The following is a 45,024-nucleotide window of genomic DNA, read 5'->3' on the forward strand; positions in this document are numbered from 1 at the left end:
CCTCCTACTTGCTCCAGGAACCGCTTATGACGGGCGTGTACTTCAGCGCGCAGCGTGGCACCGTCAGCGACGTAGAAGTCATGGCCGTCCTCTGTGATGTGGACCAGGATGACTCGGCTACAGGTCAGAGCTGTGAACTTCTCGATATCCGCAATCATCCACGCGCCCTTGGTGGCAACCATCACTTGTGCGGTGTGCTCGCCAATCTCGACGTAGGTCTGAGCGCCCTTCAGCTTGGCCGGCAGCCCTCGCAAGAGAGCCTCGGCGACAGCGAGGTGACGCCCAGCCTGGTGGGTTTGCGCATGAGTGCGTGTGGCCATTGACATGGCGAACAGCATGCCCCACGGTGCGACTGGAGAGAAGCTAACGTCGCACCCTGAACACAAGGCCCTGCGCCGCCTTCTGACCCTTGAGTAGAGGAAGCCCGTAGCTGAACAAGGTCGGGCGTGCCAGATGCGTGCCAGATCCAGTGGGGAACCACGGGGAACAGCGGGGACGGGCCCCGGGGTCGAGCGGGCTCCAACACCACTCCGTTGCAGGTCAGCGCAGCGACCGCCGCCAAAAGACCCAAGCTTCCCAAGCTGATGGCCTACCGCCGGCCTTGACCTCACCGGCCCGCCCTGATCGGCTGAGCCCATGGCCACGGACCCCAGCGAGTACGAGAAGGCGATGCCGATCGTGGCAGCCCACATGGCGAAGATCGAGCGGGCTGTCGACCGGACCCGAGCCTCGCACGCCGGGCAACCCTATGCGGCAGTCCATCAGGCGCTTGTCGAAGCGCTGCAAGACGAGGACGCTCAGCGTGTCATCCCGCAGGTGATCGAGGAGTTGGCGCGACAGATCTCTGACACCCCGGCGATCCCCCCTCCTGACATCCACAACTGACATCAACGGCGGCAGACAGCAGGGGCCTTGGGCAACCCGTGGCGGCCTCACACCCCGAGCGTCTGAGGTCCCTGAGGCCAGATGGATCGAACTCCTAAAGCGGGTGTCGCAGGTTCGAATCCTGCCGGGGGCACACGATGAAGGGCCGGTTCGCAGGGATGATCCTCGCGAACTGGCCCTTTGTTGTGAACACGCCCTTGCCGCAAAGTCCGCCAAGAGCCCACGTCACCCCGCTCCTTACGGATCATCAAGAGCCCGCGCAAGGCGCGGGCCGGCCCCGGGGCCGCAGCGAGGTACGGCCCTGAGCCGAGACCGGGACGGGCAAGGCCACGGTCGGAACGATGCCTCCGGCGGGGGATCGGCGGGCACCGGGATGAAGGGGACGCCGCTCCCGACTGCGGGGTCCGTAGTGGCGTGCGCGGGGTGCTCCCATCCCGTACCACCATCGCCCCTGGCAGAGCCGAGCGGGACACAGCACGGATTGAGCGACGTCGAAAGTTCCCTGTGATCGACCTGATGGCGATCCGCGTGGGCAAGGGCCACCCCCGACCGGCAGCGCCCCGCACCTGGACCTCATACGGCCGCAGCCGGGCGCGCCTCGCTGACTTCTCGTAAGGACGCGCAATATATGTGATTTGTTTCGATTACCCCAGTTCGCGGTCCTTCTGATCCCCAGAGCATCCCCGTTCGCTGTTGGGGTCACAGGTCCGTGGCGCCGATTGCAAGGAGAGAGCGATGCATCTAGCCGATCCGACCGACCCGACAGGTACACCTGCACGTCGCGGTCCGAGACTGGAGGGGAGCGGGCCCTGGGCGCGGCTGCGGGTATGCGTGGCGGGGCTGGCCGCGCTGGCGGGACTGGCCCTGCCGGCCGTCTTCTCATCCCCGGCCTGGGCCGACCCATCCCCCAACGCGTACGTCGCCAACAACGGCTCGAGCAGCGTGTCGGTGATCGACACCACCACCAACACCGTCGCAGGCACCATCCCCGTCGGCAACGGCCCAGCGGCTGTGGCGATCACCCCGAACGGCCGGCGCACCTACGTCACCAACCGCGACTCGAACAGTGTGTCGGTGATCGACACCACCACCAACACCGTCGCAGGCACCATCCCCGTCGGCAACGGCCCGGAGGGTGTGGCGATCACCCCGAACGGCCGGCGCGCCTACGTCACCAACCGCGCCTCCAACAATGTGTCGGTGATCGACACCACCACCAACACCGTCGTAGGCACCATCCCCGTCGACACCATGCCGGTCGGTGTCGCGATCACCCCGAACGGCCGACGCGCCTACGTCGCCAACAACGGCTCGGACAGTGTGTCGGTGATCGACACCACCACCAACACCGTCGCAGGCACCATCCCCGTCGACACCGCCCCGGGCGGTATCGCGATCACCCCGAACGGCCGACGCGCCTACGTCACCGACTACACCTCGAACGACGTCTCGGTGATCGACACCACCACCAACACCGTCGCAGGCACCATCCCCGTCGGCACCCACCCGTTCGGTATCGCGATCACCCCGAACGGCCGACGCGCCTACGTCGCCAACGACGCCTCGAACGACATCTCGGTGATCGACACCACCACCAACACCGTCGTAGGCACCATCCCCGTCGGCACCCGCCCGCTCGGTGTCGCGATCACCCCGAACGGCCGACGCGCCTACGTCACCAACTTCAACTCGAACAATGTGTCGGTGATCGACACCACCACCAACACCGTCGTAGGCAGCCCCATTTCCGTCGGTACCAACCCGGCCGGCATCGCGATCGCCCGGGGGGAAGGCCAGCCCCAAAGCTACGGATCCGAAGGCTTCTGACATCCACGGCTGACATCAACGCCGCCGGACGGAGGCGTACACCAGCGTCTCTGTCCGGCCGTCGCTTCAGTCGACGGCCGCAACCGGAGCAGGATCCGATCGAACTCCTAAAGGTGGCGACGCGATGAGCATCACCGTCGTCGACGACGAGCTGTGGTCGGCCGTCGGAGACCCGATACGTCGACAGATGCTCGATCTGCTGCTCGCCGAGAACGGCGGAACCGCCACCACGCTCAGCGAGCACCTCCCCGTGACCCGCCAGGCGGTGGCCAAGCACCTCGGTGTGCTCGACCACGTCGGATTTGTCCACGCCACGCCCTCCGGGCGCGAGCGCCGCTACGAGGTGGACGAGACCCAGCTCGCCCGCGCCGTCGCGCAACTGTCCTCGGTCGGGGCCGCTTGGGACGCCCGACTGCACCGCGTCAAGCGGATCGCCGAGGCGATCCGGCGCGGGCAGGGCCGACCAGCCCGCCTCTCGCGGAAGGAGACATCGAAAATGGCAGACATCCTGCACGCATCGGCATCACCGTCGCCCCCGAGGACGTTCTACCCGGCGCTCACCACCTGGCGGATGGCCGAGGTGCGGCCCTTTTCGGCCGGGACGCGAGTTTCTGCAGCGCGTCGCGCAGGGTGACCGGGTTCATCGGCTGGCTAGGGCCTGTCGTTTGGATCAGGTCGGCTGAACCGACGTGGCCCCTCGGCCGACCCGAGCGGGGTGTGGTGCGTGCGGCTGCAAGGCGGAGGAGGGCGGCGACGCGATGGGGGTCCCCCCGCTCGAGCGCAGCCAGAGTGGGGGAGCCGTCAACCGACGACAACGCCGCAGACGCGCGTGCCACACCCCGCGACGCGCGGCATGATCCAAACGACAAGCCCTAGGGCGGCCGGGGAAGAGCCAGGGCGAATCCTGGTTGCCGCCCCGGATGTGACTGCTGCGGCCGATGAAGTGGGCGGCGCTGGTTCACTGCCTTCCTGTGTGTCCTAGCCGGGGGCGGACCAGCGAACACCGCCATGGCATCGGCCCGGGCGGGGCGCCCTCATCCGGAATGCGCCTCCTCACACACACGCGAACCTGGCATACTTAAAGTATGGCAACCCGGAAGATCACCATCACCGTCCCGGAAGAGCTGGTGGAATCGATCAAGGAGCGCGTCGACGCACGAGGCGTATCCGGCTACATCGCGGCCGCTGCCGCTCATCAGGACGCCATGGACCGGCTTCACGAGTTGGCCGAACGTCTCGAAGAAGAGCACGGTGCCGTGACGGACGACGAGCAGCAAGCAGCGCTGGACCGCATCGCCGCCATTGACGGCTGGCATGACGAGCAGCGGTCGCATTCGGACGAAGCCGCGTGAGCCGCGCGCCTCGAGCGAAGCCACCCCGGCCGCGACAGCGCGTCTTCGTGTTCGACTGCGAGGCTCTCTCCAAAGCAGTTCAGGGCGATCGCGAGCTGGCTGCGCTGATCAAGACGGCTCCACGGCTCGACATCCCCATTGTCACCTCGGCACTCACGACCTTGGAGGCATGGGACCCTCGCGAGACATCGAGGCAGGCACTGTGGAACTGGACGCTGTCCCGGATCCGCATCGTGCACACGGACGACCAGGTGATCGCCATGGCGCGCGACATGCTGAAGGCTGCCGGGCTGCATGGGCACAAGTACGCCATCGACGCCGTTCTGGCGGCTGTGGCCGGGCGGGAAGCCGCACGGGGAGCCGAGGCAACCGTCTTCACCTCCGACACCGACGACATGAATCAACTCCTCGCGGGCCACTCTGTGCGAGTCGAGAAGGTCTGACGAGACACCCGCATCGCACTCCGGCCGATCGCCGGCTCCAGCGCACGTATTCAGCACACATGCGGACGGGAAGCACCGTGAACCCGTGAGAACCACGGAGGAGCTTTTCCCCTGGCCAGATACACCGAGCCCCGCACCTTCGCAGGTCACAGCCCTACCAGGGAAAACCCCAGCCGGCCTCAAGCAACTGCCCCGGCCTCGCTCCCAGAGGCACCGGAGGGACCCACATGGGAACGTCATGGGAACGGAAGGTCGCGTAAAGACAGGGAATGATCAGGCGAGGACGGAAGCTCGCGCCGGGCTGACCAGCAAAACAACGAAATATTCGGCCTCGGACGACTCGTCCGGGGCCGTTTGCGTCAGCGGTGCGTGAGCGGACGGAGAGTTGATCTCCGAAGTATCTCCCAATGGATCAGCATCATCCGGCACGGACTCCGGAGCGGGCTTCCCCGCGTCATCGGGTTCCGGCTCCGCTTCGGGAGCGGTGTTCTTGGCGGTCGCGCGGGCGCGCGGTACGAGCCGGGCTACGGCCTCCGCGATCGCCAGGTCCGCTTCCGTGAGCAGACTCGTGTACGTGTCGGCCGTGATGGTGATCGAGGAGTGGCCGAGCATCTCCTGGATGTTCTTCAGGTCGGCCCCGGCCGCGCGGGCAAGGGTTGCCGCGCCGTGGCGGAGGTCATGGAGTCGGACCGGCGGGAGGTCGATCTCCTCGTACAACTCGATGAACCGCCGTGTGACGTTGGCGGGATGGAGCAGCTCGCCGTTCTCCTTGGTGAAGACGCGGCCGGGCTCCACCCAGGCGTTCTCCCACTCCTTACGACCCTTGTCCTGCTGGGCTCGGTGCCGCTTTGGGGCCTGGACCGTGTCGGAGTCGAGCGCGCTTCTTAAAGATCAAGCCGAGGCGGGGCGGCAGGAGGGTGATGTTGTTCGAGCAGCCCGGCCCGCCCAGGCCAGACCACCAGACCATGGGCACCGCCGGACTCGGGCGGGTACGTCCTGGCCGCACTGACCGAGGCCGGTCCGGTCCCCGTCGTCCTCGGCCCTGCGCTGCTTGCTCCAGCGACTGCACTCACGAGGGGACGTCCCAGGGCGGCGCGTCAGCGGAGGTCGTCGACCAGTTTGGCCAGGCGGTCGAGGCCCAGGAAGATCTCCTCGGGGGTGAGGACACTGAAGGACAGGCGGACCTGCGTCAGGCCTCCCGCTCCGTCGTAGAAGTGGTGCATCGGTGTCCACAGCACTCCGAAGCGTCTGGCCGAGTACTCCAGGGTCGCGTCGTCGGCGGGGAAGGGGAGTGTCACGACGACGAACATGCCGCCCCGGGGCGTGTTCCAGCGGACTGCCCCGTGGTGGGGCCAGGAGGGCCCGAACCGGCTCTCCAGGCCCTCCAGCACCGCCCGTAGGTTCCGTCGGTACACCGCCGCCTCACGGGTGGTGGCGGTGACGACGTTGCAGCCGTTCTCGACCAGGAAGCCGCCTATCACGGCCTGCGCCACGGTCGAGGTGTTCAGCGTGACCATGCTCTTCAGCTTCGCCAGTTCGTCGGCGAACAGGCTCTCCCGCCCGTCCACGCCGACCACCACCTGGTCCGCGACCACGTAACCGACCCGCGCCCCCGCGAACGCACTCTTGGCGAACGACCCCAGATAGACCACCCGGCCCTCGGCGTCCAAAGACCTCAGCGTCGGTGGCCGCTCACCGTCGAGACGGAACATCGAGTACGGGTTGTCCTCCAGCAGCAGCACGTCCTCCCGCGCCGCCAGCTCCAGCAGCGCCCGCCGCGCCGGGACCGGCATGCTGACGCCGCTGGGGTTCGCGAAGTCCGGGACGACGTACACCGCCCGGGGCCGCAGCCCCTCCGCCCGCGCCGCCCCGATCTGCCGACGCAGGGACGCCAGATCGATGCCGTCCGTCCCCTCGGCCACCCCGCGCACCGGCATGCCGGCGACCCGGGCCGCGCCGATAAAACCCACGTACGACGGTGTCGCCGCCAGCACCAGGTCACGCGGGTCACGATGCAGGGCGCGCAGCACCAAGACCATCGCCTCCTGGCAGCCCGTGGTCACCACGACGGACTCCGGGTCCACCTCCAAGCCCTCGTCGAGTTCGAGATGGCGGGCGATCAGGTCGTGGATCACGCCCTTCGTACGCCCGTACTGGAAGAAGGTCCGCCGTACCTGGGCGGGGGACAGGGAATGTTCCCGCTCCAGGTGTGCGGCGAACGCCGACAGATAACGCGGCAGGTCGTCCAGAGCGTAGAAGCCCTCGTAGGGGCGTCCGGCGGCGAACGAGACAGCGTCGGGGAAACGGCCCGCTATCTCGTTCAGGAGGGTCATCGAGGTCAGAGCGGGATCGGCGACTGAGCCGTGCAGATCAGACATCGGCATGCGGACCCGCGACCGGCGCGGCGAGGCTTCTTGGGGCATTTCTTCCTTCAGGGCTTCAGGGCTTCAGGACTTCAGAGGGCAGGTGGAACCGCCGGGTCGGCCCCCGGGCCGACCCGGCAGACGGTCAGGCCGTCAGGCGCTCCGCCAGGTAGCCGGCGATCGCCGCCATCGTGGGGTGGTCCCACAGAAGCGTCGTCGGCAGGGCCAGCCGGAACCGCTTCTCCAGCCGGCGTCTGATGACCAGGGCCATCACCGAGTCCAGGCCCATCTCCATCAACGGCCGCCGCGCGTCGAGTTCGGACGGAGACCACTTCAGCTCCGCCGCGACCGACTCGCGCACCTCCGCCTCCACAAGGGCCACAAGCTCCTGCGGGGGCAGCGAAGCCCACGCCGGCTGCGTGCCTTCCTCTGATGCCGAATCCGGTGTCCGGGCGGCGAGTTCCTCCAGGAGCGGTACGCGGACGAGCGGGGCCTCCGCTCTGTTGCCGCGCAGCACCACGAAGTACGGAGCGGCGTGCCGGGAGATGAACTCCCAGCTGCGGAAGGCCTCGGCGGCCGAAATGTCCGCCGTGCCGCGTGCCGCGAGCTCGGCGTCGATGACCTGCGAAGACGTCGACATGCCGAGACCCCGCCATGAAGTCCATGCGATGCTCACCGTGCCGGCGTCGCCCTGCGCTGCGCGGTGTGCGGCGAGGGCGTCCAGGAAAGCGTTGCCGGAGGCGTAGCTGCCCTGTCCGGTGATGCCGAGAAGCTGGCCGCACGAGGAGAACAGGGTGAAGAAGTCCACGCTGCCCGGCGGGAACAACTGATGCAGAGCCAGGGCCCCTTCGACCTTTGGTCGCATGACCCGGGCGAGGGACTCCTCGTCCACCGCGCTGACGAGCCGGTCGTCCAGCACTCCGGCGGCGTGGACCACACCCCGTATCGGCGGCAGGTCCAGTGCCTCTGGGGCCAACGCGGAGGCCAGCGCCGCTGGGTCGCCGACGTCGACGGCCACGACGTGTACGCCGACGCCCAGGGACTCAAGGGCCCGGACGGCATCGATCCGCCGCAGCACCCTCGGGTCGGTCTGCGCCGCCCAGGACTGTCGGGGCGGCAGACCGTGCCGGCTCGCCAGTACGAGCCGCCGGGCACCCCGGCCGGCCAGCCATGCTGCCACCTCCAGGCCCAGGACACCGAGCCCGCCGGTGATGAGATACGTGCCGTCGGGCCGGCAGGCGAGCGCCGGGCGTACCGGCTCCCGCTCGACCGGCACGAGACGGGGTACTTCGGCGCCACTGCCGCGCGGAGGGGAAGCGTGAGTGCCGGGTGGTGCGTTTACTGCCCCTCCAGGCAGGGCGATTACGTCCTCGCCGGGCAGCGCGCGGACCGCTTCGGCCAGTGCTGTCCACGTCTCCGGTGTCGGCTGCTCCGGCAGGTCCAGGACGCCGCCCCACAGCTCGGGGTGCTCGCCGCCCACGACCCGGCCCAGGCCCCATAGTGGCGCGTCCGCCAGGGCGTTCGGTGTGCGAGCCTCGCGGACGCCCCGCGTCACGCACCACAGGCTCAGCCGTAGCGACGGTGCCGTCGACGCGAGACGCCGTACCGCCTGGGTCATTAGCCAGGCGCCCTCGGTCGCCGCCACCGGCACGTCACCGACCTCCGGCGTTCCGCCCGGCACCACGATCACGGCTGTGCCAGGGGACAGAGGGACGTCCAGCTCCTGCGATGTGCCGATCGCCGTACACGGCAGGCCCGCCTCGGTGAGTGCGGCGGCGAGCTGTGGTCCCGCCGTCGGGTCGCCGACCACGACGGCCGAGGTGGCGGGGGCGGACCTGTTGGTGGGCGCCTCCGGCAGGGCGAGCGAGCGCCAGGCCGGCTCGCTGACCAGGCGGCGCGGACTGGCCGTCGTCCCCGGGTCGCCCTCCAGCAGGCCGTAGTGCAGCCCGGCCAGCCGGGCCACCGGCCGCCCGTCCAGATCTGCCACGGTCACGTCGACGGTGTCTGCCGCCGATGTGCCGTCGCCGGTCCGCACGTGCAGCAGGACCCGCGCGGGGCATCCGCCGTGTACGGCGACCTCACGGATGTGCGCCGGCATCCGCAGCACCGGCTCCCCGGGGAAGACCACGGACGCGATCGACAGCGCGGCATCGAGCACCGAACCCCACGAGGTGGGCGGTGTGTCGTCGGGGCTCGCGGAGACCTCCGCGAACAGCTCCCCGTCTGTCCGCCTCAACTCCCTTATTACCCAAGGGAATCCCATGGCCGCTACGCCCACGGAGGCGAGCCGCTCGACGACGAAGCCGACGTCCAACCGCTCCGCACAGCGTCCCCGCAGCGCCGTGACGTCCAGGACTCGGTCCTCGACCCGCGTGCCCGGGGACACGACAGCGGTGGTGTGGGTGAGCCAGGAGACGTCTGTGTCCGGCTCCCCGGCAGCCGCGTCTCGCGCCAGGATGCGTGAAGTCAGCCGTATGGTGCCCTCCTGGAGGACCACCTGGAGCTCGCGCGGTGTGCTGACCGCCACCGGCACGCGCAGCGTCACATCAGCCAGGCCGGGCGGCTCGCGCCCGTCCGTGGCGGCGGTGAGGAAAGTGTTCAGGAGCACCGTCGCCGGGACGATCTCGACGCCCTGGACCGGGTGGTCACCCGGGTACGGGCGGCAGGACGCGTCCAGGAAGGTCCGCCACAGCCGCGCCGGAGTGCTGCCGAGCACATCGACCCGGCCGCCGAGCAGAGTGTGCCCGGCCACGTCGTGCGCGGTGCCGGTCACGGCGGGGCCGCGCGTCGACTCGTACCAGAACCGCCGGTGCTGCCAGACGGTGCGCGGCAGGTCCGCAGCCCGCCCCGGGGTGACGCCGGCCCAGTCGACCGGGACGCCGTGGCAGTGCAGGAGCGCCAGGTTGCCGAGGAGGGTCTCCCGCTCGGCCCGGCCTCTGCGCAGCGTGTGCGCGACGACGGCGTCCTCGATGCCCCGCTCGGCAAGGGTCTCCGCGAGGGAATGGGCTACCACGGGGTGCCCGGACACCTCGACGAAGGCGCGGTGTCCGTCCTCGACGGCGGCGGCGACCGCCTGCGCGAAACGCACCGGCTCGCGGAGGTTGGCCGCCCAGTACGCCCCGTCGCGCAGCGCGCTGTCGCGTGGGTCCGCCAACGCCGTGCTGTAGAGCGGGACACGGGGCCGACTCGGAGTCAGGCCCGTGGCAGCGTCACGGAGTTCTGCCAACAGAGGGTCCATGTGGGCGCTGTGGAAAGCGACATCGGAGGCGACGCGGTGCACGGACAGCGACGAGTCCCGCCAGCGCGCGGCAAGCTCCTCCACCGCCGCGATGTCGCCCGCCACAACGGTCGACAGCGGGGAGGCGGCGATCGCTGCCGTCGCGTCAGCGCGGCCCGCGAGCTGTCGGGCGACATCGTCGAAGGGCAGCCCCACCATGATCATCGCACCTCGGCCGGCGACCCGGCGCAGCAGCGCGGAGCGGCGGCAGACCAGACGGGCGCCGTCGGCGAGCTCCAGCACCCCGGCGACGACGGCTGCCGCGATCTCGCCGACCGAGTGCCCGATGACGGCCGCCGGAGCGAGGCCGCGCTCCCGCCACACGGCCGCGAGGGCAACCTGCATCGCGAAGATCACCGGCTGGATCCGGTCCACTTCGTGGAGATCGCCATCCTGCAGGGCCCGACGGGGTGAGAAACCGATCTCGTCCAGGAACACCGGCTCGATCTCGTCCATGACCTTCGCGAACGCCGACTCCTCGGCAAGGAGTTCACGTCCCATGCCGACCCATTGCGAGCCGTGCCCGGAGAACACCCACACCGCGCCCCGACCCGCGTCGGGCAGCACTCGTGCCGACTCGACGCCCTCCGTGGGCAGATCGTCCTCCGACACCGCGAACGCCCTGAGCCGTGCCATAAGTTGCTCACGGTCGGTGGCCGTGACGGCGGCCCGTGCCGGCGCCGGGTCGCGGTGCACGGTGAGCGTCCGCACGACGTCGTCGAGGGGCGTGTCGGCGCCCTCGGCGGACAGCCAGTCGGCGAGAGCGGCGGCGCCCGCGCGTAACCCCGGCAGGCCGGCGGCCCCGAGCGGGAACACGCGCGGCGCTGCGCACTCCGCCGCCTGCCCAGCCCGGTGCGGTTCGGAGACCGCTTCAGACCCGGGGTCCGGCTCGGGGGCATCCTCCAGGACGATGTGCCCGATCGTGCCGCCGTAGCCGTAGCCGGACACCCCGGCCCGGCGCGGTCGGTCACCGGCGGGCCAGGGAGTCGGCTCGGCCACCACCCGCAGTCCCATTCGGTCCCAGGGGATCGCCGGGTTCGGTGTGCTGAAGTTCGCCTGCGGCGGCAGGTGCCCGTAGTGGAGGGCCAGCACCGCCTTGATGAGTCCGGCGACCCCCGCACCCGCCTCCAAGTGCCCGATGTTCGGCTTCACCGAACCGATCAGGCACGGTCGGTCGGCAGGACGCCCGGCCCCGAAGACCTCTCCCATCGCCGCGGTCTCGACGGGGTCGCCCGCCCGAGTGCCGGTGCCGTGTGCCTCGACGTAGTCGACGGTCAGCGGGTCCACACCCGCATTGCGGTACGCGCGACGCAGCAGATGCGCCTGGGCCTCGGTGCTCGGTGCCATGATGCCGTTGGTCCGTCCGTCCTGGTGGACGGCGCTGCCTCGGATGACGGCGAGGACCCGGTCACCGTCGCGCCGGGCGTCCACGAGGCGCTTGAGGACGACGACCCCGGCGCCCTCGCCCCGGCCGTAGCCGTCGGCGGCGGCGTCGAAGGACTTGCTGCGCCCGTCCGGCGCGACGGCTCCGGCGGCGTCGAGAACCAGAGTCAGGCCCGGCGCCGCCATGATGTTGACGCCGCCCGCGAGCGCGACGGGGCACTCGCCCAGGCGCAGCGCCTGCACGGCCAGGTGGATGGAGACGAGGGAGGCGGAGCAGGCGGTGTCGACGGCGAGGCTCGGCCCACGCAGGTCCAGGGCGTGTGAGACCCGGTTGGCGACCGCGCAGTAGGCGGCGCCGATCCCCGTCCACGCCTCGATGCCGGGAAGGTCCTCCAGCATGCGGCGCCCGTAGTCGTCGGAGCCGACGCCGACGAAGACGGCGGTGTCTCCGCCCGCGAGGGTGTGCGGGGGGATGCCGGCGTGTTCCAGCGCCTCCCAGGACACCTCCAGAACGATCCGCTGCTGAGGGTCCATCAACTCGGCCTCGCGCGGGGTGATTCCGAAGAACTCGGCGTCGAACCCCTCGATGTCGTCGAGGAATCCACCGTGCCGCGTCACCCGCCGCAGTGCCGCCGCGTGCTGTGGCGAAACCTCGGCGTACGAGGCCCACCGTTCCGGCGGCACCGCGCCGATCGCGTCCTGCCCCTCCATCAGCATCCGCCAGTACGCCTCGGGCGAGTTCACCCCACCGGCGAAGCGGCAGCCCATGCCGATGACGGCGATCGGCTCTCCGGCACCGCCCTCGTACCGCCCCGGGCCTGTCTGCTTCTCGTCCCCGTCCCGCACGTGTCGGTCTCCCATCGGCGTGCTCAGCGCTGGGCGGAGAAGTCGGCGACGACCTCCGCCTGTCGGTTTCGGAAGTCCGGGACCGGGCCCCACAGGCTCGCCGCGAGACCATAGTCGTCCCACTGGCCCGGCTCCGCGGTGCTGTCGTCGGGGAAAAGGTCCATCTCGGCCGAGAATTCGATCAGATACCCCGTGGTGTCGTGGAACATGATGAAGAGGTTGTTTCCGACGCCGTGCCGCCCTGGACCCCACACCACCGGCACCCCCTCACGGGAGAAGTGGTCGCACCACACCTTGAAGGCGTCCCAGCCGGCCACGTCGAACGAGTAGTGGTCGAGGCCGTGGTTCCGCTCCCGCTCGAAGATCGCCAGCGAGTGGTGCTCCTGTGCGGACCGCAGCCAGAAGCCCGCGTCCTCGCCCATCTGGTCGGACACGCGGAAGCCGAGGACATCGACGTAGAAGCGGACCAGGCGCCCGGCATCCGGCGAGGCGAGCGCAAGGTGCTGGACACAGTCCGGGCGCAGGCCGCCGGACCGCTCGCCGCTGCGGTCGATCGCGCCGTGGAACTCCAGCCGATTGCCGTCCGGGTCGACGATGGCGAACACCCCGGGAGCGACCCGGTCCCCGGGCGGCTGGGACATCGCGACCCCGGCCCGCCGCAGGCGTTCCCTGAGGGCGGCCAGGTCCGATTCGTCCCTCACCTCGAAGGCGAAGTGGTCGAGGCCGGGGCTGCCCGCCACGAGCTCGACGGCGTGGTGGCCACGGCCGAAGCCGAGCCGCACAGGTGCGGACGCCTCGGTGTCGGTACGGGTCATGCCGAGGGCCTTCTCGTAGAAGGCGGCGGCCGCTTCGAGGTCGGGAGTCTTCAGGGAGAGGTAGGACAAGGACGATCGGAACACTTGCACACTCCTCGCGAGCGGTGAGTCGGTGGATCGGTGGTGACGGGGGAGGGGGACGGCCGAGGTGTCGTCACTGCCGGCGGCGGACGTTGCCGCACACGTGGTCCAGCAGCGCGTACGCGTCCTCGGGCAGGGTCTCGCCCCGCCAGGCCACATGCTGGTCGGGCCGGACGAGGGTGTACCGCGCCTCGTAACGCGCCGGCAGCCGTACGTCTCTGGGCGCGACCAAGCTCATCGGGACTCCCCGCGTACGGGCGGCGGCCAGCAGCGGTTCGGCGTCGACAGGGTCACCCGAGGTCACCAGGAGGCTGAGGCCCGGCCCGAAGTGGTCGTAGAGCGAGGAGCCGTCCCGCAGCCACAAGTGCGGGGCCAGGCAGCCCGGATGGGCCGACGGTGTGTACACGAGGGAGCTGACCGGCGGCGGCGCACTTCCGTCCGACACCACCAGAGGCGACTGTCGGTAGTCCGAACCCAGCACCAGGCCCAGGGACTTGAAGTCGTAGATCTTGGTGAGTTCGATGAGGCCGCCGACCTCCTGGCGGGTCGCCTCGCCCACGAGCCCGGTCTCCTCCATGCCCGGCCGGACGAGCTGGTGGTTGAAGGTGTTGTGGTAGGAGACCGCCTCGTCGACCAACCGGGTGTGGATCGGGCGGCGTTCGCTCTCGTACCCGCGGAGCAGTCCCTCGCCGCCCCAGCCCTGGAGCACGGCCGCCGTCTTCCAACCCAAGTCGACGGCGTCGCCGATGCCCATGTTCATCCCGAACCCGCCGTGCGGCGGATTGAGATGGCAGGCGTCGCCCGCGAGGAACATCCGGCCTCGGGAGTAGCAGTCGGCGAGGAGGCTGTGGGCGACCCAGGGATCGGCACCGATGATCTCGACATCGAGGTCATGCAGTCCGGTCGTCCGACGGATCAGCCCGACGAGATCGAGCCCGTCGAGGTCGTTGTCCGTCATCCGGGTCGCGGTGAAGAACCACAGCCCCTTGTCGTCCATCGGGCCGAGCAGACCGGGGACGTCGTCGTTCACCAGCCAGTACATGATGGCCCGGCCGAACGGGTGCCGGTGTGCCAGGTCCGGCGCCCGGAAGACGATCGTGCAGTTCCGCGACAGGGACGAAGTCCCGGTCATCCGGGCGCCGATGAGGTCCCGCACCCGGCTGCGCGGCCCGTCGGCTCCGATCAGGAAGCGACAGCGGACCTCGTGGGTCTCCCCGGTGCCGACGGCCCGGATCCGGGCCGTGACACCACTGTCGTCCTGCCGGGCGTCGAGGAACTCGTGCCCCACCCGCAGGTCCACCCCGGGGCGCGAGGTGACGTACCGCCGCAGCACGTCCTCCAGGGCGTACTGCGGGACCCACTGCGCCTCCTCCGCGTACAGGTTGTTGGGTACCTGGCTGCCGTTCATCGCGTTGTCGAAGCGCGCCAGCAGGTGCCCGTTCATCCGGGTCACGAAGACGGCCGTGGAGGGCAGGTCGGACCCCAGCGGTGAGGTGTACTTCAGTTCGTCCGCGAGGCCCCAGCGCCGGAAGTGCTCCCGGGTGCGGACGTTGACGATCTTCGCGCGCGGCGAGTGGTCGCCGGTCCGGTCGTCGTGGTCGACGACGAGACACCGGACGCGGCGCGAGCCGAGCTCGGCGGCGGCAGCAAGGCCCACGGCCCCCGCGCCGACGACCAGGACGTCGTACGCGTCCGCGAACCCGGATCCACCCGCGTACCCGTGCCCGAATTCTTTGACTGCTGCCATGAGTTCTCCCCGTTCTCCGGGCGGGCAGCCCGGTGATCAGATCAGGCGATGGCCGCCGTCCGCGTGGACCACCGTTCCGGTGATGAACGTGTTGCGCATGACCATCTCGAAGACCTGCGCGAGGTCTCCGGCGGCACCGACCCTGCCGACCGGCAGACGCTTGGCCATGCCGTCCAGGACGGCCTCCTTGCCGTCGCCGGCCATGGCGTCCCAGAACGGGGTGTCGACCCAGCCGGGGGAGACGGCGTTGACGCGGATCGGCGCCAGCTCGACCGCGAGTGCGTAGACGAGGGACTCGATCGCCCCGTTCACGGACGCCACGACGGACCCCTTCGCGGAGGGACGGTAGGCCGCGATGCCCGAGGTGAACGAGATGGAGCCGCCCGGGAGAAGGCACGTGTGCCCGTGCTTGGCGAGCAGCAGCGGCGCCACGATCTTCGAGTCGATGACGCGGTGCGCGTCCGCGATGTCGAGGGCGGAGATCGGCGCGTAGGCGCCTGTCAGATCGGCGGCCGTGCACACGAGATGGTGGATGTCACCGACCGTGGCGAAGAGCTTCGCCACGTCCTCCTCGCGCGTCACGTCCGCCGCTACGGTGCGCAGCTCCGCCGGATCGCCCAGCTCGACGCAGACGCGGTCGAGTTTGTCGGCGGAGCGCCCGACGAGGGTGACTGTGTTTCCCGCCGCGAGGAGCCGCTCGGCGAGCGCGCGCCCCATGCCGGAGCCGCCACCCACGATCAGGACGTGCTCGTGGCGCTTGCCGTCTTGAGTGGTGTTGTCGTTCGTGCCTTGCAAGACCTGTCTCCTTCGGTCGTACGACCTGGGAGCGGCCGGCGGCCACCGGTGAGGAGGGCGAGGTTCGCCGTTCATGACGGTGTCGGGCCTCGCCCCTGCCCGTGGCGGCCGCTCGGCCGCTGTGAGCGGTGGCTGTCAGCCGTTGATCAGATGCTCCGTGCCGGGGACCAGATGGGGCCGGTGCGGCTCGAGGTCGTCGACGTTGACGGTCTTGATGATCCACCGAGTGCGCAGCGCGTCCGGGTCGCCGACGGTGACGACCTCCTTCGCGTGCACGGTGTGGTTGTTGTAGGTGATGACGAAGTCGCCCGGGCCGATGAACACCCGGCGCTTGAGGGCGTGCAGAACCTCGTTGACCCTGGGCACGAGGGCCTTGGCGCGGTCCGTCACGCCGACGGTGCGGTTCTCGAAGTACCGCAGGTCGTCCTCGCCGCCGATGACCGGATGCTTGTCGGCTTCGCCGAGCTCCAGCGAACCGCCCATGACCGTCAGGTCGTCGAACGGTGTGTAGAACTCGTTGCTGCGCAGCACCTCCAGCTCCTCCTCCGTGAAGGAGGCGATGACGTCGATGTTGCGAACGAAGGAGGTGTACACCTCGTTCGCCGGATTGCTGCGCATGCCGACCATGTAGACCTGGTCGGGCCTCACGAAGTGGTTCGCCAGGTCCTTGTGGAAGTAGATGCGGTTCAGAGCCTTCTGGGACTGGCTCTCCTTCATCGACCGCTTGGGGTAGATGTCCTGATATACGTCACCGTCGTTGACGTTGACGTACCCGATTCCAGGGGTGTTCGCGAGTTGGGCGAACAGAGCGAGGAAGCCCTCGGCGATGAAGGTCGTCTTCAGCTCGTACTTGGACTTGACGGGCTCGTCGAAGTCGAAGACGGGTACCTCACGGTCGTACGGCACGTTCTTGATGACGACGGCCGGCTGCTCGGCGCGGTCGATGGTCGCCAGCGAGTCCACGTAGGCGCGGAAACGTTCGGGGACGACTCCTTCGGCGATCAGCGCGTTGATCTGGAAGAGATGCGCCTCATAGAGCCGATACGGGTTGGCGGTGACCCGGCTGAGGGCTTCCTCGAGAGCGGTACACTCCTCGTCGGTGAACGTGAATTCGGGAGTGATCTCCCACCCAGTGCCCGGGATGGCGGGTGCGGTGGTCACAGGGACTCCTTCGCATTGGTAGGTCTCGCCAGAGTGCGCGTTTCACCACTGGGGTGGCTGGGCAGTCGGAAGCTGCTTGGCCACCCCTCAATAGCTCGGGGTGAAACACGGCAAATTCGAGGCGTCGGCTGCCCGGTAAAGCGAAGCCGAGGCGGCAAGAGCCTTTTGAGGCGTAGCCGTGACGCCATGCTTGTCTGGCGCAAAGTGATGCCAGGTGTGCTGGCGATGTGAACGCTATGCAGCCGACTCACTACCCGTCAAGATCCATTTCGCTTGGCGGACGCGGCCCTTTCCGTTGCATCCGGTATTGGTCCGAAACGGTTTGGGTTCTGAGCCGTTGGGTCGGCGTGAGTGGTCTGGTCGGGGACGCGCGATATCTGTGGCTGCCGGCGCGGGACGTGAGGAAGTGCTGGTGATGCACCCGGGGGCAAGCCTGTCGATGTGCGCCGGCGCTACCCGGTGACAGTCACGCAGCGTCCGCGGCCGCTTCGTCGGGCCATGCGTCCACTACGTGCCGGACGAGAACCCCATGAGTCTCGGATCAATAAAGCGGAGAGTGGTATTCCGATTAGCTCTCCGGGCGGATTTCTTTATGCCGTCGCCCGATGCCCTTGGGTTCCCTCCACCTGATCGGTAATGGTGGTATTTGCCTCCGGAAATGCCCGTAGTGACCGTTTTTGCGGGTCAGACGCAAAGGCCGGTTACTCCTTGGGTCGCAGAGAATTGATCTTGACCGGTGGTCCGGCCTGCGCATAGGTTGGCCAAGCCAGCACCCCCCAGTACCGTTTGCGCCAGACCGGGCGCCTTGGTCGGCCTCACCGGGCCCTCGCCACTGCACCGCACCACGGGACGGATCTGTCGGCTCCCCAATAATGCGGGGCCGTCCCGTTGCTCTCGCGCACGCCCTCTTTCCTGGACCTCGCGCCAGCTCCGGCAGCGCCGCCGGTTCCGTCGGCCGAAGACCGCATTCCGCCCTCACGCCGTACGTCCCCGCATGCGGGGGGAAACCGGCGTCTCTCACGCATGCACCATGAGGGGTTCAGCAAGTGATCATCGTTCCGTACGCGCAGGGCGCGGCCAGCCCCAGCCGGATCGCGTCCGCGACCGAACCCTTCGGCGGAGTCGTCTTCGTCGTCGGTGCTGTACCGCAGTCCGCCGCCGTCCTGTCCGTACTGGAGCAGTTCGGGCCAGTAGTCCGGAACGACCCGGAGGACCCCGAACTCCCGGCCAGGCTGGAGCCGTTCGCGCCCGTCGGTGTCGTCACCTTCGTCGACGCCCTGCTGCCGCTCGCGACGCGCATCGGCGCGCACTTCGGCCTGCGCGCCCACGATGCCTCTGTCTGCTCCCTGCTCACCAGCAAGTATCTGCAGCGGCTCCGGCTCAACCGCGAGGGCGTCGGACACGTCGACACCACCGCGTTCACCTACGAGGGCGAGCTGCCCGCGAGCCTCGCGGAGGCCGTCTACCCGGCGGTCCTCAAGCCCGACTGCGGGGCGTCCAGTCGTGACACCCTCTTCCTCGACAGCCACGCCGACCTGCTGGCCCACACCGCCGAACTGGTCACCCGACAGCCCTACGTCCTCGAAGAGGCCATCATCGGCACCGGCAAGTCCTCGGTCGGCGACTGGCTCGCCGACTATGTGTCCGTCGAGAACGCCCTCGTCGACGGCGAGCTCATCTGCGTCGGCGTCTCCGGAAAACTCCCGATGGCGCCACCCGTCCGCGAACGCGGCGCGGTCTTCCCCCTCACCCTGGACGACGCCACCGACGCCGAAGTCCGTGACCTGTCCGCCAGAGCGGTTCGCGCGCTCGGCATCACCACCGGCCTCACCCACACCGAGATCAAGTTGACCCCTGAGGGCGCCCAGGTCATCGAGGTCAACGGACGGCTCGGCGGCGCCTTCGAAGCCCTCATGCCACAGGCCGGCGTCACCGACCCGGTGGCCCTCGCCGTCGAGATCGCCGCAGGTGCGGCCCCAGCACGGGTACGGGAACTGATCCGGCCCGCCCAGAAGGTCACCCTGGTCCACTGGGCCCAGCCGCCCATGACCGCGACCGCCGTCGAAACCCTCACCGGAATGCCCGAACTGCGCCGCATGGACGGAGTGTTCGCCGCCGGCCGGGTCCTCGCCCCCGGATCCTCTGTCGACTGGCGGCGCGGCTCGATCGGCAGGGTCGTCGACATCTGGCTGGAAGCGGCCGACCTCGACGAGCTGGCCACCCGGCTCGCCGCCGCCGAGCGGCACCTCGATCACCACATCACCTGGAGGAACGCTTGACCACCCATGCCCCGAACGCCTCGGCCGAAGAGCTCGTCACCGAGGCCGTCCGGCAAGCCTGGACCGACGTGCTCGGCGAAGAGCCCGAGTCCGAGGACATCAGCTTCTTCGACGCCGGCGGCGACTCGCTGGCCGCCGTGGAGCTGATCGAGCACCTCCAGGAGCAGCTCGGTCGCTCGATCCGTATCCAGGACGTCTACCGCTCCCCGAGGCTCACGGGCCTCGTCACGGCCCTGCTCATCGACGAGAGTGCCGTGCCGGCCGCCCATCACACCACCGGGCGCACCGTCGTCCGCTTCCGCGACGCCGACGCCGGCCGGCTGTGGTGCTTCCTCCCGCCGCTCTCCGGGGCGGTGACCCGCTACGGGCGTATGACCCGGCTCCTCCCGCTGGCCGACGCCGTCTGGGCCTGCGAGACCCCGGCCGCCCTGTCCCGCCAGGGCATGCGGGCCGTCGCCGACGGGCTTGCCGAAGCGCTGATCGCCGAGGGACTCACCGGCTTCGACGAGATCGTGCTCGGCGGCTACTCGCTCGGCGGGGTCTTCGCCCACGAGGTGGCCGGGGCGCTGGCCACCCGGATCGGGCACGAGAAGGTCTCCGCGCTGCTCATCGACCCGCCGTCTCCCGAGGACCCCTCACTGACACTGTCCCTCGACGAGACCTTCGACATATTCGTCCGGGTCGGCTGGCGCATCACCGCCCAGGAACCGGCCGTGTTCCTCGACGCCGACGGCGCCATGGACTTCGCGGGCATCGCCGCCGCGGCGGCCGAGGCCGCCACGCTGCCCAAGAACGCCGGCGCCCGCGAAGTTGAGGAGGCGTGGCAGGTGTACGCCGCCAACGCCGACATCCTCACCGGATACGTCCCCGGGCGGCACCCCGACGACCGCCGGGCACTGCTCCGTACCCCGCGCAAGGACGAGTCCCTCGCGCCGACCGCCGGCGAGGACTGGACGGCCTGCGAGCCCAACCCGGTCTGGGCCGGCATCCCCGACCCCGAGCGGTGCTGGGCCGTCCCGCTGGAGCACTTTCAGCTTCTGGAGCCGCCGAACGATGTCACCATCGCCCGCTGGCTGGTCAGGACGGCCGACCTGATCGCCGACGACCGGAAGGCGGGCTAGATGACCGAGGTCACCTCTGTCGCCGAGCCCCCTCCGGCGTCCGAGCCGCCCCGGGGCGGCCTGCGGCTGCCCAGTTGGGTCACCGAGCTGGGCCGGCCCGGCGCCCGCCGACTGCTGGCCTGGCAGGCGCTGATCGACTCCTCGGGCAACGGCATCGCGCTCGGCCTGCTGACGCTCTACCTGGTAGGCCCCGCCGGGCTGACCACGTCCGAGGTCGCCGCGTGCCTGTCCGCTGCCGCCGTCGCGGGATTGCTCGCCACGCTGCCGGCCCGTCGGCTGATGCCGCGCATCGGCGCCCGCCGCTACGCCATCATCTCCAGCCTGGTGCGCGGCGCGCTGATCGCGGTGCTGCCGTTCACCTCCGGAGTCGTACCGGTCGGCATCCTCATGGTGCTGAACGGGGCGGCGGAGGCCGGGCGTTACGCGATGTATCAGGTCATCATCGTCGATGTGGTGCCGGAGAAGGACCGCGGCGAGGTCCTGGGCGTCCGCCGAGCGATCGGCAACCTCGGCTTCACCGTGGCCGCCGGCCTCGCCACGCTCGCCATCGCCGGCGGCAGCCGCACGGCCTTCCAGGTGGCCTTCCTCTTCGACGCGCTCACCTTCGTCGTCAGCGCCGTGCTGGTCGCCCGGATCAGGACGAGCCCCCCGTCCGCGACCGAACCCGGCACCAGGACCCGGGGCTTCTTCCAGGACCGGCGGTACCTCACGCTGACCGTGCTGCGCAGCGTCTGCGGCATCCTCGCCACCTCCGTGTTCACCGTCGGTCTGCCGCTGTGGGTGACCACCCGCACCGCCGCTCCGGCCTGGCTGGCCGGCACCCTGCTCGGCCTCAACACGCTGCTCGTCGTTCTCTTCCAGGTCGGCATCTCCGCCCGTGTCTCCGGCCTTGCCTCGGCACGGCGCTTCCTGCTCCTCAGCAGCGCGCTGACCGGCGTCGGCGTAGCGGCGGGCTTCGCCGTCGCGTCCCACGTCGGCACGGTGACCGCGGCGGTCGTGCTGCTCGTCGGCACCGTGCTCGCCGTCTTCGGCGAGATGACCGACACCTCGAGTTGGTGGGTGATCTCCATCGACCTGGCGCCCGCCGACCGCCGCGCCGAGTACCTGACGACCTTCGACATCTCCACGCCGGCGACGGAGATCATCGGCCCGACCGCCATGGTCCTGGTGGTCGCGCTCGGCAGCACCGGGTGGCTGGCCTTCGGCGCTCTGGTGTTCGTCGCCTCCGTGTGGTCGGCGCTGCTGCTGCCTCGCGAAACCGCCATCGGGAAGGACTCGGCATCATCATGACCACGCTCTACGAGGCGTTCCAGGACAGCGCCCGCCGTCATCCCGACGCGACGGCTCTGGAGGTCGACGAACACGTCCTCACCTACGCCGAGCTCACCGAGCTCGTCGACCGGCTCGCGGGTCGGCTCGCGGTCGCCCCAGGCACCCGGGTCGGCCTGGTCGCCACCCGCAGCCTCGCGGCGTACGCGGGCTACCTGGCGATCCTGCGGTGCGGTGCGACCGTGGTGCCGCTGAACCCGACCTTCCCCCGGCAGCGCGTCGAGTCCATCGCAGTTCAGGCGGACCTCGGGCTGTTCCTCATCGACGGCGGACTCGACGAGGCCGTCGTCGCAGCCATGAACGCGTCCGCGGAGCGGCTCTCAGTCCGGGCGCTCGTCGAGACCGACGCCACGGTCACGGGGCCCGCCACGGCGCCGGAGCCGGGCCGGTACGTCGGCGGCGCCGACGACATCGCGTACATCCTCTTCACCTCCGGCTCCACCGGCCGTCCCAAAGGCGTACCGATCCGTCACCGCAACGCCGAGGCGTACGTCCGCCACCACGTGGCCCGGCACGAGAGCGCGCCCGGCTGCCGGTACTCACAGACCTTCGACCTGACCTTCGACCCGTCGGTCTTCGACATGTTCATCTGCTGGGGCGGCGGTGCGGCCCTGGTCGTGCCCAGCGCCGCCGAACTGATGGACCCGGCGGCCTTCGTCAGTGCCCGAGCCATCACCCACTGGTTCTGCGTGCCGTACCTCGTCACCTTGGCGAATCGGCTCGGACTGTTGCCGCCCGGCTCCATGCCCACCCTGCGTCGCAGCCTGTTCGGCGGGGAGGCGCTCACCCTGGAGCAGGCCGCGATCTGGGCCGACGCCGCCCCGAACAGCACGATCGAGAACATGTACGGGCCGACCGAGGCGGTCGTCACGGTCACGACCTACGTGCTGCCGCCCAAGCGGGCGGACTGGCCGGCGACGGCCAACGGAACCGTGCCCATCGGGGAGCTGCACCCCGGTCTCGAACACCTGCTCCTGGACGACGACGAGCTGTGTGTACGAGGTCCCCAGCGCTTCGACGGCTACCTCGACCCGACCGACAACGAGGGCCGGTTCCACCCGATGGAAGAGCCGGCGCCGACTCCGGAGGACTGGTACCGCACCGGCGACGTCGTGGCCCTCGAGAACGGGGTCTTCGTCCATCGGGGCCGTGTCGACCAGCAGGTCAAGTTCCGTGGCTACCGCATCGAACTCCCCGAGATCGAGGCGAAGCTGCGCGCGGTGCCGGGCGTCACCGAGGCGGTCGTCCTGCACCAGCCCGGCGCCAACGGCGGCCGGCTGATAGCTGTCCACACCGGTGAGCGGCGCCCCACCTCGGAGCTGACGAAGCTGCTGCGCGAGGAACTGGCTCCGTACATGGTCCCGAGCCGTTTCGTGCACGTGGACGCCCTGCCGACCAACGCGAACGGCAAGATCGACCGTCGAAGGCTCCAGGAGGAATTCACCGTCGGTCACCGGGCCGGAGCGGCACGCCAGGAGAGCGCTGAAGATCTTTTGCATCGAGCCTGATCGGCCCTGCGTCCACCGCGGACGGCGGGCTGGTTGGGCCGTAGGACTCCACGATCCGTTCGCCGGTCTGGCTGAGGTTCCCCTCGTAGCGTGGAGCCGTGACTGCAGGGGAAGTCGAGTGTCATGGCGGAGAAGCGTCGGAAGTTCACGGCGGAGTTTCGTGGGGGGCGGTACGCATCGTGACGGAGACCGGGAAGCCGGTCCCCGAGGTCGCGGAGGACCTGGGGATCAACGAGACGGCCCTGGCGAGCTGGGTCTCGCGGGCGAAGCGGGCCGAGAAGGCCACGCCGGAGGACCAGGACGCGTTGACCGCCCGGCTGACGGCGGAGAACGCGGCGCTGAAGAAGGAGAACAAGGAGCTGGGGATGGAGCGCGACGTCCTCAAACGCTGCATGGTCCTGTGGGTGAAGCAGCTGCGGCGGACCCGGCCGCCGTGGCCGGGGCGATCAGCGGCAACAGGACCGAGCACAACATCCCGCACACCGTCTCGTGCCGCGCCCTGGGCGTGAGCGAGTCGTGGTTCTACAAATGGCGCGACCGGCGGCCCACCGGGCGTGAGGCGCGCAGGCAGCGGCCGGCCGACGAGATCAGGGAGATCTTCACGTCGTGCTCCTGGGCTGGATGCCGACCCCTTGAAGCCATCGGCCGCCCAGTGGCACGCCCCTCTTGCGGCGCAGGGCCGATCAATCCTTGAGACGACGCTTCCACCATGGGTCCCAGCTCGCCGCGTAGGGATCGGGGAGTGTTCGTGACATATAGCGTTCGTCCAAGGGTGCGACCGCCGCCAGAAAGTCACGTCTGCTCCTGCGCCGCATCGACGCCGCCACATCCTGCAACAGCGTTCGGGCGTGCATGTCCCTCCAGCACGTTGTCCTGTAACCGTGGTTCGCTCCCTGGCCCGGCCACTCGTGCAGGGCCAGAGCCCAGGCCCGGAAGGCACGGGCAACATGCCCTGCCGGCAGTCGATGACGGGCCTCGAACCAAGCGATCTCGTGATTCGTCGCAGCGCACAACCCGTCAATGACCGGAAGCCTGGCGGCCGACCCGCGTCGAGGCCATTCAGCCCTGATCTCGCCCGGGGAACGGCGAGCCATGAGAACTTCCCGTATGGCAAAGGACGGAGTACGTCACAGTAGCGCGCGATGCCCCTCGATCGTCACCACTGTGACGGCACCGAGCACACGACTCAGGAACGCCGCCACAGACTCGGACGAGTGTCCAACTGCGTGACAGCGCCCACGAACAGAGGCGAACAACCGCGAACGTCCGCGGACCGACAACACAGGTGAGGGCCGCACCAGCCCAAGGCCGCGCCGGCATCTGAGTTGCTTCGGGACGAAGAGCGATCCTCCTCCGACGATGCGCCGCGGTGCCTTCCCCGCCCGGACCTCACGCCGCCGCGTCGCACGCGGCCCGCAATCGGACGCCGCCGCCCGTTCGCGGCAGCGGGGCCCGCTCCGCGAACACCGACAGCCGCAGTACGAGGTAGCGGCCGATCCCGACGAGCGCGGTGGCCGACAGATACACCGTCTGCTGCAGGACGAGTCCGGCGCCGGGGCGGAGCGCTGCGAGCGCGCCGACCGCGGCGGACGTGACCAGCCAGCCGACAGCCATGGTGGCCGCGCTCTTGAGGTGGCCGGCCAGGCCTGGCCGGCCGTGGCCGAACGAGACGCGGGCGTGCAGCTCGGTGGCGGCCATGGTGGAGACGATGGTGGTCAGCACGTTCGCCGCCATCCACGGGATCCACTGCGAGAGCAGGACCAGGGCTGCCGAGGCCGCCAGGGTCACCCCGCTGCCCAGCCCGGCGAAGCGTATGAAGACCGCCGCGTGACGGCGGATCAGTCGCAGGCCGTTCATGGTGATCCCCTCCCGAGCCGCTGCCCCCGGCGGGGCCGTCGTCGTCATGCCCGAGAGCGTGGCCGACCCGTCGCTCATCGCCGTTTCAGAGCGTTTTCAGGGGTGTCGGCGGTGGTGAAACCGGGTTGGGGGCCGTCAGAGCCTGCGGCTCGACGCTCCTACGGAATCGCCGTCGCGGACACGTCCGGTTCCGGTTCCGGTGGTGGCGGGTGGCTCGCCGCCAAGCGCAGGCTCAGGACCATCGTGAGCCCGCCGCCCGGTGTGTCCTCGGCGTGCAGGGTGCCGCCGATGGCCTCGGCGAAACCGCGGGCGACCGCGAGACCGAGGCCGACCCCGTTGCCGCGCGGGGAGTCGCCGTAGCGCTGGAAGGGTTCGAAGATGCGGTCCTTGGCCTCGTCGGGGACGCCCGGGCCACGGTCCACGACGCGGACCTCGACCCGGTCCGCGATGGCGCTCGCCTTCACCAGCACTCGGGTGTCCGCTGCGCTGTACTTGACTGCGTTCTCCACCACGTTGGCCACGGACCGCTCCAGAAGGCCCCGGTCGACGTCGACCATCGGCAGCGTCTCCGGGACGTCCAGGTCGACACTTCCCTCGGGTACGCCACCGAGCGCCATCGGGATCACCTCGTCGAGATCCGTCTCGCGGATGATCGGGGTGACCGTGCCGGTCTGCAGGCGGGACATGTCCAGGAGGTTGCCGACGAGGTGGTCCAGGCGATCGGCGCCTTCCTCGATGGCCTCCAGCAGGTCCGCCTGGTCCTGCTCCGACCACTCGACGTCGTCGGAGCGCAGAGACGTGACCGCCGCCTTGATCCCGGCGAGCGGGGTGCGCAGGTCATGGCTCACGGCGGCCAGCAGCGCGGTCCGGATACGGTTGCCCTCGGCCAGTGCCCGCGCCCGGTCCGCCTCCTGCTGCAACCTCCGGCGGTCCAGGACGACGACGGACTGCGCGGCGAAGGCCGCGAGCACCCGCCGGTCCTCGGCCGGCAGCACCCGTCCGGTCAGCGCCAGCGCCATGTGGTCGCCGACCGGTACGTCGACGTCCGCGTCATCGGGGACGGCGCACGGCCGCGGGCCCGCACTGCCGGCACAGGTCCAGGGCGCCACATCGCTCTCGCGCTCCAGCAGGGCCGCCGACTCCATGCCGAAGGTCTCACGGACGCGCTCCAGCAGCGCCTCCAGGCTGGTCTCGCCACGCAGGACGTTCCCGGCGAGGAAGGAGGATCTCCGACTCGGCGCGCAGCCGCGCCGCCTGGTGCGTGCGCCGGGCCGCCAGGTCCACCACCGACGCCACGGACACCGCGACCCCGACGAAGATCACGATGGCCACGATGTTCTTCGGGTCGGCGATCGTGAAGGTGTGCACGGCAGGGAGCCGGCCGCCGCCGAGGCCAGGGCCGGGATCAGCCCGCCGAGCAGGGCCGCCGCCACCGTCATCGCCAGGAAGAGCAGCATGTCGTTGGCGAGTCCGAGGTCCGGGAAGACACTGCTCAGCAGCCAGGTCAGGAGTACGGGGCCGCCGAGGCCGACCAGCCGGCCCCAGATGAGACGGGACCGGCCGAGGCGTGCCCCGCGTGCCACCGGGAGTCCCCGGCCCTTTCCGGCCTCGTCGTGGGTGATGAGGTGGATGTCCAGGTCGGGGCCGGACCCACGGGCGACCGTGGAGCCGACACCGGGTCCGAAGGCGTACTGCCAGGTTCTGCGGCGGGAGACGCCCAGCACGATCTGGGTGGCGTTCACCCCGCGCGAGAAGTCCAGGAGCGCGGACGGTATGTCGTCGCCGACGACGTGGTGGAAGGTGCCGCCGAGGTCTTCCACCAGGGTGCGCTGGACGGCCAGTTCCTTCGGGGAGGCGCCGGTGAGGCCGTCGCTGCGGGAGATGTAGACCGCCAGCAGCTCGCCGCCGGCGCCTTTCTCCGCCAGCCGGGCGGCTCGGCGGATGAGCGTCCGGCCCTCGGGTCCGCCGGTGAGCCCGACGACGATCCGCTCCCGCGAGCCCCAGATGGTGGAGACGCTGTGCGCGCTGCGGTATTCGGTCAGATAGGCGTCGACCCGGTCGGCCACCCACAGCAGCGCCAGCTCCCGCAGGGCGGTGAGGTTGCCGGGCCGGAAGTAGTTGGACAGGGCCGCGTCGACCTTGTCCGGCTTGTAGATGTTGCCGTGCGCCATCCGGCGGCGCAGCGCCTCCGGGGACATGTCGACCAGGTCTATCTGGTCGGCCCGGCGTACGACCTCGTCCGGGAGACGCCCCAGACGTCCTGGAGCAGCTGCTTCTGGGTGATCAGCCGGCCGGGGCTGGTGACCAGGATCTCCAGGAGGTGCCACTCGGTGGGGGTGAGACGGATGTCGCGGCCCTGGCGTACGGCTTTCTTGGCCAGCAGGTCGACGGTGAAGTCGTCCGTCTCCACCAGCATGGCCCCGGAGGCGAGCGGTACCTGTTCGGTACGGCGGACCGCTGCCCGCAGCCGGGCCAGCAGCTCGTCCATGCTGAACGGCTTGGTGACGTAGTCGTCGGCGCCCGCGTCGAGCGCGGCGACCTTCTCGTCGGACCCCTGCCGGGCGGACAGGACCAGGATCGGGACGCGGGTCCAGCCGCGCAGGCCCTTGATGACTTCGACGCCGTCCATGTCGGGCAGCCCGAGGTCGAGCATGACGACGTCGGGTTGGCGGGCGGCCGCGAGCCGGAGCGCGGTGGCGCCGTCGGGGGCCGCGTCGACCCCGTACCGGCGTGCCTGGAGATTGATGATGAGGGCCCGTACGAGCTGCGGGTCGTCCTCCACCACCAGCACCCGTGTCATGGGCGTGCGCCTTCCTGTCGTACGGACTTCATGACTGCGGGAGTCGGCGGACCCGGTCGTCCCGGGCCGCCGACTCCCCTGTCGGTCGGGTAACGCCATCAGCTCTTCGCCACGAGTTCCTTGAGCGCGATGTTGAGCTCCAGGACGTTCACCCTGGGCTCACCGACGAAGCCGAGCGTGCGGCCCTCGGTGTGCTCGTCGACCAGCTTCCGGACCTCGGCGGCGGACAGGCCGTTCCTCTCGGCGACCCGGTGGACCTGGAGGTCGGCGTAGGCGGGGGAGATGTCCGGGTCCAGGCCGGAGCCCGAGGACGTCACCGCGTCGGCGGGGACCTCGGACGGCTCGACCTGGTGGTCGGCGGTCGAGTTGTCCTTGACCACGGCGGCCTTGGCGGCGGTCACCCAGTCGATCAGGTCCTTGTTGTCGGCGGACCGGTTGGTGGCCCCGGACAGGATCAGCTTGTACTGCGTGTTGACGCTGTTGGTGCCGAGGCCGTTCTGTGGACGGCCCTGAAACCACTTCAGGTCGGGCTCCGGGGTTTCCTGGCCCTTCTTCAGCGGCAGGTTGTACGACTGCCCGATCAGGGACGAGCCGACGACCTTGCCGTCCGCCTTGATCTCGGAGCCGTTCGCCTTGTCGCTGAACAGTCCCTGGGCGATGCCGGTGACGGCGAGCGGGTAGATCACGCCGGTCACCAGGGTCAGTACGAGGAGGGCGCGCAGGCCCGCCCCGAGCAACCGGAGGGTGTTGGTTACCGAGTTGTTCATGGCCTTCAGCACGCTTTCGAAAAGTTACAGCCCGGGGATGAGGGAGATGAGCAGGTCGATGAGCTTGATGCCGATGAACGGGGCGATGAGACCGCCGATGCCGTAGATCGTGAGGTTGCGGCGGAGCATCCGGTCCGCGCTCACCGGCCGGTACTGCACGCCCTTCAGGGAGAGCGGCACCAGCGCGATGATGATCAGGGCGTTGAAGATGACGGCCGACAGGATCGCGGAGTCCGGCGAGGACAGGCCCATGACGTTGAGCTTGTCCAGACCGGGATAGACGGCCGCGAACAGCGCCGGGATGATCGCGAAGTACTTCGCGACGTCGTTGGCTATGGAGAACGTCGTCAACGCGCCCCGGGTGATGAGGAGTTGCTTGCCGATCTCGACGATCTCGATGAGCTTGGTCGGGTTGGAGTCGAGGTCGACCATGTTGCCGGCCTCCTTCGCGGCCGACGTGCCGGTGTTCATCGCGACACCGACGTCGGCCTGGGCGAGCGCGGGCGCGTCGTTCGTGCCGTCGCCGGTCATCGCGACGAGCTTGCCGCCGGCCTGCTCCCGCTTGATGAGCGCCATCTTGTCCTCGGGGGTGGCCTCCGCGAGGAAGTCGTCGACGCCCGCCTCCTCGGCGATGGCCTTGGCCGTCAGCGGGTTGTCGCCCGTGATCATGACGGTCCTGATGCCCATGCGGCGCAGTTCGTCGAACCGTTCGCGCATGCCGTCCTTGACGACGTCCTTGAGGTGGATGACACCGAGCACCCGTGCCCCGTCGGCGTCCTCGATCGCGACGAGCAGCGGGGTGCCGCCCGCTGCGGAGATGCGGTCGACCACTCCCCCGGCGTCCTCGGCGACGGTGCCGCCCCGCTCCTTCACCCAGGCGACGACCGAACCGGCCGCGCCTTTACGGATCTTGCGTCCGTCGACGTCGACGCCGGACATCCGGGTCTGGGCGGTGAAGGCGATCCACTCGGCGCCTCTGAGTTCGCCCTGGTGGCGCTCGCGCAGACCGTACTTCTCCTTCGCGAGTACGACGATGGAGCGGCCCTCGGGCGTCTCGTCGGCCAGCGAAGTCAGCTGGGCCGCGTCGGCCACCTCGGCCTCCGTCACCCCGGACACCGGTACGAACTCGGACGCCTGCCGGTTGCCGAGGGTGATGGTGCCGGTCTTGTCGAGCAGCAGCGTCGACACGTCACCGGCGGCCTCGACCGCGCGGCCGGACATGGCCAGCACATTGCGCTGGACCAGCCGGTCCATGCCCGCGATGCCGATCGCGGAGAGCAGCGCGCCGATCGTCGTCGGGATCAGACAGACCAGCAGGGCCACCAGGACGACCATCGTCAGGTGGGTGCCCGCGTAGTCCGCGAAGGGCGGCAGGGTGGCGCAGGCCAGCAGGAACACGATCGTCAAGGACGCCAGCAGGATGTTCAGCGCGATCTCGTTGGGCGTCTTCTGCCGGGCCGCGCCCTCGACCAGGTTGATCATCCGGTCGATGAAGGTCTCGCCCGGCTTCGTCGTGATCCGGATGACGATCCGGTCGGAGAGCACCTTCGTACCGCCGGTGACGGCACTGCGGTCGCCGCCGGACTCCCGGATGACGGGTGCCGACTCACCGGTGATGGCCGACTCGTCGACGCTCGCGACGCCCTCGACGACGTCACCGTCGCCGGGGATGACGTCACCGGCCTCGCAGACGACCAGGTCACCGATCCTCAGGTCGGTGCCCGGGACGCTCTCCTCGGTCTCCCCCACGAGACGCCTGGCCACGGTGTCGGTCTTGGCCTTGCGCAGGGTGTCGGCCTGGGCCTTGCCGCGGCCCTCGGCGACCGCCTCCGCCAGGTTGGCGAAGACGACGGTCAGCCACAGCCAGGCGCTGATGGTCCAGCCGAACCAGTCCCCCGGGTCCTTGAAGGAGAACACCGTGGTCAGCACGGACCCGATCCACACCACGAACATCACGGGCGACTTGACCATCACCCGCGGGTCGAGTTTGCGGAAGGCGTCCGGCAGGGACCTGACGAGCTGCTTGGGGTCGAAGAGGCCCGCGCCCACGCGGCCCTCGGCGGGCTTGTGCCCGGTGGGAACGTCGCTGTGCGGCGCCCGGGTCGGGGTGGCTGTGGACATCGAGTCCTCGTGCTTCGTTACGTCGGTCGTCATGACGCCAGCCCCTCGGCGAGCGGGCCCAGCGCGAGGGCCGGGAAGTACGTCAGCCCGGTGATGATCAGGATCGCGCCCACCAGCAGGCCCGTGAACAGCGGCTTCTCGGTGCGCAGGGTGCCCGCGGTCACCGGGACGGGCTTCTGTTCGGCGAGCGAGCCGGCCAGCGCCAGGACGAAGATCATGGGCAGGAACCGGCCGAGGATCATCGCCAGGCCCAGGGTGCTGTTGAACCACTGGGTGTCGGCGTTCAGACCGGCGAACGCGGAACCGTTGTTGTTGGAGGCGGACGTGTAGGCGTAGAGGATTTCGGAGAAGCCGTGCGCGCCGGAGTTCGTCATCGAGTGGCCGGGAGTGGGCAGCGCCATCGCCGCGGCGGTGAAGACCAGCACCAGCGCCGGCGTGATCAGGATGTAGCAGGCGGCGAGCTTGATCTCGCGGGTGCCGATCTTCTTGCCCAGGTACTCGGGGGTCCGGCCGACCATCAGACCGGCGATGAACACCGCGATGACCGCCATGATCAGCATGCCGTAGAGGCCGGAGCCGGTACCGCCCGGCGCGATCTCGCCCAGCATCATGCCGAGCATCGTGATCCCGCCGCCGAGGCCGGTGAAGGAGGAGTGGAAGGAGTCCACAGCGCCCGTCGAGGTCAGCGTGGTCGCCACCGCGAAGATCGACGAGGAGCCGACGCCGAAGCGCACCTCCTTGCCCTCGTACGCCCCGCCCGCGATCTGCAGCGCCGGGCCGTGGTGGGCGAACTCGGTCCACATCATCAGCGCGGTGAAGCCGATCCAGATGGTGGCCATGGTGGCGAGGATCGCGTAGCCCTGCTTCACACTGCCGACCATCACGCCGAAGGTGCGGGTCAGGGCGAACGGGATCACCAGCAGCAGGAAGATCTCGAAGAGGTTGGTGAAGGGGGTGGGGTTCTCGAAGGGGTGGGCGGAGTTGGCGTTGAAGTAGCCGCCGCCGTTGGTGCCCAGCTCCTTGATGGCCTCCTGCGAGGCGACCGCCCCGCCGTTCCACTGCTGCGAACCCCCCATGAACTGGCCGACCTCGTGGATGCCGGAGAAGTTCTGGATGGCGCCGCAGGCGACAAGGACGATCGCGGCAACGAAGGCGCCGGGCAGCAGGATTCGGGTGATCCCGCGCACCATGTCGGACCAGAAGTTGCCCAGTTCACCGGTGCGGGAGCGCGCGAACCCGCGCACCAGCGCCACCGCCACCGCGATGCCGACGGCCGCCGACACGAAGTTCTGCACGGCCAGTCCGGCCGTCTGCACGACGTGGCCCATGGCCTGTTCGCCGTAGTAGGACTGCCAGTTGGTGTTGGTGACGAAGGAGGCGGCGGTGTTGAACGCCTGGTCCGCGTCGATCGCGGAGAAGCCGAGCGAGCCGGGCAGCACGCCCTGGAGCCGCTGAAGAAGGTAGAGGAAGAGGACCGACACGGCTGAGAAGGCGAGGACGCCCCGCAGGTACGCGGGCCAGCGCATCTCGGCGTCGGGGTTGGCACCGATGCCCTTGTAGATCCACTTCTCCACTCGCCAGTGCCGGTCGGAGGAGTAGACCTTGGCCATGTAGTTGCCAAGGGGAACGTAGGCGAGCGCCAGGGCGCCTATGAGCGCGAGCAGCTGGAGCACGCCGGCGAGTACGGGACCCATGTCGGATCTCAGAACCTCTCCGGGAAGATCAGGGCGAGGACGAGATAACCCAGCAGGGCGACCGCCACGACCAGACCGACGATGTTCTCGGCGGTCACAGCTTGGTCACCCCCTTGGCGACGAAGGCCACCAGCGCGAACACCGCGATCGTGGTGACGACGAAGGCCAGATCGGCCATCGCGAACTCCCTAGGAAGAGGTTCGGAAGAGAACGGACAGATAGAGGAAACCCCGCCCCTGGCCGGAATCGGTCGGCCGTTGACGAGTCCCTTACGGCGGCCCCCGCACCTTTGACGGGACTCTTACGGCCCCCGCCGTGCCGGCCCTCACAGCAGGCGATCGCGTACGACATCACGCTGAGTGGCCGCCCCGATGCGACGGGCCCGCTCCCCTGTACGGCCCGGTCCTGCCCCGTCCGGCCGAAACGTCGACGTCCTGATGCGTCAGGGGCGTCCCGGCACCCGGTCTTAACGCAAGCTTGACGCCGATGTGTGATCCATCCCTCGGCCCTTGCATCACGCTCTGCATACGCTGGTGCCGCCGTCCGCGTGATGGCCGATGCCCACGCCGAGCCGCACCCTGGAGCACGCCGATGGCCACCACCGAACACCCGCCGTCGAGCCGACTGCGGACATGGATGCTGGAGGGCCTGTCCGACATGGGCAGGGCCGGCGGCCACACGGGACCCCACGCCGAGCCCGAGCCCCCGCACAAGGGCCAGCCCTGGTACCGGGTGATGTGCCTGACCGGCGTCGACTACTTCTCGACCCTCGGCTACCAGCCCGGCATCGCGGCCCTCGCGGCCGGTCTGCTCTCCCCGATCGCGACGATCGTGCTCGTCATGGTCACCCTGGCCGGCGCGCTGCCGGTCTACCGCCGCGTGGCCGAGGAGAGCCCGCACGGCGAGGGCTCGATCGCGATGCTGGAGCGGCTGCTGTCCTTCTGGCAGGGCAAGCTGTTCGTGCTGACCCTGCTGGGCTTCGCCGCCACCGACTTCCTGATCACCATCACGCTCTCGGCGGCCGACGCCTCGACCCACCTGGTCGAGAACCCGCATCTGGAAAGCGCACTGCACGACAAGCAGATGATCATCACGCTCATCCTGGTGGCGCTGCTCGGCGCGGTGTTCCTCAAGGGCTTCCTGGAGGCGATCGGCGTCGCGGTCGTCCTGGTGGGCGTCTACCTCGGATTGAACGTCGCGGTGGTCGCCGTCGGCCTGTGGCACGTCGCCACCGAGGGGCACGTGGTCACCGACTGGTGGAGCGCCCTGACCGCGGAGCACGGCAACATCTTCGTGATGATCGGCGTGGCCCTGATCGTCTTCCCCAAGCTCGCCCTGGGCCTGTCCGGCTTCGAGACCGGCGTCGCCGTCATGCCGCACGTCAAGGGCGACGACGGCGACACGGAGGAGCAGCCCCGGGGCCGTATCCGCGACACCAAGAAGCTGCTGACGGCCGCCGCCCTGATCATGAGCGTCTTCCTGATCGCGACCAGCTTCATCACCACGCTGCTGATCCCGGAGAAGGAGTTCGAGTCCGGCGGCCAGGCCAACGGCCGTGCCCTCGCCTACCTGGCCCACGAGTACCTGGGCGGCGCCTTCGGCACGGTCTACGACATCTCGACCATCTGCATCCTGTGGTTCGCCGGCGCCTCGGCGATGGCGGGTCTGCTCAACCTGATGCCCCGCTACCTGCCGCGCTACGGCATGGCCCCGCACTGGGCCCGCGCGGTCCGCCCGATGGTCATCGTCTTCACGCTCATCGGCTTCCTCGTCACGTGGATCTTCGACGCCGACGTCGACGCCCAGGGCGGCGCCTACGCCACCGGCGTGCTGGTGCTGATCAGCTCCGCCGCCATCGCGGTGACCATCGCCGCCCACAAGGCCGGCCAGCGCAACTGGACGATCGCGTTCGCGGTGATCTCGCTGGTGTTCCTCTACACGACGGTCCTGAACGTCATCGAGCGCCCCGACGGTGTGAAGATCGGCGCCTGCTTCATCGCGGGCATCATCCTGGTCTCCCTGCTCTCCCGCCTCGCCCGCGCCTTCGAACTGCGCGTCACCCACGTCGAGCTGGACGACATGGCGGAACGGTTCGTCCGGGACATGGCCCACCGCCGCATCCGATTCATCGCCAACGAGCCCGACCGGCGCGACAAGGCCGAGTACCGGGACAAGATCGAGCAGATCCGGCAGGACAACGACATGCCGGAGCAGGAGGACTTCGTCTTCGTCGAGGTGACGGTGACGGACCCCTCCGAGTTCGAGGCGGGCCTGACCGTCCGGGGCGAGGTCCTGCACAACCGCTACCGCGTCCTGACCCTGGAGTCCTCCTCCATCCCCAACGCGCTCGCCGCGCTCCTTCTCCACGTCCGTGACTCGACCGGCTGCACCCCGCACATCTACTTCGAGTGGACCGAGGGCGGCCCCTTCGCCAACTTCCTGCGCTTCTTCCTCTTCGGCCAGGGCGAGGTCGCCCCGGTCACCCGCGAGGTGCTGCGCGAGGCCGAGCCGGACCGGGCCCGCCGTCCCCGCGTCCACACCGGCTGACCCGGCGCCCGCGTCAGGATCCCGTCAAGAAGCGCCCTTCCGGCGTCAGGGCCCCGTCAGTGACCCCTGCCGGGCCCCGCACGGCCGCCTAGCGTCAGCGACATGCGACGTTCCTCCGACCGGTGGGCCCCGGCCGGCGACCGCCACTGGCGTGGCGGCGCCCGGCTCGCGGCGAGCTGCGCCGTGCTGTTCGGCGCCCTGTCCCTGCTGGTCGACTGGGACGCGGGCAGCCTGTCGCCGCTGCGCGCCCTGCTGTGGATCGGCATGTCGGCCGCCCTCTTCACCGTCCTGCTCCCGCCCCGGGTGACGGCGGGCCCCGCCTGGCTGGCGGTATGGGGCCCCTGGCGCCGGCGCATCGTGCACACGGACGCCCTGACGACCGTACGGCAGTACGACGGTGTCTCGTCCCACCTGGTCCTGCGCGACGTCCATGGCCACCGACTGGAACTCGACCCCCGTGTCCTCGCCGCCAACCCCCTGATCTGGCACGAACTCGACACGGGCGTCCGCCGCTCCACCGAACGCGGCACCCTTCGGCACGGCACGGAGATCCTGGAGCGACTCGGCCACCACATCGACGACGAGACCACACGGGCGGTCCTCAGGGCGTCCGGGCTTTCCTGACCGGCCCATCGCCCCTGACCGCGACCCCATGACTGAAATGACAGAAATAAGTGTCATCTCAGTCAGATCTGCTACCGTCGGAAGCGTGCCGAACGACGCGCAACTGCTCTTCGCCGACCACGTGGGCCGCTTCTACGCCCGGCAGTACGGCTTCCCGCCCATGGCCGGACGCCTCCTGGGCCACCTTCTCGTCTGCGATCCGCCCCAGCAGACCATCGACGAGCTGGGCGAAGCCCTGCTGGCGAGCCGCAGTGCCGTCACCGGCGCGGTCAAACTGCTGGAGACCTACGGGATGGCCCGGCGTACCCGCACCGCCGGCGAGCGCATGGACCGGGTGACCCTCAACCCGGACAGCCGACAGCCGCAGAACTTCGACGCCGCCCTCCACGAGGAACACGCAGCGCTGTTCCGGGAGGGCCTGGCCCTCCTCACCGACGCTCCGCCGGAGCGCCGCGCCCCGCTCGAAGAGATGATCGCGCTGGCCGAGTTCCTGGCCGAACGCCTGCCCAGGCTGGTGGACGAGTGGCAGACACACCGCGACGAACTGCGCGCCTCGGGAAGGCTGCCCGGCCCCGGCGAACAGCCGCACCGGCCCCGGGGCGACCGGCCCGGGACCGACACCACGGAGAGGTGACCCACCATGCCTGAACCCGACCTGTCCGCCCTGCGGGAACGCGCCGAGAACGGCGACGCCGACGCCACCGGCGAACTCGTCCAGCTCGCCGCCGAACTCGGCGACGTGAACGAGCTGCGCCGCCTCGCGGCCGGCGGCAACACCGACGCGGCCGACGAACTCGTCCAACTCGCCTCGGAGCAGGGCGACCTCGGAGAACTCCGACGCCTCTCGGACGGAGGCAACGCCACGGCCACCGACGAACTGATCCAACTCGCCACCGAGCAGGACGACATGGACGAGCTCCGGCGCCTGGCCTCCCGGGGCAACGCCACCGCCGCCGAGCAGCTCGCGGAACTCACCGCCGAGTGACGTCGGCGCCAGGTCCGCCGGACAGGGCGAACACTGACCGTCGACGCACGTGGGGTGTCCGGCTGCAGCGCGGCCGCCGCAGCTCATCAGGACGCCATGGACAGAATGGACAGAACGGCAGGCAGCCCTGGATCGCGTCGGTGTGACGAGACGCCCGCACCTCTGTCGGCCACCTGCTGAAAATCTTCCTCGAGCCACGTGCCGATCCACCGTCTTCTGCCTGAGTGAGATCAGCGTTCCGGACGGAGGCAGACAGTACGCTGAATCCTGCGGGATCGGGCCCGCGGCACAGTGTCCGGGAGGTGCTTCATGACGGCCGAGATGGTTGCCCCGGCGTGGATGCATGAGCAGATCACGGCGGAGGAGTACGCGTCCTGGTCCGAGGAGCAGTGCGCCGGCATCGAGATCGTGGACGGGATGGTCGTCGTGAGTCCGAGTGCCTCCAAGCGGCACAACCGGCTGGCCCGGATTCTGGCGAACGCCCTGGATACCGCCGCGGGCCCTGAGTGGAACGCGGACACCGACTTCGACGTCCGGCTTCAGGACGTCCCGCTCACCAATCGCCGCCCGGACGTCGTCGTGTACCGCGCGGACACGATCGACATCACCCCCACCCGCCCCGAGCATGTGCTGCTGGTCGCGGAGGTGGTGTCGCCGGGCTCGGAGACCACCGACCGGATCGTGAAGGTCGACCAGTACGCCAAGGCAGGCATCGGCTTCTACTGGCGGATCGAACAGGCCCCGACAGGCGTTCCCCTCGTGTACACCTACGTTCTCGACCCCGCGACGAAGACCTACCGGAACGGAGACGTGTTCACCGGCGTCCTCAAGGTAGTGGCCCCCTTCCCGGTGGAGATCGACCTCGGCCAGCTCTGACCACGCGCTACTCGGCAGCCGATAGGGGCGGGGCGAAGACCTCGGCGACCGTGAGGAGCGGCGCTCAGGCACTTCGTAACGGTCGGTGCCCTTGATGCGGCACGGGTAGCGCCGGATCAGTTCGTCGTCCACGGCCGCGAGGAGCTTGCCGCGCCAGCCCCGCGCGCACCCCAACACCTCAGTCACCATTGGATGGAGTGCGTGCGTTCAGCAGCGCTGCAGATGCAGTGTGACGGGGGAATCGTGGCAGGACTGACCTGGGGCATCGTGGGTATCGGCGCCCTCGTTGGGCTGGGACGGGTGTTTGCCAGAAAGCCGGGCCCGGGAGGCCGCACCACGACCGCCCCAGATCCGGCGGGGAACAACGGGGAGACACGGTGAAAAGCGTCCAGCTACGGACGAAGCCGGCGGGCCGGGCGCCTCGGCCCTGCCCAGGACCCTATGAACGACGGAGACCGCCATGGGTGTGCTGTACGACTACTTCCACGCGCCCGACCACACCACGGCGGTGAACCAGGCCATCGGACCCGACGGCGACTGGCTACGCGAGACGTCGCTGGAGGAGATGGGCGCGGACTGGATCGACGCAAAGGGCCTGGACCCGCACCTCGTCCTGGCCCAACTGGTCGCCTACGCCGAGGGCGTACCCTTCGCCGATCAGCAGGACACGCCGGAACTGATCTGGCCCGCACTGCCCTACCCGCAGGGCGAACCCGTCGCCCCCGACTCCCCCTGGGGTACGGGCCTGGTCCTTCAGCAGCTCCCCGATCGTTGGCGGGACGTCCTTGCCGCCCTCCCCGAGGACGCCGTCCCGATGGTGGCGGCCCAGTGGTACGAGATCGAGGAGGTCGACTTCGCGGACTACCTCGATGCCAAGGACACGGTTGACATGTTCACAGGCCTGGCGTTCCGGGCGCGGGTGGCGGGCGCCCGTCTTTACTGCCGATGCTGCCCGTGAAACCGCCCGTCGGGGGACTTCGTCCGTTGACCAGGGCCGGCTCAGGAGGGGTTTCCTCTCAGGCCGGCCCTTCAGCCGTCCACCGCTGCACCGGCCGTGATTGACGGCGCCCGTGCGGGACGTGGTGGTGGGTCAGGCCGGGGTGTCGGCGTCCTGTGCTGAGGCCGCGAACGCCTCGGGGCCCTGCTCCGCCGCCGCCGGGTCCATCCACATGACCTGCCAGCCGTGGCCGTCGAGGTCGAAGAAGCTGCGTGAGTACATGAAGCCGTAGTCCTCGGCGCCATCCGCCTCGGAGCCGCCCGCCGCGAGCGCGGCGGCGCTGACCGTGTCCACCTCGTCGCGGGACGACACGCCGAAGCAGTACAGCGCCAGCGCGTGCGTGGTGGGATCGGCCATCGGCAGCTTCGAGAACTCCGCGAACTTCTCACGGCTGAGCAGCATGACGAAGGCGTGCTCGCCGACCAGCATGCAGGCGGCGGTCTCGTCGGTGAACTTCGGGTTGAAGCTGAACCCGAGCTCGGCGAAGAACGCCTTGCTGCGCTCGAGGTCCGCTACGGGGATGTTCACGAACAGCATGCGGCCGGGGTGTGCGGGATCGGTCATGGCGGGTCTCCAGTGGGTGGCTCGATGGCGTACGTCCTGTAGACCGGCCCGGCCGGCGGAACTCATCGGTGGATCTCGCGGCGGCGAAACACATGCGGGCGCCGTCGTTCGGCGCGCCCGCCATCGTGGCTGACTGTCGTCGTGGCTGACTGTCGTCGTCACCTCCGACGCGGACGACAGGTCAGCGGGTGGCCTTGGCGGCCTCGACGATGAGGGTGGCCACCGCGTCCGGCTGGGAAATGGACACCGCGTGGGACGCCGCCACGCGCACGATGTGCGAGCCGGCGCGCTCGGCCATGAACTCCTGGGCCTGGGCGGGGATGGCGTTGTCCTGGGTCGCGACCACCGCCCACGACGGCAGGGTGCGCCAGGCCGGCTGACCGGACAGCTCCGCCGTCAGGGCCTGCACGCGCACCGAGCGCTGGGTGACCGCGAGGACGTCGGTGATCTCGGCGGGCAGGTCACCGGCGATGACGTCCTGGTAGTGCTCGGGCAGGATCCGCAGCTCCGGTTCGCCCTCGTACTCGGTGGCGACGGTGGTGTCCGGGCCCATCTTGGCGCCGGGGAAGCGGGAGGCGTTCTCCAGGGCGCTCTCGCCCTCGTCGGGCTGGAAGGCGGCCACATAGACCAGGGCCTCCACGTTCGACGCGTCGCGGGCGGCGCGGGTGATGATCGCGCCAGCGTAGGAGTGGCCGACCAGGACGACCGGGCCGTCCACGGTCCTGGCGACGGTGGCGGCGTACTGGGCGTCGGACTCCAGGCCGCGCAGCGGGTTCGACACGGCGAGGGTGGTGTAGCCCTGTGCCTGGAGCCTGGCGATGACGCCCTTCCACATGCCGGAGTCGCCGAAGGCGCCGTGGACCAGGACGATCGTGGGGGTGGTGCTCATGGCTTTCATGCCTTTCAGAAGGGGAGAACGCAGAACGCAAGGAGGGAGAACGACCGGTCTTTCTGGGAGAGAGACTAGTCGTTCTCCCAGAGGGTGGCAATGTGAGCGGACCGACCGTTCAGAACGACTGGTCTTTCTCTACGATGGGTGTATGACGACTGCCTCGGAGCTCCACCCCAAGGACCGGCTGCTGCGCACCGCGTCCCGGCTGTTCTACGCGGAGGGCATCCAGGCCGTGGGCGTCGACCGCCTGGTCACCGAGGCCAAGGTCACGCGCGCCACCTTCTACCGGCACTTCCCCAGCAAGGACGATCTGGTCTCCGCCTACCTCACCGCGACCGCCGAGGGAATCCGGGACGCGGTCGGGCGCGCGCGGGACGGCAGATCGCCGGGCGAGGCGATCCGCGCGGTCATGGCCGTGCTCGGCGACGCGACCCTCGAAGACGGCTTCCGCGGCTGTCAGTTCCTCAACGCCGCCGCCGAATACCCCGACCGCACCCACCCCGTGCGCGGGGTCATCGACGACCAACGCACCTGGCTGTTCGAGGTGCTGCGCGACCTCTCGGCCGACATGGGCCATCCCGACCCCGACCATGCCGCCCGCGTACTCGTCCTGCTGCACGACGGAGCGTTCCAGGCGGCGGAACTCGGCGACCCGGCGGTCGTCCGCGAGACCCTGCGCCGAGCCGTCGACGAGGTGTTCCCCGCTGAGGACGTCTGACGGAGAGTCCGGCTGAGGCCGTGGCGCCGGGGATCGGCACGGGGCAGCGCGGCTACGTCGGGTTCCGCCCGCGAAGGTGTCGTACGAGGTCTGCGCGGTCCGCGTCCCCGGTCGCGGGCGTCGGCCGCAACTCTGCCGACGGCACACCCGCTGTCGATAACCTGACCGAGTGAAGACCGAGTTGATCCTCCTGTCGCGTGTGGCCTATCGCGGGCGGGAGATCACCGCGCCCCGGCTGCGCGGGCTGCTCGCGTTGCTCGCGGGCGAGCTGCGCTCCGGTTGCAGCAGCGCGAGGCTGGTGGACGGGCTGTGGCAGGACGAGTTGCCGGCCAACCCGGCCAACGCGCTGCGGATCCTGGTCTCCCGGGCCCGCTCGCAGATCGGGGCCGATGTCGTCGTCAGCACCCCGACCGGCTACCGGCTGGCGCTGGCGGAGGATCAGGTCGACAGTTCGGCGGTGGTGCGGTGCGCCGAGGCGAGCGCCCGGCATGCCCGGGCCGGGGACCACGCCGCCGCTCTGGCCAGCGCGGAGGAGGGTCTCGCCTTCTGGGACGCGGCCCCGGACCCCGAGGCCGCGCCGGGCGACCCGGTGGCGGAGTTACGGGCCGAGCGGGCGCCGCGCTACGCGTCCCTCGCACGCTCCCGCGCACTCGCGCTCGCCCGGCTGGGGCGGCGGGACGAGGCCATGGCGCCGCTGGCCGAGGTCCTCGCCGGGGCGCCGCGCGACGAGGAGATACTGGCCGAGTTGCTGCGCGCCGAGGCGGAAACGGCCGGGCCCTCGGCGGCGCTCGCCCGCTACGACGCGTACCGGCGCGAGCTGCGCGACGATCTCGGCACCGACCCGGGCGGCGGGCTGAAGGCCGTGCAGCAGGAACTGCTGAGGGGCGAGGCGCCCGTGGTGCGGTACGGGGTGCCGCACGATCCGAATCCGCTGCTGGGGCGGGACGAGGATCTCGTGGCGGTGGCCGGGCTGCTGCGCTCCTCGCGGCTGGCCTCGATCGTCGGGCCCGGCGGGCTGGGCAAGACGCGGCTCGCGTACGCCGTCAGCCGGCAGGCGGAGCAGCGGGTGGTGCACTTCGTCTCGCTGGCCGGAGTCCGTGCGGACGAGGACGTGGCCGGCGAGGTGGCGTCGGCGCTCGGTGGCGGCGGGGCGTACGGCGGCGGGGCGGATGTGACCGCCGGAATCGTCGCCGCGCTCGGCGCCGGCCCCGTACTGCTGGTGCTGGACAACTGCGAGCAGGTCGTCCGGGGCGCCGCCGACCTGGCACGGGAGCTGGTGGCACGGTCCAGGGATCTGCGGCTGCTGGTCACCAGCAGGGCACCGCTGGGGCTGAGTTCGGAAGCGGTGTACCAGCTGCCGCAGCTGAGCCCGGCGACCTCGATCGAGCTGTTCGAGCAGCGGGCCCGGGCCTCGCGCCCCGACGTCGAACTGCCGCCCGACGCCGTGGCCGAGCTGTGCCGGCATCTGGACGGACTGCCGCTCGCCCTGGAGTTGGCGGCGGCGCGGGTGCGGGTGCTGTCCGTGCCCGAGATCGGCCGCCGCCTCGGCGACCGGTTCGCGCTGCTGCGCGGCGGGACCCGGGACGCGCCCGAACGGCACCGCACCCTGCACGCGGTCGTGGAGTGGAGCTGGAATCTGCTGGAGGAGGACGCGCGGGCGGCGCTGCGGGCGTTGTCGGTCTTCCCCGGCGGCTTCGACGAGGACGCGGCGGAACGACTGCTGGGTGACGGCGGCGACGCGCTGTACCTGCTGGAGCAGCTGGTGGACCAGTCGCTGCTGAAGGCCGTCGACACCGCCGCCGGGATCCGCTTCCACATGCTGGAGACGGTGCGCGAGTTCAGCGCCGCCCGGCGAGCGGCCGCCGGGGAGGAGGACGTGGTCACCGACCGTTTCCTCCGCTGGGCACGGGACTTCGGACTGGCCAACCACGACCTGATGGCCGGCCCCGAGCCGCTGCGGCACTGGGCGCGGCTGCGCGCGGAGCAGGACAACCTCGTACTCGCCCTGCGGTACGCCCTCACCCGCCAGGACCGGCCCACCGTCGCGGCGGCCGGGGCGGTGCTGGCCGGCGTCTGGCTCACCGACGCCACGAGCTTCCACCGGGTCCTGACCCTGGCCGCCGACACCGCGGCGCCGCTGTCGCACTACCGGCCCGACGCGCGGCACACCGAGGTCACCCGCACCCTCAGCGCCCTGTGCACCGCCGCCCCGTTCATCGGGTACGGCCCGCTTCGGCCGCGCCATCTCGTCACCCTGCGCCGGCTGCCGCCCGCGGAGCCGGACACCCTGCTGCGGGCGCTCGCCGTCGTGCTGTGCGCCCTTCCGGAGATGCGCCCGCCCGGCTACGAGGCGCTGGAGGAACTGTGCGCGAGCGACGCTCCCCTGCTGGCGGGCGTCGCCGAGTGCGTGGCCAGCTATCTCTGGGAGTACGAGCACCAGCCGGAGCGTGCTCTGTCCTCGGCCCGCCGGCTGCTCGCCGCGGTCGACGCCGTGCCCAATCCGTCACTCAGGCTGCTCGGCCACTCCCGTTGCAGCGAGCTGTGCGCGGACGCGGGTCTCGGCGAGGAGGCGTATCGGCATCTGCTGGCCGCGCTGGAAGCCCTGGAGCACCTGAGCGATCAGTCGCCCATGACGGGTCTGCACCGGGGGCTGGCGCTGGCCTGCCTGCAGCGCGGTGAGCCGGACGAGGCCGAGGAGTGGCTGCGGCGCGTGGAGCTGAGCCAGCCGGCGGAGCAGACCTCGGCCGTCGCGACCGACCTGGCCGCCTGGGCCGAGATCGCGCTGGCCCGCGGGCTGACCGAGTTGGGGCTCAAGCAATGGCGGACGGCCGTGCAGCGGCTGCGCGCGGACGACTCGCCGACCGCCGACCCCACCGTGGAGGTGTGGGCGCGGGCGATCGCGGCCTACGCGGTGGCCGCGCACGCGTACGCCGGGCGGCTGGAGCCGGTGGCGGCACTGGTGGCCGAGCTGGAGGGCCGGCTGCTCGCCGACGGCTCCGGCCCGGCCGGGGACGCCCCGGGGTCCGGCGTCGACGTGCTGGCCCTCGGTCTGGTCCGGCTCGCCGCGGGCGACGCCTCGGCGGTACGGCTGCTGGCGCTGGCGCGGCGGATGCATGTGCCGCAGACGTTCCCCGCGATGTCCGCCGACCGTGCCCGGCGGGCCGCCGAGGAGGCCGACGGGGCGGCGTACGCCGACGCGGTGTCGGAGTACGCCGCCCTGGAGTGGGAGGGGTTGTGGGAGGCGACCCGCGCACTCGTTCCGGGGCGCGGCACTCATTCCGGGTCGCGGTTGAACTGCGCGGTCGACCAGCGGTAGCCGAGTGCGGTCAGGCCGACGCACCAGGCGAGCGCGATCCACCCGTTGTCGCCGATCCCGGTGCCGAGCAGCAGTCCGCGCAGGGTCTCGATGGCCGGGGTGAACGGCTGGTACTCGGCGATCGGCTGGAACCAGCCGGGCATGGTGTCGGCCGGGATGAACGCGCTGGAGACGAGCGGCAGGAGGATCAGCGGCATCGCCATGTTGCCGGCCGCCTCGGGGTTCGGGCCGGCCAGCCCCATCCCGACCGCGATCCAGGTCAGCGCCAGGGCGAACAGCGCGATCAGCCCGAACGCCGCGAGCCACTCCAGGGCGGTGGCGTCGGTGGAGCGGAAGCCGATGGCCACGGCGACGGCGCCGACGAGGACCACGCTGGCGATCGACTGGAGCACGCTGCCGAGGACGTGCCCGACGATCACGGAGCCGCGGTAGACCGCCATGGTGCGGAAGCGGGCGATGAGGCCCTCGGTCATGTCCATGGAGACGTACACGGCGGCCCCGATCACGGTGCTGCCGACGGTCATCAGCAGGATGCCCGGAACGATGTAGGCGATGTACGCGGAGCGGTCCGCGCCCCTGCCGCCGATGCCCGCGCTCATCACGTCGCCGAAAACGTAGACGAAGAGCAGCAGCATCATGATCGGCGTGAGCAGCAGGTTCAGGGTCGCGGACGGGTAGCGCCACGCGTGCAGGAGGTTGCGGCGGAGCATCGTGGAGGAGTCGCGTGCGGCGAGGGAGATCCGGGTCGGGCGGGCGGGGGCCAGGGGGGCGCTCATCGGGTGCTCTCCTCGGACTGGGCGGGGACGTCGGCCGGGCCGGTCAGGGCGAAGAACACGTCGTCGAGGTCGGGGGTGTGGACCGTCAGCTCGTCGGCCTCGACGCCGGCCGAGTCCAGCCAGTCGAGGATGGAGCGCAGCTCGCGCTGGCTGCCGCCGGTGGGGATCTGCAGCGCCAGCGCCTCGTCGTCCCGGGTGACCTCGCGCAGCTCGGCGGCGGCGCGCCGGTACACGGCGGGGTCGGTGAAGCGGAGGCGGACGTGTCCGCCGGGGACGAT

33 protein-coding genes and 4 pseudogenes are annotated in these 45,024 nt (G+C 70.1%); 19 read left to right on the forward strand and 18 right to left on the reverse strand.

Translation table 11 applies throughout. From position 1 onward, the window contains the following. Nucleotides 1-26: 26 nt before the first annotated feature. From ABZ464_RS04075 to ABZ464_RS04100, 6 genes and pseudogenes are all read left to right on the forward strand, one after another. A complete protein-coding gene (locus ABZ464_RS04075) occupies nucleotides 27-323 on the forward strand; it encodes a hypothetical protein (RefSeq protein WP_359270545.1) in 297 nt (98 codons plus the stop codon). Nucleotides 324-636: 313 nt separating this feature from the next. Beyond that, on the forward strand, nucleotides 637-885 hold the full coding sequence (locus ABZ464_RS04080; protein WP_359270548.1) for a hypothetical protein: 249 nt from the start codon (nucleotides 637-639) through the stop codon (nucleotides 883-885). An 831-nt stretch (nucleotides 886-1,716) separates the two neighbouring features. After that, on the forward strand, nucleotides 1,717-2,712 hold the full coding sequence (locus tag ABZ464_RS04085; RefSeq protein WP_359270551.1) for a beta-propeller fold lactonase family protein: 996 nt from the start codon (nucleotides 1,717-1,719) through the stop codon (nucleotides 2,710-2,712). A 124-nt stretch (nucleotides 2,713-2,836) separates the two neighbouring features. Further along, nucleotides 2,837-3,169, forward strand: a pseudogene (locus tag ABZ464_RS04090) (helix-turn-helix domain-containing protein); the annotation flags it as partial. Nucleotides 3,170-3,797: 628 nt separating this feature from the next. After that, nucleotides 3,798-4,064, forward strand: coding sequence for a hypothetical protein (locus tag ABZ464_RS04095; RefSeq protein ID WP_359270554.1), 267 nt, complete (start codon nucleotides 3,798-3,800; stop codon nucleotides 4,062-4,064). Next, a complete protein-coding gene (locus ABZ464_RS04100) occupies nucleotides 4,061-4,507 on the forward strand; it encodes a hypothetical protein (RefSeq protein WP_359270556.1) in 447 nt (148 codons plus the stop codon). The genes ABZ464_RS04095 and ABZ464_RS04100 overlap by 4 nt, the downstream gene beginning before the upstream one ends. Before the next feature lie 273 nt (nucleotides 4,508-4,780). Here the strand turns inward: ABZ464_RS04100 and ABZ464_RS04105 are convergent, their stop codons facing one another. The 7 genes from ABZ464_RS04105 to ABZ464_RS04135 form a co-directional block, all read right to left on the reverse strand. After that, complete coding sequence (locus ABZ464_RS04105) at nucleotides 4,781-5,302, reverse strand: tyrosine-type recombinase/integrase (protein WP_359270559.1); 522 nt, start codon at nucleotides 5,300-5,302, stop codon at nucleotides 4,781-4,783. 302 nt (nucleotides 5,303-5,604) lie between these two features. Then, nucleotides 5,605-6,891, reverse strand: a complete 1,287-nt coding sequence (locus ABZ464_RS04110; RefSeq protein ID WP_359270562.1) for a PLP-dependent aminotransferase family protein — start codon at nucleotides 6,889-6,891, stop codon at nucleotides 5,605-5,607. Between the two features lie 124 nt (nucleotides 6,892-7,015). Continuing rightward, nucleotides 7,016-12,391, reverse strand: coding sequence for a beta-ketoacyl synthase N-terminal-like domain-containing protein (locus tag ABZ464_RS04115; protein WP_359270564.1), 5,376 nt, complete (start codon nucleotides 12,389-12,391; stop codon nucleotides 7,016-7,018). A gap of 8 nt (nucleotides 12,392-12,399) precedes the next feature. After that, a complete protein-coding gene (locus ABZ464_RS04120) occupies nucleotides 12,400-13,275 on the reverse strand; it encodes a VOC family protein (protein WP_359270567.1) in 876 nt (291 codons plus the stop codon). A 70-nt stretch (nucleotides 13,276-13,345) separates the two neighbouring features. Beyond that, nucleotides 13,346-15,019: an FAD-dependent monooxygenase gene (locus ABZ464_RS04125; RefSeq protein WP_359270569.1), complete on the reverse strand. Its 1,674-nt coding sequence runs from the start codon at nucleotides 15,017-15,019 to the stop codon at nucleotides 13,346-13,348. 36 nt (nucleotides 15,020-15,055) lie between these two features. Beyond that, on the reverse strand, nucleotides 15,056-15,814 hold the full coding sequence (locus tag ABZ464_RS04130) for an SDR family oxidoreductase (RefSeq protein ID WP_359270572.1): 759 nt from the start codon (nucleotides 15,812-15,814) through the stop codon (nucleotides 15,056-15,058). Between the two features lie 135 nt (nucleotides 15,815-15,949). Further along, on the reverse strand, nucleotides 15,950-16,975 hold the full coding sequence (locus ABZ464_RS04135) for a hypothetical protein (protein ID WP_359270575.1): 1,026 nt from the start codon (nucleotides 16,973-16,975) through the stop codon (nucleotides 15,950-15,952). A 1,046-nt stretch (nucleotides 16,976-18,021) separates the two neighbouring features. On the opposite strand from ABZ464_RS04135, the gene ABZ464_RS04140 reads away from it, so the two are divergent. The 5 genes from ABZ464_RS04140 to ABZ464_RS04160 all read left to right on the forward strand — a co-directional run bounded on the left by ABZ464_RS04140 (nucleotide 18,022) and on the right by ABZ464_RS04160 (nucleotide 23,721). Continuing rightward, a complete protein-coding gene (locus ABZ464_RS04140) occupies nucleotides 18,022-19,254 on the forward strand; it encodes a hypothetical protein (RefSeq protein WP_359270578.1) in 1,233 nt (410 codons plus the stop codon). After that, nucleotides 19,251-20,375, forward strand: coding sequence for a phosphopantetheine-binding protein (locus ABZ464_RS04145; RefSeq protein WP_359270581.1), 1,125 nt, complete (start codon nucleotides 19,251-19,253; stop codon nucleotides 20,373-20,375). The genes ABZ464_RS04140 and ABZ464_RS04145 overlap by 4 nt, the downstream gene beginning before the upstream one ends. Beyond that, entirely contained in the window at nucleotides 20,376-21,665 is a 1,290-nt protein-coding gene (locus ABZ464_RS04150; protein ID WP_359270584.1) for an MFS transporter, read from the forward strand. Beyond that, on the forward strand, nucleotides 21,662-23,212 hold the full coding sequence (locus ABZ464_RS04155; protein ID WP_359270587.1) for an AMP-binding protein: 1,551 nt from the start codon (nucleotides 21,662-21,664) through the stop codon (nucleotides 23,210-23,212). Before ABZ464_RS04150 ends, ABZ464_RS04155 begins: the two co-directional genes overlap by 4 nt. Nucleotides 23,213-23,391: 179 nt before the next feature. Beyond that, nucleotides 23,392-23,721, forward strand: a complete 330-nt coding sequence (locus ABZ464_RS04160) for a transposase (RefSeq protein ID WP_359270590.1) — start codon at nucleotides 23,392-23,394, stop codon at nucleotides 23,719-23,721. Nucleotides 23,722-24,601: 880 nt separating this feature from the next. On the opposite strand, the gene ABZ464_RS04165 is transcribed toward ABZ464_RS04160, so the two are convergent. The 7 genes and pseudogenes from ABZ464_RS04165 to kdpF form a co-directional block, all read right to left on the reverse strand. Continuing rightward, on the reverse strand, nucleotides 24,602-25,117 hold the full coding sequence (locus tag ABZ464_RS04165; protein ID WP_359270592.1) for a hypothetical protein: 516 nt from the start codon (nucleotides 25,115-25,117) through the stop codon (nucleotides 24,602-24,604). Nucleotides 25,118-25,227: 110 nt separating this feature from the next. Continuing rightward, nucleotides 25,228-27,315 (reverse strand): annotated as a pseudogene (locus ABZ464_RS04170) (ATP-binding protein); the annotation flags it as partial. Beyond that, nucleotides 27,312-27,869, reverse strand: a pseudogene (locus ABZ464_RS04175) (response regulator transcription factor); the annotation flags it as partial. The pseudogenes ABZ464_RS04170 and ABZ464_RS04175, both read right to left, overlap by 4 nt. 98 nt (nucleotides 27,870-27,967) lie before the next feature. Further along, nucleotides 27,968-28,636 (reverse strand): potassium-transporting ATPase subunit C, encoded by a 669-nt coding sequence (locus tag ABZ464_RS04180; RefSeq protein WP_359270595.1) that lies wholly within the window; start codon nucleotides 28,634-28,636, stop codon nucleotides 27,968-27,970. Between the two features lie 24 nt (nucleotides 28,637-28,660). Continuing rightward, complete coding sequence (gene kdpB / locus ABZ464_RS04185) at nucleotides 28,661-30,790, reverse strand: potassium-transporting ATPase subunit KdpB (protein ID WP_359270598.1); 2,130 nt, start codon at nucleotides 30,788-30,790, stop codon at nucleotides 28,661-28,663. Beyond that, nucleotides 30,787-32,451 (reverse strand): potassium-transporting ATPase subunit KdpA, encoded by a 1,665-nt coding sequence (gene kdpA, locus ABZ464_RS04190; protein ID WP_359270601.1) that lies wholly within the window; start codon nucleotides 32,449-32,451, stop codon nucleotides 30,787-30,789. The genes kdpB and kdpA overlap by 4 nt, the downstream gene beginning before the upstream one ends. Nucleotides 32,452-32,459: 8 nt before the next feature. Next, a complete protein-coding gene (kdpF, locus tag ABZ464_RS04195; protein ID WP_016434100.1) occupies nucleotides 32,460-32,549 on the reverse strand; it encodes a K(+)-transporting ATPase subunit F in 90 nt (29 codons plus the stop codon). Between the two features lie 493 nt (nucleotides 32,550-33,042). Between kdpF and ABZ464_RS04200 the strand changes: the two genes are divergently transcribed. The 6 genes from ABZ464_RS04200 to ABZ464_RS04225 all read left to right on the forward strand — a co-directional run bounded on the left by ABZ464_RS04200 (nucleotide 33,043) and on the right by ABZ464_RS04225 (nucleotide 38,441). Beyond that, on the forward strand, nucleotides 33,043-34,998 hold the full coding sequence (locus ABZ464_RS04200; RefSeq protein ID WP_359270604.1) for an amino acid transporter: 1,956 nt from the start codon (nucleotides 33,043-33,045) through the stop codon (nucleotides 34,996-34,998). Nucleotides 34,999-35,100: 102 nt separating this feature from the next. Continuing rightward, a complete protein-coding gene (locus tag ABZ464_RS04205; RefSeq protein WP_359270607.1) occupies nucleotides 35,101-35,622 on the forward strand; it encodes a hypothetical protein in 522 nt (173 codons plus the stop codon). Nucleotides 35,623-35,707: 85 nt separating this feature from the next. Then, nucleotides 35,708-36,256 (forward strand): hypothetical protein, encoded by a 549-nt coding sequence (locus ABZ464_RS04210; protein ID WP_359270610.1) that lies wholly within the window; start codon nucleotides 35,708-35,710, stop codon nucleotides 36,254-36,256. A 6-nt stretch (nucleotides 36,257-36,262) separates the two neighbouring features. Beyond that, a complete protein-coding gene (locus ABZ464_RS04215) occupies nucleotides 36,263-36,607 on the forward strand; it encodes a hypothetical protein (protein ID WP_359270612.1) in 345 nt (114 codons plus the stop codon). 309 nt (nucleotides 36,608-36,916) lie between these two features. Beyond that, complete coding sequence (locus tag ABZ464_RS04220) at nucleotides 36,917-37,483, forward strand: Uma2 family endonuclease (protein ID WP_359270615.1); 567 nt, start codon at nucleotides 36,917-36,919, stop codon at nucleotides 37,481-37,483. A gap of 460 nt (nucleotides 37,484-37,943) precedes the next feature. Next, nucleotides 37,944-38,441 carry a hypothetical protein gene (locus ABZ464_RS04225; protein WP_359270618.1) on the forward strand — a complete coding sequence of 166 codons (498 nt, stop codon included), beginning with the start codon at nucleotides 37,944-37,946 and terminating at the stop codon, nucleotides 38,439-38,441. Nucleotides 38,442-38,573: 132 nt separating this feature from the next. On the opposite strand, the gene ABZ464_RS04230 is transcribed toward ABZ464_RS04225, so the two are convergent. After that, complete coding sequence (locus ABZ464_RS04230; RefSeq protein WP_359270621.1) at nucleotides 38,574-39,044, reverse strand: VOC family protein; 471 nt, start codon at nucleotides 39,042-39,044, stop codon at nucleotides 38,574-38,576. 181 nt (nucleotides 39,045-39,225) lie between these two features. Continuing rightward, entirely contained in the window at nucleotides 39,226-39,933 is a 708-nt protein-coding gene (locus ABZ464_RS04235) for an alpha/beta hydrolase (RefSeq protein ID WP_359270624.1), read from the reverse strand. A gap of 151 nt (nucleotides 39,934-40,084) precedes the next feature. On the opposite strand from ABZ464_RS04235, the gene ABZ464_RS04240 reads away from it, so the two are divergent. Continuing rightward, nucleotides 40,085-40,654 carry a helix-turn-helix domain-containing protein gene (locus tag ABZ464_RS04240; RefSeq protein ID WP_359270628.1) on the forward strand — a complete coding sequence of 190 codons (570 nt, stop codon included), beginning with the start codon at nucleotides 40,085-40,087 and terminating at the stop codon, nucleotides 40,652-40,654. A 169-nt stretch (nucleotides 40,655-40,823) separates the two neighbouring features. Further along, nucleotides 40,824-43,970, forward strand: a complete 3,147-nt coding sequence (locus ABZ464_RS04245) for a BTAD domain-containing putative transcriptional regulator (RefSeq protein ID WP_359270630.1) — start codon at nucleotides 40,824-40,826, stop codon at nucleotides 43,968-43,970. Here ABZ464_RS04245 and ABZ464_RS04250 read toward each other — a convergent pair. Together ABZ464_RS04250 and ABZ464_RS04255 are read right to left on the reverse strand one after the other, a co-directional pair. Further along, nucleotides 43,928-44,746, reverse strand: coding sequence for an ABC transporter permease (locus ABZ464_RS04250; RefSeq protein WP_359270633.1), 819 nt, complete (start codon nucleotides 44,744-44,746; stop codon nucleotides 43,928-43,930). The genes ABZ464_RS04245 and ABZ464_RS04250 overlap by 43 nt on opposite strands. After that, nucleotides 44,743-45,024: pseudogene (locus ABZ464_RS04255) on the reverse strand (ABC transporter); the annotation flags it as partial. The pseudogene ABZ464_RS04255 and the gene ABZ464_RS04250, both read right to left, overlap by 4 nt.

Origin of the sequence: Streptomyces sp. NPDC005820, from assembly GCF_040630255.1 — a bacterium.
In the GTDB taxonomy this organism is placed as follows: Bacteria; Actinomycetota; Actinomycetes; order Streptomycetales; family Streptomycetaceae; genus Streptomyces.

Coding starts and splice junctions, on each gene's coding strand:
- ABZ464_RS04075 (WP_359270545.1), top strand. CDS start 27: ATGACGGGCGTGTACTTCAGCGCGCAGCGTGGCACCGTCAGCGACGTA.
- ABZ464_RS04080 (WP_359270548.1), top strand. CDS start 637: ATGGCCACGGACCCCAGCGAGTACGAGAAGGCGATGCCGATCGTGGCA.
- ABZ464_RS04095 (WP_359270554.1), top strand. CDS start 3,798: ATGGCAACCCGGAAGATCACCATCACCGTCCCGGAAGAGCTGGTGGAA.
- ABZ464_RS04110 (WP_359270562.1), bottom strand. CDS start 6,891: ATGCCGATGTCTGATCTGCACGGCTCAGTCGCCGATCCCGCTCTGACC.
- ABZ464_RS04115 (WP_359270564.1), bottom strand. CDS start 12,391: ATGGGAGACCGACACGTGCGGGACGGGGACGAGAAGCAGACAGGCCCG.
- ABZ464_RS04125 (WP_359270569.1), bottom strand. CDS start 15,019: ATGGCAGCAGTCAAAGAATTCGGGCACGGGTACGCGGGTGGATCCGGG.
- ABZ464_RS04150 (WP_359270584.1), top strand. CDS start 20,376: ATGACCGAGGTCACCTCTGTCGCCGAGCCCCCTCCGGCGTCCGAGCCG.
- ABZ464_RS04155 (WP_359270587.1), top strand. CDS start 21,662: ATGACCACGCTCTACGAGGCGTTCCAGGACAGCGCCCGCCGTCATCCC.
- ABZ464_RS04165 (WP_359270592.1), bottom strand. CDS start 25,117: ATGACGACGACGGCCCCGCCGGGGGCAGCGGCTCGGGAGGGGATCACC.
- ABZ464_RS04180 (WP_359270595.1), bottom strand. CDS start 28,636: ATGAACAACTCGGTAACCAACACCCTCCGGTTGCTCGGGGCGGGCCTG.
- kdpB (WP_359270598.1), bottom strand. CDS start 30,790: ATGACGACCGACGTAACGAAGCACGAGGACTCGATGTCCACAGCCACC.
- kdpA (WP_359270601.1), bottom strand. CDS start 32,451: ATGGGTCCCGTACTCGCCGGCGTGCTCCAGCTGCTCGCGCTCATAGGC.
- ABZ464_RS04200 (WP_359270604.1), top strand. CDS start 33,043: ATGGCCACCACCGAACACCCGCCGTCGAGCCGACTGCGGACATGGATG.
- ABZ464_RS04205 (WP_359270607.1), top strand. CDS start 35,101: ATGCGACGTTCCTCCGACCGGTGGGCCCCGGCCGGCGACCGCCACTGG.
- ABZ464_RS04215 (WP_359270612.1), top strand. CDS start 36,263: ATGCCTGAACCCGACCTGTCCGCCCTGCGGGAACGCGCCGAGAACGGC.
- ABZ464_RS04220 (WP_359270615.1), top strand. CDS start 36,917: ATGACGGCCGAGATGGTTGCCCCGGCGTGGATGCATGAGCAGATCACG.
- ABZ464_RS04225 (WP_359270618.1), top strand. CDS start 37,944: ATGGGTGTGCTGTACGACTACTTCCACGCGCCCGACCACACCACGGCG.
- ABZ464_RS04230 (WP_359270621.1), bottom strand. CDS start 39,044: ATGACCGATCCCGCACACCCCGGCCGCATGCTGTTCGTGAACATCCCC.
- ABZ464_RS04235 (WP_359270624.1), bottom strand. CDS start 39,933: ATGAGCACCACCCCCACGATCGTCCTGGTCCACGGCGCCTTCGGCGAC.
- ABZ464_RS04240 (WP_359270628.1), top strand. CDS start 40,085: ATGACGACTGCCTCGGAGCTCCACCCCAAGGACCGGCTGCTGCGCACC.
- ABZ464_RS04250 (WP_359270633.1), bottom strand. CDS start 44,746: ATGAGCGCCCCCCTGGCCCCCGCCCGCCCGACCCGGATCTCCCTCGCC.